Consider the following 55,937-nt stretch of genomic DNA (forward strand, 5'->3'; position numbering starts at 1 on the left):
CGTTGATGCGATAGCGCTGGAGAGCGCGGGCCGCCGCCCGACTTGGGGATCGTTCAAAAGCCGGTTATCGCAGGCACTGCCCCACACTCACATGGCGTTAGCAGGCTCGAACCGCGACCACGCCCAAACGGCAAGCACCGCCGCCCTTACGACCAACACCGTGCAATTGATTGCCAGCCGCATAGGCGACGCGTTTCTTGGTTACTTCTTGTCGCTTGGACAAGAAGTGACTCGCCGGCTGCGCCGGCGAAACAGCCCACGCCCGCCAAGAGCCCTCCTCCGGAATTCGTCGATAAACCAAAAAAACGGCCGACGCAGAACCACCGCCGGCCGGGTACAGGGAAACCTTCTGGAAATGGAAACCCGACCAGCTCAATCGAACTGGTACGAATAGGTCATGTTGATCCGCGGCGACCGATGGCTCGCATTGGTCGGCTTGTCACCCACCGGTTGTGCCACCGACAGGTCCAGCGTGTAGTAGCGCCGGTCCGAGAAGCGCGCACCGATGGCGACCGATGACAGGCTGCGGTGCGACAGCGACACGCTGTTGGAAAACACGCGCGCCACATCGGCCGACACATAGGGCTGGATCGTGCGCAGGTAGGTCATGTCGGGCAGGAACAGGCGGCTGATTTCCGCCGAGGCCCCCCAGCCCTTGTCGCCCGCCACTTCGCCGGCGGGATAGCCCAGCCCGAAGAAGCGTCCGCCGAAGCTGATCTGCTCGCCCGAGGCCAGGCGGTTGCCGCTGTACTGGCCCGCCGCGGCCACGGTGAGGCCGAAGCCCGCCGGCAGGTCTTTCGACTGCGACAGCAGCAGCCGCGTGCGCAAGAAGCTCAGGTCGTTGGTGTTGTTCTGGCGGCTCGCACCCAGCGCATCGAAGCCCTTGTACAGGCCGAGCGTGGCGTTGCGGCTCACGCCTTCGCCGCGCTGCACGTAGGTCAGCTCCGCAGTGCCCACGCGCACGTTGGTGCCCAGCGTCACGCGCGTGCCGGTGGCGGTGTGGGTGTAGCGCTCGAACTGGTCGGCGCCGTAGAAGCCGCCGGTCAGCGTGAGCGAGTGCGCGTTGGACAGCAGCAGCGGATAGCTGAGCGAGCCGCCGATGCGCTTGGTGTCGTTGACGTAGCGCGGGTTGAACCCGACCGCCTCCAGCGTGGCGTTCTGCGGCACGCCGCGGTAGTGCGAGGCGTTGAGCCGCGCGATCATGCCCTCGGTGCCAAGCGGCTGCGCGTAGCTGGCAGCGTAGTACTCCTCGTTGTCGCGGCCCTTGGGGAACAGCGCCGAGACTGAGATCTGCTCGCCCAGCGGCGTCAGGCTGTTGGTGGTGGCGGTGGCAATGGCGCGCAGGCCCGGCGACATGTATTCGATGCCGGTACCGAAGGTGAACGGCTTGCGCCTGACGTCCAGCACCATCTCGCAGGCGCCGTCGGTGGTGGTCGGCGGCTGCACCGTGGCCGCCACCTGCAGCCCCGGCTGCAGGGCCAGTGCATTGACGTAGTGTTCGAACCGGTCCTGGCGCAGCGGGCGGTCCTGCTGCAGCTTCTCGGCAATGGCGCGCAGCCGGCCCTCTGCCGGGCCCGCCTTGCCAGTGACCGTCACCTTGGCCACATAGCCCTCGACCACGGTGATCAGCACATCGCCGTTGGCAAAATCCTGCGCTGGCACAAAGGCAAACGAGAGCGGATAGCCGCGGTCCTTGTACATCTGCGTGACCGTGTTGGCCGCTTCCAGCAGCTGCGCCACCGTGATCTCGTGGTTGGCCAGCGGCTTGAACTGCGCGGCCACTTCCTCGAACGGCAGCGTCTTCGCGCCCTCGATGCGAAAGCGCCGCGGTGTCAGGCGTGTATTGAGCAGATCCTGCATGGCCGCCTGCGGCCGTTCGACCTGCACGGTCACGCTGCTGTCCGGCCGGGCCGGAGCGATCTTCGGGAGCGTCTGGGTTGGGTCGCCCTGGACTGGGCTGCGCGGATCGGCCTGGACCAGGCCGTGATGGAACGCGCCGACGCTGACCAGCAGCGCGGCAACGCGATGACGTGCACGCATGGCAAAACCCCTGTAAGAAATACTGCGGCTATTGACGTCGCGTGCCACTGGCGCGGGGATTGCCGCTACCCCCGGGCGCCTGCTGTCCGATGCTGCCGGCTCAGCGCGTGGCCGCTACGTTGAATCTGGTGTGCTCCGCTGCCCGCGGTCAGGCGATCGCCAGGGCAGCGGCTGAGACGGGATTACTTCTGGCCGAGCGCGCCGGTCAGGCCGCCCAGCAGGCCGCCAACCAGCCCGCCGATGGGGCCGGTGGCGCTGGTGGTCGAAGTCTTGCTGGTGGCGCTGCCCGCGCTGGAGGTGGCGCCGCCGGTCACGGCGGCGACAACATTGGTGACAGGGGCCAGCGGGCTGGTGGTGCCAGTGCCCGCCGCGGCGCCGGTGATGCCGCCCACCACGCCGCTGACCGCGGTGGTGACCGGTGCCAGCGGCGAACCTGTGCCGCCGCCGGTGGCACTGCCAAGGCCGCCGGTGACGGTGCTGACCAGGCTGGTGACAGGCGCCAGCAGCGAGCCCGTGCCGCCAGCGCCTGCACCGCCAGTCAGCCCCCCGGCCAGCGCGGTCACCGGTGCCAGTACCGGGCTCAGCGCGCCCAGGCCGCCGCCGCTGGCGGGCCCGTTCACTGCGCCGCCCAGCGATGCCACGGTCGTGCCGGTGGCGTTCACCACGCCGCCGATGCCCGAGACCACCGGCGTGTTGGTCTGTTGCAGCTTGGTGCCGGCCGTTGCCAGCGCACCGCCCACGGTTGCGAGCAGGTTGTTGGTCGGGGCGCCCAGGCCTGTGGCCGCGCCCAGCGTCTGCGTGGCGCCGGTCAGCTGCGAGGTGATCGGCACGATCAGCTTGCTGGTGGTAGTGGTCACTTGCTCGACCGCACCGGTCGACAGCACCGTGGTCAGCGTGCCGCCGGCGTCGCTCACCGTGTCGCCCAGCTTGTCCACCACCGTGCCCAGCGGCGAAGTCAGCGGCGCCAGCGGTGCGAGCTGGCCGGTGCCCAGGCCGCTGACAGCGGTGCCGGCGCTGGACACTGCCTTGCCGAGGTCGGTGACCACATTGCCGGTGCTGGCTACCGTGGTGCCAACCGGGTTGGTTGAATCGGGGATGCTGCCCAGGCCCGCTTGCAGGCCCGTGGCCAGCGCGCCCACGGCATCGCCGGTGGAGGCCACCACGCCGCCCAGGCCGCTTTGCGTCTGCGTCGGCACCAGCGGCAGGTTGGCGCTGCCGAGCTGGTTGCCGAGGTCGGTGACGGTGCTGCCCGTATTGCCCAGCACCGTGCCGGCATTGTTGATGACGGTGGCGGTCGGGGTCAGTGCGGTGGGCGTTTCGCCGCCGCCAGTGTTGCCGCCGTTGCCACCCGTTCCACCGGTGCCGCCGGTGCTACCCGTGCCACCGGTACCGCCGCTGGCCACGTCGGTGCTGCCGCCGGAGCCACCCATGCCGCCAGTGCCATCGGTACCCGTAGTCTTGGTGCCGCCATTGGTGCCCGCTGCGTTGCTGGTGCCCATGGAGGTCGATCCGCTGCCGCTGGCGCAGCCACCCAGGGCCAGCAGGGTTGCGAGGAGTGCCGTTACGGCGAGTTGTTGTTTGCGCATGTTCTGTTCTCTCATTCCCGTCGTTTAAATCGCTCGGCCGCGCAACGCGTTCGCTTTCTGCGTGCGGCGGTGACGGATATGGCGCAATCGGTATGCCAGCGCCGCGACGCATCCTGGAAGGGACCCCGCCGAAGCCGGGTGTGGTGCCCGCAATGCCTTGCCGGACGCGGCTTCCAGGGGAGTGGTGGGAACCGCTTGCGGCGCTGCCGGGGATGAGGTGTCAGGGCGGCTGCGCGTTACGCGTTACGTAACGTGTGTCGTCTGCAGGGAACAAGACAGCCGGAACGGCGGGCTTGCGGCGACGGCGATCCAGCCAGGAAAGCGCGGCGTGCCACGCGCTGCCACCGCCTCCCGCCACGGTCGTCCGCGCCGCCGTGTTCCCGTATTCCCGGAACACGTTACGTAGCACGTAACACGTCAGGCCCGCGCCGCAACAGCGTTTGTGCCCGCCCCTTGCGACCCCGCGTCACCCGGTAATCCACGCCAGGCAAGGCTTACAGGGACGCCGGCAGTTCCGTGCCGGCAGCGCCGGCGTCGCTGGCACGCGCCTTGCCATTCGTTGTCCAGACGCGCCGACGATCTCGCGTTCCACTGTCTCGCCGTGCCGGTTCGGAGCGGTCCGCCAGAGGAACAAAGCGGGACACCGGGGAGGCTCGTCGGCAATCCCATGCGGCGAACATAAGACAAAACGGCCGGCAGCACCGCGGCCAACAAGACAGGAGTAGGACAATGCAAAGCAAGCATCCGTCGCAGCATTCCATAACCTCGCTGGCCGCGGCCGGCGTGGCCGCCATTGCCTTGCTGATGGCAGGCTGTTCGTCGGGCGGCAGCGGCAGCGGCGCCAATCCGCGGCCGAGCAGCGGCAACATCGACACGCCGGTCACACCGGGACCGTCCGCATCGGGCGAGACCACGCCCACCGCCAAGGTGACCGAAGGCACGGGCAATACCGTGGTGGCCACGGGCAATGCCATCAGCGAGATCGGCAAGACCATCCAGGACGCGCCGCTGCCATTGCTGCCCACCCAGGCGCGCGAAGGTGCCGGCGACGTGGTGATCAAGACCGGCAGGGCCGTTGGCTCGCTCGGTGCCGGCGTGCGCGACGGGCTGGGGCAGATAGGGTCTGTCGACAACCCGGTTGGCGTGACCGTGGCCAGCACCAGCAACGTGGTCCACGACGTGGGCGAGGCGTTGATCAGCGGCGGCGACCTGGTGCGCGGCCTGGGCACCGAGAAGCTGGCACCGCTGTCACCGGTGACCACTCCGGTGGGTGGCCTGGTCAGGCACGTGGGCATCGCGGTGCACGATAGCAGCGGCAAGCTGCACAGCGTGCTGTCCGAAGGCCCGGTCGCGCAGGTCACGAATTCGGTCAGCAAGGTCATCGTGCCGCTGACCAGTAAGGTCACCGACGGCACGCAGACACTGGGTGCGGGCACGCACCTGGGCGAGCCGGCCAATGGCCTGCTCTACAAGGTTGGCAATACGGTGGCTGCCGGCGGCAGCATGATCAGCAATACGCACGCACCGGTGGTCTCGCCGCTGGGCGGCGTGGTGACTGAGGCCGGCAAGACGGTCGCGGCCGCTGGCGGGCTCCTCAACGGCCAAGATCACGGCGGCGGCAACCCGCTTGGCGGCCTGCTGAACAACCTGCCGCTGGCCAAGCTTGGTGGCGGCGGTGAGGGCGGCTCCGCGGGCGGCGCGCTCGGTCCCGTGACCTCGTTGCTGGCGCCGGTGACCGGACTGGTCGGCGGGCTGAAGCAGGGCGCTCACGACAGCCAGGATGGCAGCGGCGAACACAAGACGTTGCAACTGCCGCTGATCGGAGGCCTGCTGCGCTGAAATGTCTCATACTGGCTAGGTGTTTTCACGGTGCGCTGTCGCTCATCACCCCGTCGCGGCGCACCTTTTTATTTGGCCTGGCATTGCGGTTGCAATGACCGCAATGCCAGGCTGCGGGCCGGTTCCCGGCCGGCCCGCCTGCTCTTTGACAACCTGTTGACCCAGGCATGCCGGGTCGTTTCAAACGCGCGTCTTAACCCCTTTAGGTCATTGCTATCACCCGTAGGAGGGGTATGGTTGAGACATACCATGTCTTATAAAAAAAGTGCAGCAAGCGTGAAAAGTCGATAAAAGAGCGGGCCACAGAGCACCGTGATAATCGAACGGGGGAAGCGTGATCGCGGCTTTAGATCACTCGGGAGTGAAAACATGAAACGACTTATTGCACGCTTCATTAAAGATGAGCGCGGGGCGACGGCTATCGAGTATGGCTTGATCGTCGGGCTCGTCGCTTTGGCCATCGCAGTCGGCGCCGGCCAACTCGGCACAGAACTCAACGCCAGCTTCACTCGGCTCTCAGTCAAGGTTTCGGGATGGTTCGTCAATTGAGCAGGCCGAAACCATAAGTCCCGGCGTGATTGCCGCGCTCCTCTGCGCGGCGACCCTCTACACAGACTTCGTCCACCGGCGCGTTCCCAACGTCCTGCTGGCGGTTGCCATGCTCGCCTTCGGGCTGGCACTGCTCGCCGGACAGGGCACGGAACTGCCGCTGGCCACGCGCCTGATTGGCGCTGGGCTGGGTCTTGCCGTCACCTTGCCGGTGTACGCCCTCGGGCGCATGGCGGCAGGCGACGTCAAGTTCCTGACGGTGGCGGGGTTGTTCACCGGCCCGCAAGGACTGGTGGTGGCATGGGTCGTCGGCAGCCTGCTCGGGCTGGTGCACGCGCTGCTGGCGCTGGCACTGGACGGCAGAGTACTGGCCGCGCTTTGGCAGCGCGCCGCGGCGCGCCTGCGCGTGGCAGCCAGCACGCCGGCCAGGGATCAAGCCTTGCATCACCAGGACAGACCCATTCCAACGGCGCAGTTTTCGCGGGCGCGCGGCATTCCGTATGCCGCGTACCTGGCCGTGGGGGTGCTGGTCTGGATGGCCTCGCGCTAATAGCTGGGTGGGCTAGAGGCAAGCAGGCTGCGCCGCCGGTCGGCGCGAATGAATACCATGGGACCGGGGTTTCAGATGTTGCTGCACGCAAGGGTCAACAGGGGGATCAACCGGCGCCGCCACGGCGCCGGCAGCGCTGCAATTGAATTTGCGATCGTGGCGCCGGTGCTGATCGTCATCGTGATCGGCATCGTTTACTACGGCGTGATGCTGGCGCTGCAGCAGGTGCTGACGCTGGCGGCCGAAGAAGGCGCGCGCGCTGCGCTGCGCTATCCAGTGGGCGTTTCCGGCTCAGGCCTCGCGGCCACACAGGGCGCGCGCGTCAATGCAGCGGCTGCGATGGCGCGGGGCACGCTTCCCACTTCCATCAGGAACTTGCTGTCCACCGGCAACGTTGCGCAGGCGGTGCCCTGCGCATCCGGCTCCACCGATGTCTGCGTGCAGGTCACGCTGAACCTTCCCACCACCAACATCCTTCCCGCCGTGCCGATGGTTCCGCTGCCCGAGACGCTGTCGGGCTCGGCAATGGTCCAGCTTTCTCCTGATATCTGAGCCGCCATGCCCGAACGCCCCCACGCCATGCCCATCCAAAGGAATCCCGCATGACCAGCAAGCACATCCGACTCCTGGCGGTGGTGCTGCTTGGCCTGGCGCTGCTGCTTGCGCTGCTGGCGTGGCAGGTGGGCCGCCAGCCGGCACAGGCGCCCGCGGCATCGAATACCACCAGACCGCTGCATCCGGTGGTGGTGACCACGCGCGCGGCGGAAGCGGGCAAGCCGCTTGATGCCGATGGGCTCAAGGTAGAAATGCTGCCCATCGATCCCGCCGGCGCCTACAGCGAGGTGGCACGCGTGAGCGGGCAAGTGCCGCTGGTGACGCTGGGCGCCAACGTGCCGGTGCTCGAAGGCCAGTTGCTGGCCGGGCTGGCCGCACAGGTGCGGGAGGGCGAACGCGCGGTGGCGGTGTCTGTCGATGAGGTCATCGGCGTCGGCAACCAGGTGCAGCCGGGCGACTATGTCGATGTCTTCCTGGTGCTGCGCCGTGACCAGCAGGAGATCCCGGAAAGCCAGGCGCGCATGCTGCTGTCGCGCCTGCGCGTGCTGGCCTACGGCGTGGTCTCGGTCAACCGGCCGCAGAACGCCAAGCCGGAACAGATGATGGCGCGCCAGGAAGGCGCCAAGACCGCGGTGCTGTCGGTGCCGCTGGAACAGGTCAGCCGGCTGGCCATGGCGCAGCAGTCCGGGCGCCTGCTGCTGGCGCTGCGCAATCCGCAGGACGAAGCCATGCCCAGTGATGGCATGTTTGCCGAACCCCCGCCCGCGCTGGCCGCGCGCGCCGGCGTTCCCGCCCACGCGCCGCGCGCCGCCCCCGACAAGGCCATGGCCGGCGTGATGCTGTCCGGCCTGGCCGCCCCCGCTGCTGCCTCTGCCCCCCGCGCGCCGGTGGCAGCGCCGGCGCCGCGGCCGCTGCAGGTGGCCGCGCCGACCACGCCAGCCCAGGCCAGACAAAGCGCAGGCGTGGAAGTCATCCGCGCGGGCAAGCGCGAGATCGAATAAGAACGTGGGCGCCGACCTTATGCAAATCCAGAAGAACCAGGCCCGGAAGTACCCGGCGCGGAAGTACCCGGCCAATACGGCGGCCTTGCGCCGCAGGCTGATGCAGCTCGCGCTGGCCGCGATGCTGGCCACTACCGCGTGGTGCGCACTGGCGCCGCGCGCACAGGCGCAGGAAGCCGTGAACGCGCGCCAGTTGCGCCTGCTGGCCGGCGCGCAGAAGGAGATCCGCAGCGCGCAGCCGGTGGAGCGCGTGGCGGTGGGCAACCCGGTGGTGGCCGATGCGCTGGTGCTGCGCATGCGCGGTGCCCCCAGCGTGCTGCTGGTGGCCAGGCAACCCGGTGCGACCGAAGTAATGGTGTGGACGCGCGGCGGCGCCGAACCGCTCATCTACAACGTGCAGGTCGATGCGATCGCGCCCGATGCCGATGGCGCGAAGCTTGGCTATTCCGCGGCCGGTGCCACCATCACCGGCCAGTCGCCCGATGCCTATGCCGCGGCGCGCGCGCAGGCCGCGGCGCGCGCGGCCACCCCTGGCAAGACCGATGGCAAGCCCGGCCTGGTGGTGGATCGCTCTACCGTGCCGCTCTCAGGCACCGTGCAGGTCGACGTCAAGGTGGTGGAGATCAGCAAGACCGTGCTCAAGGAAGTCGGCATCAACTTCTTCCGCAACAACTCCGGCTTTGCCTTCGGCACGTTCTCGCCATCGACGCTGAACAAGTTCACCTTTACGCCCGGCAGCGGCGGCGCGCCGGGCAGTTTCAGCGCCGACATCGCGTCGCCGATGAGCAATGCCTTCAACCTGGTGGCCGCGTCGCTGACGCACGGCATCTTCGCCAATATCAGCCTGCTGGAGGCCAACGGCCTGGCACGCGTGCTGGCCGAGCCCAGCCTGGTGGCGCTGTCCGGCCAGAGCGCCAGCTTCCTGGCCGGCGGCGAGATCCCGATCCCGGTGCCGCAGGCGCTGGGCACGACCACCATCCAGTTCAAGCCGTTCGGTATCGGGCTGACGGTGTCGCCCACGGTGCTGTCGGCCGACCGCATCGCGCTGAAGGTGGCACCGGAGGCGAGCGATCTCGACCCCTCGCGCGGCATTTCGATCAATGGCGCGGTGGTGCCCGCCATCGTCACGCGGCGCGCCGACACCACGGTGGAACTGGGTGACGGCGAGAGCTTCGTGATCGGCGGGCTGGTCAGCCGCAACACCGTCAGCAACGTCAACAAGGTGCCGGTGCTGGGCGACCTGCCGGTGATCGGCGCCTTCTTCAAGAACCTGAATTTCCACCAGGAAGACCGTGAGCTGATGATCGTGGTCACGCCGCGCCTGGTGAAGCCGCTGGCCAAGGGCGCGCCGGCGGCGCAAGCCGTTGGTGCCGACGGCCGCACCAACGGCAGCCCCAATGTGTGGGGCTGGTATGTGCTGGGCGAATTCGCGGACCCGACTTTGCCGGGCTTCTCAAAATAGCCGCTGGCCGTGCCGGCAGGCATGGCCAACGGCTTGAGGCAGAGAGATGGACTATTTTCTGTTGCATGCAACGCAGGGCGAAGTGAAGGACTGGCTGGGCAAGATCCTGGGCGGGCTGGGCGCGCTGGTGGCCGAAGGCGGCGCCCAGGAAGCCTTTCTCGAGCGCGTGGCTCAGCTGCGCCCGGGGCTGGTGTTCCTGCACTTCTCGACGGAGCTGGCCGGCGCGTCGGCGCGGCTGGGCGAGCAGCTGCTGCGGCTCTTCCCAGGCCTGCCGCTGGTCGCGGTGGGCCACGCCGACGAGCCCGGCATCATGCTGGCGGCGCTGCGCGTGGGCGTGAAAGACTTTATCGACCTGCGCGACGCGCCGGCCGATGCCGAGGCCGTGGTCAAGCGCCTGGCCGTGCCGGGCGAGCAGGTGCGCCCGGCCGATTCGGCGCGCCAGGGCAAGATCGTGGCGCTGCTGGGCGCACGCCCCGGCGTGGGCGTGACCAGCCTGGCCGTGAACCTGGCCGCGGCGGCACGCCGCCACCTGCCGCTGAACGAAAAGACCGATGCGCGCGCCGAAGTGCTGCTGCTGGACCTGGGCCTGCCGGCGCGCGACGGCGCGCTGTACCTGAACCTGAGCCCGGGCTTCCACTTTGTCGAGGCGGTGCGCAACCTGCGCCGCTTCGACCAGGTCTTCGTGCAGACCGCGCTGACGCGCCACGGTAATGGCGTGTGCGTGCTGCCGCTGCCCGCGGCGCTGGGCGAACTGCGCGACATCTCCTACTCCGAAGCCATCGGCCTGCTGGAGCGGCTGCGCGCGTTCTTCGACATGCAGATCATCGACCTGGGCGGCTTCGGCAATGCCGAGTTCACCGCGCAGATCGTCAAGGCCGCCGACAGCGTGGTGCTGGTGGCCGACCAGAGCGTGGGCGCGATCGTCTCGGCCGCGGAGCTGGTGCATGAACTGCGCGCGCGCGAGGTGGAGCGCGACGACCTGCACCTGCTGGTGTCGCGCTTCGATGCGCGCCTGGGAGTGGATGCCGCGCAGATCGCACACCGCGTGGGCGTGCAGTCGGTGGGCACGCTGCCTGACAGCCGCGCGCCGCTGGTGCTGGCCATGAACCGCGGCGCAGTGCTGGCCGACGACGATCCGCACGACCCCTATGTGCGCGCGCTGGCCGACCTGCTGGCGCGGATGAAGGAAAAACTGCCTGAGGCGCTGCGCGCGGTGCGCGTGGCACGCACTGGAAGCTGACATGACGCAAGCGATTGAATTTTCCGATAACACCCCCGCACCGTTCCCGGTCTCGCAGGAATTCCAGAACATCAAGGAAGCGGCGCACGAGCACCTGCTGACCCGCATCGAAGAGCTTGGCGCAGAGTTCGGCCGCTGGTCGCGCACCGCGATCCAGCGCTTTGTCGACCTGGAGCTCGAGAGCTTTACCCGGTTGCGCCGCATCCCCATCAACGAGGCCGAGCTGCGCCAGATCGCCGAGGCGCTGACCAAGGAGCTGGCCGGCTTCGGCCCGATCGAAGACCTGCTCAATGACCCCGCGGTGGAAGACATCCTGGTCAACGGCCACCTTGACGTCTACGTGTCGCGCCACGGCGTGCTGGAGCGCATCCCGGTGCGCTTTACCGACAGCGGCCACCTGCTGCGCATCGTGCGCCGCATCCTGGCGCCGATCGGCAGGCGGCTGGACGAGTCCAACCCGATGGTCGATGCGCGCCTGCCCGACGGCGGCCGCATCAACGTGGTGATCCCGCCGCTGGCGCTGGAAGGCCCGGTGGTGTCGATCCGCAAGTTCCGCAAGGACCCGATGACGCCTGCCGACCTGCAGGCGCTGGGCACCATGAGCCCCGAGATCTGCGACCTGCTGCAGGCCGCGGTGCAGGCGCGCTGCAATATCCTGGTGAGCGGCGGCACCAGCTCGGGCAAGACTTCGCTGCTCAACGCGCTGGCCACTTTCGTGCCGACCACCGAGCGCGTCATCACCATCGAGGACACCGCCGAGCTGGCGCTGAACCACCCGCACGTGGTGCGGCTGGAAAGCCGTCCCGGCGGCTTCGAGGGCACCGGCGTGGTGTCGATCCGCGACCTGCTGCGCAACAGCCTGCGCATGCGCCCGGACCGCATCATCGTGGGTGAAGTGCGCGGCGGCGAGGTGTTGGAAATGCTGCAGGCGATGAGCACCGGCCACGACGGCTCGATGGGCACCATCCACGCCAGCAGCCCGCGCGAATGCCTGTACCGGCTGGAGATGCTGGCGGGCTTTGCCGGCTTCCAGGGCAGTGAACTGAGCCTGCGGCGCCAGATTGCCAACGCCATCGACTTCATCGTGCAGATCGCGCGCCTGTCCAACGGCAAGCGCCGCATCGTCTCGATCACCGAGGTCACCGGGCTGGGCGACAACATCATCTCGACCCAGGAGCTGTACCGCCATGAGCCCTTCATGAACCCGGACGGCACCGAGACCGACCGCTGGCTCTCGCTCGGCTTGCTGCCGCACTCGCCCAAGCTGGCGCGCATGCGCGGTCCGGGTTTCATGCTGGACGACCGCTTCGATGTCTAGCGCCACGCTGCTGCTCGCCGCCATGGCCCTGGTCATCACCGGCCTGGGCCTGCTGCTGCTGGCCAGCGCGCAGGCGCGTGCGCGCCGCGAGCAGCAGCAGGCCTTCCTGCAGGCGCAGACCGAGCAGGTGCGCCTGCGCTATGCACAGGCGCCGGATCCGGCGCTGCAATTGCCCGCGCGCGACTTGCGCCGCCGCTGGGACGACTTCCTGCGGCGTGCCGAACTGGCGCCGACGCGGCGCACCGCCATCGTCTGGATCACCCCGGTGGTGCTGTGCACGCTGGCCGGCGCCGTGGCGGGGCAATGGCTGGGCGCGGTGTCGGCCCTCATCGTGGCGCTGGCAGTGGCGGCGTTCGCGGCATGGAACCGCGTGCGCCGCCTGCACAAGAAGCTGCTGTCGCAACTGCCCGGGTTCCTGGACGGCGTGGTGCGGCTGATGACGATCGGCAGCAGCGTGCCGGCGGCGTTCCAGAATTCGATCGCCAATACCGAGGCGCCGCTGCGCCAATGCCTGGTGCAGGCCATCCACCTGCAGCGCGCCGGCAAGGAGCTTGACCAGGCGGTGCTGCAGGTCGGGCGCGTGTACAAGGTCGAGGAACTGGTGCTGGTGGCTTCCGTGCTGCGCCTGTCGGTGCGCTACGGCGGCCGCGCCGATGTGGTGATGGAGCGCACCGCCGCCTTCATGCGCGACCGCGAACAGGCCCAGCGCGAGCTGATGGCGCTGTCGGCCGAGACCCGGCTGTCGGCGTGGATCCTGGGGCTGCTGCCGCTGGTGGTGGCCGGCGGCCTGTTCATGCTGAACGCGGGCTACATCATGATGATGTGGAAGGATCCCACCGGCAAATCGATGCTGCTGTCGGCCCTGGCGCTGGAAATTGCCGGGGCCTTCATGCTGTACCGGCTGGCCAAGTCGATCTGAGCGGCATGCCAGCACGCAGACAAGAGCCAACATGGACCGCCTGACACTGATTTCGCTCAGCCTGCTGGCTGCCGCTTGCGGCGTGGGCGTACTGACGCTGCCGCTGTTGCGCGACTGGCGCCAGCGCCGGCTGGCGGCGCGCACCATCGACGGCGCGCTGGCGCGGCAGCGCGCGGCGGAAGCTGCCCAGGCCGCGCACGCCGCGCAGGCCGCGGCCCCCGCTGCGCCGGGCACCCAGGCTGCGGCAAAGGCCGGTGCCGCCGCGCCGCAGGGCAGGGCGGCTACGGCAATCGGGGCACAACTGGGCGCGCGCGTGGGCGAGCGCATCAGTGCCCACTGGCTGGATTCGCGCCTTGGGCGCGCGGTGGTGACGCCGGAAGACCAGCAACTGCTGGAGCAATGCGGATGGTACGGGCCGCAGTCGCGCATGCTGTTCGGCGTGCTGCGGCTGGGGCTGCCGTTGGCCCTGGCGCTGGCTGCCATGCTCTGGCACGTGGGCGCGGGCGCCTTCGCCATGGTCGCATGGGGCTTCGGCACGTTTGCGCTGGCCTACCTGGCCCCCAAGTGGCACCTGCGCCGCCGTGCCGCGGCCCGCCTGTGCATGGTCGATGACGAGCTGCCGGTGCTGATCGACATGCTGCGCCTGCTGCAGGGCGTGGGCCTGTCGATCGACCAGAGCCTGCAGGTGATCGTGGCCGAGTTCGGCAGCATGCTGCGCGTGCTGGGGCCGGAGCTGGCACGCGCCAACCAGCAGTTTGCCTCGGGACGCTCGCGCGAACAGACGCTCTTGCGCATCGGCCGGCTGTTCGACAGTGAAGACCTGAAGAGTCTGATCACGCTGCTGACGCAGGTGGACAAGCACGGCGGCGCGGTGCAGGAGCCGCTGCGCCAGTTCGGCCTGCGCATGCAGGAGGCGCGCAAATCGCGCATGAAGGACGAGATCGGCCGGCTGACGGTCAAGATGACCGCGGTGATGGTAGTGAGCCTGCTGCCGGTGCTGCTGATCCTGACCGCGGGCCCCGGCTTTCTCGGGGTGATCCGCATGCTGGCACACATGGGAGGGACGCGATGACGCGCTCAGTCGGTCCGGCACTGGGCCGGATCTCGAAAATGGCGGCGTGCCTGCTGCTGGCGGCGCTGTCGGGCTGCGCCGCCAATCCAAACGGGGCCGCGGCCATGCATGAGCAGGCCGAGGCCCAGGTGGAACTGGCCAGGCTGCGCGACAAGACCGCGCGCGCCGAATACAGCGAGCAGGCGGTCTACCTGGGCCTGATCCGCAAGATGCAGCAGGACGGTCTCTACTTTGCCTCGCTGGCGCATATCGAGGTCTACGTGAAGCGCTTCGGCGCCGGCCCGGAGATCCAGGCGATGCGCGCCGATGCGCTGCGCGAGGCCGGGCAGGACAAGGCCGCCACCGATGCTTACCAGCAACTTGCAGCGACGTCGCAAGGCGAGCAGGCCGCGCATGCGCACCACGGGCTCGGCCTGCTGGCGGGGCGCCAGGATGACTTTGCGCGCGCCGTCAATGAGCTGCGCCAGGCCGCCGCGCTCGACCCTGTCAATCCGCGCATCTCCAGCGACCTGGGCTATGCGCTGATGCGTGCGGGCGCGCTGCAGGACGCACGCGTGCCGGTGATGCAGGCGCTGGAACTGGACGGGCGCAATCCGCGTGTGATCAGCAACGCCGTGGTGTGGCTGATGGCCGACGGCAAGCGCGCGCAGGCCAACGCCATGATGCAGAAGGCCGCACTGCCGGAAGCCACGCGCAGCGCCATCCGCAAGGAAGCCGACCGCATCGCCCGCGCCAGCGCGGCGCGCGGCCGTGCAGCGGCCCGTCCGGCGCCGGCAGTGCGGGCGCCATCGAAACCCGCCACCACCGCCCCGGCCACCTCGGTGGCGGCCGTGGCCGCGACCGCAGGGGCTACCCCATGACCGCCATGTTCCGCATTGCCATCCCGACGCTCTGCCTGCTGATGCTGGCGCCCGTCGCGCAGGCGCAGACCGACCGCGCGACCGAGACCGCCGCCGCCACCGGCATGCCGGCAGGCAGCCCGGCGCAACGCGAGATCGGCGCCGACACGCGCGCCATCCTTGCGATCCAGCGCGAAGGCATGCAGGCCGGCCCCATGCTGCCGATGCACGGCGAGCAGGCCGCGCTGGGCTATGAGCGTTACATGAACAGCTTCCGCTTCGCGCTGCCGGAGTTCTACACGGGGCAGGCCAACGCCAGCACCGCGCGCGCCGGCTCCGCTGGCCAGATGCTGGGCGGCAAATGAGCTTGCGCCAGCCGCGGCGGCGCCGGGCACCTCGATCCGCACGCGGCGCCATCAGTGTGATGGCGGCGCTGCTGATCGCCACCGTGGCGATTGCCGCGCTGGTGTCGATCGACGTGGGGCATGTGTTCATGCGCCAGCGGCAGTTGCAGAACATGGTGGATCTGGCCGCGATGTCGGCGGCGCAGCAGCTTAAGCGGGCGGATAGCGCGGCGAATCTCAACGCCGCTGTGCTGGGTACGGTCAGAAATATCGGTGCGAAGAACGGGTATCCGTCGGGCACTGCAATGGGTTGCGGCGATGCTACCGGTGGCGGCGCGGATGCCATGACGGCCTGTCTTGGCGTGTGGGACCCGGCGAGCGGCGAGCCCAGGCATTTCAGCGCCGCCTACAATCCGGCCCAGCTGTCGCCCAATGCCGTGCGAGTTCAGGCCACGCAGACTGTGCCGATCCTGTTCGTGATCGATGGGGGTAGCGGCCGGCAGCTGTTTGCGGAATCGATTGCCAGCGGCAGCCCGCCGGTGGCGGCGTTTTCGCTCGGGACCGGGTTGCTGGATGTCAATTCGGCCAACAGCCTGCTAAGCGTTCTGTTGGGGAGCTCGGTGCAATTGTCGGCCGTGGATTGGGAAGGACTGGTCAATGCCAATGTGACGCTGGATCAGCTACGCGTGCGGGCAAACGTGGGTACTGTGGACCAGCTGCTGAACACTGCGCTGAGCCTGCGGGATTTCTACGCGCTCGTGCTCGGTGCGGCCGGCCGCGATGCGTTGTTGAACACGATGCTGGGCAGTCCACCGACCACGCTGGGCGCGGGCGGTGCGGGAGTCGCGGTGTCGCTGGCCCGGTTGCTGCAGCTTGGAGTGTTGGCGCCAGCGGCATCGTCGGCTGCGGAGGTGGGACTTAGCGTGGCCCAGCTGCTGCTGGCAGGGGCGCAGGTGGCGCGGGGCGATGCGGCGGTGGCGCTCCCGGTGACGGTGCAATTGCCGGCGGGATTGAGTGGCCTGAGTGCCAGCGTGCAGGTGATCCAGCCGCCGGTGATGGCGGTGGGACCCGCGCGCAAGCTGACCGACAACCCGGCAACATGGCAAACATCGGCGCACTCCGCGCAGGTAGAGGTCGCGTTGGCTGCTACCGTATCGAGTGGTCCAATCAGTGGCTTGCTCGGCGTCCAGCTCAACGTGCCCCTGCATATCGCCGCCGCCGAAGCTACGGCTGACCTGACCGGTCTGCAGTGTGCGGCGGCACCTGCTGACCGTCGTGCCACGCTGCATGTCACACCCGGTCTGGTAAGCGCTTGTCTCACGAACCAATGCACAGGTGGCAAGGTGACGATCGGCACGGCGTCGACACTCTTCCAGCCGCTGATCAAGCTTGTGGTAGTCGATAATCCGAAATACCGCAGTACGGCGGGCAGTGATATCACCCTCGCGCCCGGCGGACATGCGCAAGTGGGCACGACCAACCCGGTCGGAGGAATCTTCTCCCAGGTGCTCGCGTTGCAGGTCACGCCCGAGGTGCTGGGCATCCCAATCCCGCTTTCCGTCGACCTGAGCGCCTTGCTGGTCCCCCTCGGCGCGGCACTGGACGCAGTCCTGCCATCCGTTCTCGCGCAGGCAGGCATCCAGCTAGGCACCGCCGACCTCTGGGTCCACAGCATCGACTGCAACAATGCCGAACTGGTGTACTGAGCCATGATCGCGCCAAACCGCCTGATGGCAGAAATCGAATGAAGACAGACCGCTGGGCCTACGAAAACCTTGAAGTCTACGTGTGGGAAGGCAAGTACGAGATTGCCGACCGCGTCACGCGTTTCCTGGCGCCGCTGGGCGTGGACGTGATCCGCGCCGGCGCGCTCGATGCCTTGCCTGCCGAGCCGCGCCTGAAGCCCTGCATCGCGGTGATCAGCGTGTCGGTGATCGGCGCGGCGCGCTTCTCGCTGGACTGGGAGGCCGCGCACGGCATGCCGGTGATCTGGGTGGCCGGCCCGGGCCGCGAGGCCGATCCCGGCCGCTTTCCGCCGGAGTACGCGCATATCCTTGCCGATGACTTCACCGGCGCCGACCTGCGCAGCCAGATCGGCAAGCTGCTGCCGCAACTGCTGGCCACGGACGCGCCAAGCGAACGCGAGGCCGACCTGGTGGCCGGTTCGCCGGCGATGCGCCAGCTGCTGCAGCATGTGGAAACCTTTGCCGACTTCGGCAGCAGCGTGATGCTGTATGGCGAAACCGGTGCGGGCAAGGAACGCATCGCGCGCCTGTTTCACGAGCGCAACGGCACCTACGGAAAGGGGCCGTTCGTCGCGGTCAACTGCGGCGCGATCCCTGACGGCTTGTTCGAGTCGCAGTTCTTCGGCCATGCCAAGGGCGCGTTCACCGGCGCCTCCTTTGCGCACCGCGGCTATTTCGAGCAGGCCAACGGCGGCACGCTGTTTCTCGATGAAATCGGCGACCTGCCGCTGTTCCAGCAGGTCAAGCTGCTGCGCGTGCTGGAAGAGAACGTGATCACGCGGCTGGGCTCGACCCTGGCGGTCAAGCTGGATTTCCGGCTGGTGGCGGCGACCAACAAGGACCTGCGCGATGCAGTACGGCAGGGGCGCTTCCGCGCCGACCTGTTCTTCCGCCTGGCGGTGATCGAGATGCGCATCCCCAGCCTGGAAGAGCGTGGCCTGGCCGACAAGGTGGCGCTGCTGCAGTCGTTCTTGCGCCATATGCTGGGGGAATCCGGCTTCGACGCGTTGCCGCCGATGCCGGACTGGCTCAAGGGCGCGGTCGGCACCGCCTATTTCACCGGCAATGTGCGCGAGCTGCGCAATCTGGCCGAGCGCGTGGGCATCACCGTGCAGCAGACCGGGCACTGGGATGAAGAGCGCATCCGGCCGCTGTTCCGCTCGCTGCATCCGGGTGCGTTTGATGGCGGCGAGCGCAACGACCTGCGTGCCGATACGGAAGAACGCCGCCGCATCCTGGCCGCGCTCGATGCCAATGGCTGGCGGCGGCAGGACACGGCGGCGAGCCTGGGCATCAGCCGCAAGGTGCTGTGGGAAAAGATGCGCAAGTACCAGATCGCCGACAGCGAGGCCGAGCCGGCCTGAGCGCGCGCGCACGCCTGAGCCGTTGCTGAACGGGCGGGCAGTGCGCAACGCATTATGATGCGGGTTTCGCCCCTTCTTCAATCGGACCCCGGATTGCGTTTCCTTCACACCGCCGACTGGCATCTCGGCCGGCTCTTCCATGCGCGCAGCCTGCTGGAAGACCAGGCCCATATCCTTGACCAGTTTGTTGAACTGGTCCGCACCGAACGCCCCGACGCCGTGCTGATCGCCGGCGACGTCTACGACCGCGCCGTGCCGCCGCCAGAAGCGGTGGCCTTGCTCGATGACGTGCTGGGCCGCATCGTCGTCGACACCGGCGTGCCGGTGGTGATGATCGCCGGCAACCATGACAGCGCGCAGCGGCTGGAATTCGGCGCGCGGCTGATGCGGGCCCAGGGCCTGCACGTGGCCGGCCGCACGCTGGCCGAGGCTGCCTGCGTGACGCTGCACGACGCGCACGGCGAGGTGCGCATCTACGCCCTGCCTTATGCGGAGCCTGCCGTGGTGCGCGATGCCATCGGCACCGACCTGCCATCGCATGAAGCCGCGCTGCGCGCGCAGCTCGATGCCATCCGCGCGGTGCATCCGCCAGGCGTGCGTGCCGTGGTGGTGGGCCATGCTTTTGTGGTGGGCGGCGCGGCGAGCGAATCGGAACGCCCGTTGTCGGTGGGCGGCAGCGGCGCGGTGGCCGCGGACCTGTTCGCCGGTTTCGACCTGGTTGCGCTGGGCCACCTGCACCGGCCGCAGACGCTGGGCGGCGGGCGTATCCACTATGCGGGCTCGTTGCTGAAGTATTCGCTGTCAGAGTGCGCGCACGACAAGTCGGTGTCGCGCATCGAACTGGGTGCGGACGGGGCCGTTGCCATCACGCCGGTGCCGCTGCAGGCGCTGCGTGACGTGCGGGTGGTGGAAGGCGAACTGGCGCAAGTGCTGGCAGAGGCAGCCGGCGATCCGCAACGCGATGACTACATCCACGCGCGGCTTACCGATACCGGCGCGCTGCTGGACCCGATGGCCAGGCTGCGGCAGGTCTACCCCAACGCCCTCGCGATCGAGCGCACGGTGCTGGCGCGCACTGGCACGGCGTCCGAGGCCGGGCGCAAGCTGCGGCAGCTGGGCACTGGCGAGCTCTTTGCCAGCTTCTTTCGCGAAGTGGCGGATGCGGAGCTGGACCCGGACCAGCGTGCAGTGCTTGACCAGGTGCTGACCGGCATCGTTGCAGCGGACCGGGAGTCGGCATGAGGCCACTGCATTTGACGCTGCAGGCCTTCGGCCCCTTTGCCGCGACCGAGCAGGTCGATTTCACGCGGCTGGGCGAGCAGGCCTTCGTGCTGATCCACGGCCCGACCGGCGCGGGCAAGACCACGCTGCTCGACGCGATCTGCTTTGCGCTGTACGGCGATACCTCCGGCGGCGAGCGCAGTGCGCAGGCCATGCGCAGCGCCAACGCCGCGCCCGCGCTGCGCACCGAGGTGACGCTGGAGTTCAGCCTTGGCGCGCAGCGCTGGCGCGTGGTGCGCTCGCCCGTGCAGGAGCGGCCCAAGCAGCGTGGCGAGGGCTGGGTGACCGAGCCGGCCAGGGCGCAGCTGGACCTGCATGACGGCAACGACTGGGTCAGCAAGGCAGGCCAGCCGGCCAAGGTCAGCGATGCCGTGCGCGACTTGCTGGGCTTCGACAGTGCGCAGTTCCGCCAGGTGATCGTGCTGCCGCAGGGGCGCTTCCGTGAATTGCTGACCGCCAGTTCGCAGGCGCGTCAGGCCATTCTGGAGCGCCTGTTCCGCACCGAGCTGTACCGGCGCGTGGAAGAGCTGCTGAAGGCCGAGGCCGCCGGCATCCGCCGCGATGCCGAGCGCATCACCATCCAGCGCGACGAGGCGCTGCGGCAAGTTGGCGTGGAATCGGCGCAGGCGCTGGCAGAGGGGGTCGAGGCATTGCAGGCCGAGTTGCAAGCACTGCAAGGGCAGGAACAGGGCGCGCGCGCCACGCTGGCCGCAGCGCAGGCGGCGCTGGGTGCCGGTGAGCAGGTGGCGGCGCGCCTGCAGGAGCGCCAGCAGGCGCAGGCCGCGCACGCGGCGCTGCTGGCGCGCCGGCCAGCCATGGAGGATGAGCGCGCGCGCCTGCACGCCGCCCAGCGCGCCGCGCGTGTCAGGCCGGCACTGCAGGCATGGCAAGCCGCGCAGCGCGACCAGGCCGCCAGCGCGGTGGCCTTGACGCAGGCCGGCGAGCAGGCGGCGCGCGCCGCGCAACAGGCCACACAGGCGGCTGCCGCATTGCAGGCCGAAACGGCACGCGCTGAAGCGCGCCAGTCCGCGCAGCGGCGGGTTTCGCAGCTGGCAGACATGCTGCCGCGCGCGCAGCAGCTGGGTGCGCAACTGGCCGCGCTGCAGGCGGCCGAAGCCAGGCAGGTGGCAGCCGCCACCGCGCGCGAACGCGCCGCCGCACAGCTCGCCACGCGGCAAGCCGATGCCGTTGCCGCGCAGTCCGCGCTGGCGCAAGGCCAGCTTGCCGCAGCGCAGGCACAGGCCACGGCGTTGCAGCTGGCAGCATGGCAGGAACGCGCGCGGCAGCTTGACCGTCATCAGCAAGCTGCCCGGACGCTCGATGCCGCCAACGCGCAGGCCGTCACCGCCGCCGCGGCCGAACAGCAAGCCCTGCGCCAGCGCGAGCAGTGCCGCGCCGCGCTGGCCGAAGCGGAAGCCGCCTGGCGCACCGGGCAGGCCGCGCGGCTGGCCGCAAGCCTGGCAGCGGGCGATGCCTGCCCGGTCTGCGGCAGCACGGCGCACCCCGCGCCCGCGCAGCATGTGGCGGCGCCGCTGTCGGACCAGGCGCTGGAGCAGGCCCGCCACGCCGCGCTCGAGGCCGAGTCCCAGGTGGTGCGCTGCACCGGCCAGCACCAGGTGGCACAAGCCGCCATTGCCCAGGCGCGCGAGCGGCTGGACGAACTGGCGCAGGCGCTGGGGGAGGTCGGCGGGGTTGGCGATGAGGCCGCCCGCAAGCTGAAGGCGGAGATCACGGCGCTGGAAGCGGCATGGGCCGGTGGCCGGCAAGCGGCGGCAAGCCTTGCGCAACGCGAAGCCGCCATCGTCAGTTGCCGCACGGCGCTCGCCGCGGCGGAAGCCGCCAGCCGCGATGCCGCAGCCGCCGCCGAGGCCGCTGCCCAGGCGCTGGCCCACTGCCGTGGCGAATGGCAGGCCGCCAGCACGCAGCTCCCTGAGGATTCACGCGACCCTGTGGCGCTGGGCCAGGCCCTGCGCCAGGCGCAGGCCATGCTAGCTGCGCTGGAACAGGCGCTGGCCGCCGCGCAGGCGGCCGAGCGCCAGGCCGCGGCGGACGCAGCAGGGGCGCAGGCCGGACTGGTTTCGGCACAGCAGGCACAGGCGCAGGCGGCGAACCGCCTGGCCGAGGCCGAAGCCGCGCTGGTGCGGGCGCTCGCGCAACAAGGCTTTGCCGATGAACCGGCCCACGCCGCCGCCTGTCTTGGCGACGATGCCATGCAGGCGCTCGACGCGACGCTGCGCGCGTTCGATACCCAACTGGCCACAGCCGGCGACCGGCGCGAACGCGCCGAGGCCGCCGCGCAGACGCTGGACGCGCCGGACCTGGACGGCCTGCGCGCAGCGCGGGATGCGTCGGCAGCCGCGGTGGAAGCCCTGGTCCGGCAACAGGCCGAACGCGGCCGTTCGCGCGACACGCTGCGGCAGTGCCAACTGCGCCTGCAGCAGCTGGACGCGCAGGGGCGCGACATCGAGGCACGCTACGCGGTGCTGGGCCGGCTGGCCGAAGTCGCCAACGGCAACAACCCGCGCCGCATGACGTTCCAGCGCTTCGTGCTGGCCACGCTGCTCGATGAGGTGCTGGAAGCTGCGTCGGCGCGCTTGCTAGCGATGAGCCGCGGCCGTTACGTGCTGCAGCGCGTGCGCGAGCAGGCCGACCAGCGCAGTGCGGGCGGACTGGATATCGAAGTGTTCGACCACGATACCGGCGCGGCGCGGCCGGCCAATACGCTGTCAGGCGGCGAGGGCTTTCTCGCGTCGTTGTCGCTGGCGCTGGGGCTGGCCGATGTGGTGCAGTCGCGCGCGGGCGGCATCCAGCTCGACACGCTGTTTGTCGACGAGGGCTTTGGCACGCTCGATCCCGAGAGCCTGGACTTCGCCATTCGCACGTTGCTGGACCTGCAGCAGGCGGGACGGCTGGTGGGGATCATCTCGCACGTCACGGAACTGCGTGAGCGCATTGACGTGCGGCTGGAGGTGCGCCCCGGGATTGGCGGCAGCAGGGTGATGCTGACTGGCGTGACGGCCGCGGCGTAGTGCGATGTGGGGCGATGGGGCTGGCCCCCCGTCAGCCGACAAGGACCTGCTGGCAACGCATCGCCATCACCTGTGCTTCAAAGGCGCGTGCGGCCGCCAGGGCCAGGCGGGCACGGCGTGACAGCGGGGCCTGCGCTGGCGCCCGGGGTTGCAGTCGATCCTGATGCTGGCCCAGTTCCCACGCCTGTTGCGTGACACGCAGGATGCGCGCAAGGGCTGCGGCATGACTGGTGGATGAATAGGGGATGTTGGCGGTAGCCATGGCGGGCTCCTCGTTCTTGTCTGGTGCTCTTGTCTTTTATTTCGCGTCTTGTTTCGCGTTACGGCAGCGCGCTCAGCCGGGTGGTCCGGTGGCTGCCAGGCGATGCTGCCTTGTTCTGATTCAAAGATAGGCCGCGCGGCGGTGCGTCCATATCGAGTGCGAGCCGATTATGCTGTGGGTTCCGTCCTACACGGGGCGCTTGCATCACGCTGCGCGTTAATCGCCCACGGCGTTAGCGTCGCCCTCCGCCCTGGCTTGACCCTCTCCTTCGCGCAGGTGTAACCTGTTCATTCTGCGAATTCAAGTTCTTATAGCGAACACCTCGCGAATATCGAGCTAGCGGCGAACACAGCCGCTATAACATCACGCAGACTGCTGGACCGTTCAACGGGCGGCGAACGCGACAAAAAAGCCGCGGGGCCGCGACGAACATCCTTCCGGCGGGACTTCCGGAGACAGCCCTTCATGCGCCGCGCCTTGCGGCCCGCTCCGGTGGCCTGGCGGATCTTCCGACCTGGAACGCAAGTGATCAACAAGCTATACGACTCGGTGGAGGCGGCGGTCGCCGGCATCCACGACGGCGCTACCATCCTGATTGGCGGCTTCGGTCTCGCAGGCATGCCCGCGGAACTGATCGACGCGCTGATCGAGCAAGGCGCGCGCGACCTTACCATCGTCAACAACAACGCCGGCAACGGCGACACCGGACTGGCGGCGCTGCTCAAGGCCAAGCGTGTACGCAAGATCGTCTGCTCGTTCCCGCGCCAGGCGGACTCGTATGTGTTCGATTCGCTCTACCACGCGGGCGAGATCGAGCTGGAACTGGTGCCGCAGGGCAACCTGGCCGAGCGCATCCGCGCCGCTGGCGCCGGCATCGGCGGCTTCTTCACCCGCACCGCGTATGGCACCCCGCTGGCAGATGGCAAGGAAACGCGCATCATCGACGGCCAGGGCTATGTGCTCGAGGCCCCGATCCACGCCGACTTTGCGCTGATCAAGGCCGACACCGCCGACCGCTGGGGCAACCTGACCTACCGCAAGACCGCGCGCAACTTCGGCCCGATCATGGCGATGGCCGCCAAATGCGCCATCGTGCAGGTCAGCCGCGTGGTCGAGCTGGGCGAGATGGACCCCGAACACATCGTGACGCCGGGCCTCTTCGTCAAGCGCGTCGTCAAGGTCGCCTGAGCGCGAACACAGGAGAAACAGCATGCAACGCCTGACCCGCGATCAGATGGCCGCCCGCGTGGCCAAAGACATTCCCGAAGGTGCCGTGGTCAACCTCGGCATCGGCCTGCCGACGCTGGTCGGCAACCACCTGCCAGCAGACAAGGAAATCCTGCTGCACAGCGAGAACGGCCTGCTCGGCATGGGCCCCGCGCCCGCGCCCGGCGAGGAAGACGGCGACCTGATCAACGCCGGCAAGCAGCCGGTGACGATCAAGCCGGGCGGCTCCTACTTCCACCACGCCGACTCGTTCGCGATGATGCGCGGCGGCCACCTGGACTTCTGCGTGCTGGGTGCGTTCCAGGTCTCCGAGAAGGGCGACCTGGCCAACTGGCACACCGGCGCGCCCGGTGCCATCCCCGCCGTGGGCGGCGCGATGGACCTGGCGATCGGCGCCAAGCAGGTGTTCGTGATGATGGAGCACCAGACCAAGCAGGGCGAGAGCAAGATCGTGCCGCAGTGCACCTATCCGCTCACCGGCATCGGCTGCGTGACGCGCATCTACACTGACCTTGCCACGCTCGACGTGACCGCTGACGGCCTGGTCGCGCGCGACCTGGTGCAAGGGCTGAGCTTCGACGAACTGCAGCGCCTGACCGGCGTTCCCCTGAAGCAGGCCTGAGTGCCGGCACCCCGTACAACCAGAGAGAGACACACCATGACTGAAGCCTTTATCTGCGACGCCATCCGCACCCCCATCGGCCGCTACGGCGGCAGCCTGTCCGCGGTGCGCCCGGACGACCTCGGCGCGGTGCCGCTGAAGGCCCTGATGGCCCGCAATCCGAACCTGGACTGGAAGGCGATCGATGACGTGATCTACGGCAACGCCAACCAGGCCGGCGAAGACAACCGCAACGTGGCGCGCATGTCGGCGCTGCTGGCCGGCCTGCCGCAAGAGGTGCCGGGCGCCACCGTCAACCGCCTGTGCGGCTCCGGCATGGACGCCACCGGCATCGCCGCGCGCGCCATCAAGGCCGGCGAAGCCACCCTGATGATCGCCGGCGGCGTGGAAAGCATGAGCCGCGCCCCGTTCGTGATGGGCAAGGCCACCAGCGCGTTCTCGCGCGATGCCCAGATCTTCGACACCACCATCGGCTGGCGCTTTATCAACCCGGCCATGCGCGCGGCCTACGGCGTGGACTCGATGCCCGAGACCGCCGAGAACGTCGCCACCGACTACAAGATCAGCCGTGAAGACCAGGACCTGATGGCGCTGCGCAGCCAGGAAAAGGCATCGCGCGCACAGGCAGACGGCACGCTGGCGCAGGAAATCACCCCGGTCACCATCGCCCAGAAGAAGGGCGACCCGATCGTGGTCGAGCGCGACGAGCACCCGCGCGCCACCAGCATGGAAGCGCTGGCCAAGCTGCGCGGCGTGGTCCGTGCTGACGGCACCGTGACCGCCGGCAACGCCTCGGGCGTGAACGACGGCGCCTGCGCGCTGCTGCTGGCCAGTGAAGCCGGCATCAAGCAGCACGGCCTGACCCCGCGTGCCCGCATCGTCGGCATGGCCACCGCTGGCGTGGCGCCGCGCGTGATGGGCATCGGCCCGGCACCGGCGTCGCAGAAGCTGCTCAGGCAGCTGGGCATGACCATGGACCAGATCGACGTGATCGAGCTGAACGAAGCGTTCGCCGCGCAAGGCCTGGCCGTGCTGCGTGAACTGGGCGTGGCCGACGACGACAAGCGCGTCAACCCGAACGGCGGCGCGATCGCGCTGGGCCACCCGCTGGGCATGAGCGGCGCGCGCCTGGTCACCACCGCGATGTACCAGCTGCACCGCACCGGCGGCCGCTTCGCGCTGTGCACGATGTGCATTGGCGTGGGCCAGGGCATTGCGATGGTGATCGAGCGGGTTTGAGTCGGTAGCCCTGCCGCTTGTTTGCTCCCCTCTCCCGTGTGCGGGAGAGGGGCCGGGGAAGAGGGCAGGACGTGGCATACCGCGGCGACTGACTTCGTCGACGCACCCGACCTCTCCCCAACCCTCTCCCGCAAGCGGGAGAGGGAGTAAGACCGCAGTCGTTTTGAAAGTGAGTCAAAGATGTCCCTCCCCGTAGCCACCCTCGTGACTGGCGGCAGTTCCGGTATCGGCCGCGCCATCTGTGAAATGCTGCTGGCCAATGGCGTGACCCAGGTGGTCAATGTCGACTACGCGCAGCCGGCCTGGTCGCACCCGAACCTGACCTTCTTCCAGGCCGACCTGACCGATGCCGAGGCGACGCGCGCCGTGGCCGCTCAGGTGACTTCGCGCTTCGCGGTCACGCGCCTCGTGAACAACGCCGGCGCCACGCGCCCGGGCACTGCCGACACCGCCACCGTTGCCGACCTGGACTACGTGACCGGCCTGCACCTGCAGGCCACGCTGCTGCTGACGCAGGCATGCCTGCCCGCGATGCGCGCCGCCGGTTTCGGGCGCATCGTCAACATGGCCTCGCGCGCAGCGCTGGGCAAGGCCGAGCGCGTGGTGTACTCCGCCACCAAGGCCGGCCTGATCGGCATGACCCGCACGCTGGCGATGGAACTGGGCGGCGACGGCGTCACCGTCAATGCCGTGGCACCGGGCCCGATCGCCACCGAACTGTTCCGCAAGAGCAATCCGGAAGGCGCCGAGCAAACCAAACGCATCCTGGCCAGCATCACCGTCAAGCGCATGGGTACGCCCGAGGACGTCGCCCGTGCCGCGATGTTCTTCCTGTCGCCCGACAATGGCTTCGTCACTGGCCAGGTGCTGTACGTGTGCGGCGGCACCACGCTGGGCGTTGCGCCGGTGTAAGCACTGCGCCTCGGCATCCGGCATTCAAGCATTCAACAAGAAGAGACGTTAGCCAAGCGTCACGCATGGCGGCCCGTGGCCGGGCCGCCCACCGGATGGCGCGCATGTGCGCGCCATCCGTTCGGGAACGGCAATCACGCCATTCAGCACAACCTCCCGCGGTACCCAATCACCGCCGGAACGATATAGCACCGGAGCATTACCGATGAGACAAGATTCCCAGACCTCCACCACGCGCCGCCGCCTGCTTGCCGCTGGCGTGGCGCTGGCCACCACCATCGCCGGCTTTGCCGGTGCGGCCCATGCACAGGGCGGCTACCCGACCAAGCCGATCACCCTGATCGTGCCGTTCTCGGCCGGCGGCACCACCGACATCCTGGCCCGTATCGTCGGCCTGCAGCTGGGCAAGGTGCTCGGCCAGCCGGTGGTGATCGACAACCGTCCGGGCGCGGGCGGCAACATCGGCGCCTCGCTGGCGGCCAAGGCGCCGGGCGACGGCTACACGCTGTTCATGGGCACCATCGGCACGCACGCGATCAACCAGTCGCTGTATTCCAAGCTGCCGTATGACCCGGTCAAGGACTTCGCACCGATCACGCGCGTGGCAATGGTGCCGAACTTGGTGGTGGTGAATCCCAAGGTGCCGGTCAACAACGTCAAGGAACTGATCACCTACGTCAAGGCCAACCCGGACAAGCTGTCGTACGGTTCGTCGGGCAGCGGCTCGTCGATGCACCTGTCGGGCGAGCTGTTCAACTCCATGACCGGCCTGCATATCCAGCACATCCCGTACAAGGGCAGCGCCCCCGCCGTGAACGACCTGCTGGGCAACCAGATCGGTCTGATGTTCGACAACATGCCGTCGTCGTATCCGCACGTGAAGGCCGGCAAGCTGCGCGCCATCGCCGTGACTTCGGCCAAGCGCTCGCCGGCGCTGCCCAACGTGCCGACCGTGGCCGAGTCGGGCGTGCCGGGCTATGAAGCCACCTCGTGGTTCGCGCTGTATGCCACCGGCGGCACGCCGCAGCCCATCGTCGACCGCCTCAACGCCGAAGTGGTGAAGATACTGGCCATGCCGGAAGTGAAGAAGCAGATGGCCGACCAGGGCGCCGAACCCAATCCGGAAAAGCCGGCCCAGCTGGCCGCGTTCATGAAGTCGGAAACGGCCAAGTGGGCGAAGGTGGTGAAGGCTTCGGGCGCTACGGTGGATTGATTCACATCCTGGCTGCGCCAAAGAAAAGCCGGTCCCTGTCGGGGGCCGGCTTTTTGTTTATGCGTGAGCGGGGACGGCTTGTGCGGGCATGGCTGCCACTCAGTCGCTGCCAAGCTGCAGCTTGTTCTTCTGCCGCTTCTCGATCGCGGCCTTGAGCAGCGCCGCACTGCGATAGATGCCGTGTGCGAACTTGCCATACGGCAGCGTCGCAAACAACGCCATCACCACGCCAAGGTGGACCGCCAGCAGCAGCGGCATCGCCGCCGTGCCGCGCCCCGCCAGCAACCCCAGCCCGGTGGCGCTGGTCAGCAGCAGCAGCGCGATAAAGCCGCGGTCCATCGGCCGCTGTCGGGCATCCCCATGCATCGGGTGCCGGCGCAGGTTCAGCCATAGCAAGCCGGCCGGGCCCACCAGCAGGCCCGCGCCGCCGGCGGTGCCCAGCAGCACCGGCAGGCTCGTGACCGGGTAGGGCGCATGCCAGCCCAGCAGATAGTGGTAGCCGGTCGCCACCACTGTCGACGCAAAGCACAGCATGAAGCCGTAGAACGTGAAATGATGGAAGCGCCGCCGCGCCAGCGTGAAGCGGTCGCTGGCCTCGTTGCAGCCGTCGCCGTGGCCGCCATCGAGGTAGGTGAGCGCCAGCACGTTCCGGGCCGCTTCTGCCACGGCGGGTGCCGACGCCGTACCGGCCGAGACATCACGCCAGAAGCGGCGCACGCCCAGTCCAAGCGCGAGCACGGCAAAGCCGAACACCCCGCCGAACAATGCCGCCAGCGTGTTGTGCGGGAATACCGCATAGAAGTTGCCGCCGGCATGCGTCTGCCACAGCGCACCGCCCAGCGTGGCGGCCAGCACCAGGAACAACGCCAGCCCGAAGGCCAGCGCCACCGACACCGTGAGCCCATTGCGCTGGTACAGCTTGCCCAGCGGCGCGGGCCACGCATATTCGCTATAGGTTTCCAGCCGCACCTTTGCCATGGCCTGCGGCACATTGACGCCGAAGTCGTGCGGCGGCGCGTACTGGCAGGCGTGGTAGCAGGCGCCGCAGTTGTGGCACAGGTTGGCCAGGTAGTTGACGTCGGCCTTGCCGAACTCCAGCCGGCGGGTCATGGCCGGGAACACCGCGCAGAAGCCTTCGCAGTAGCGGCAGGCATTGCAGATCTGCATCTGCCGGGCGACCTCCGCCTCATTGTCGGTCAGCGGCAGCACGCGGATGACGCGGGATTGCGACGCCGGGGCGGCAGCGTCCTGCCCGGCCAGCTGCGCGGCCTCGCGCGCCAGGGCCTCAAGCTTCTGCATGGACAGCTCCCGTGTTGATGCCTGCTGCCAATGCAGCCTGCGTGCCCGCGATGCGCCCGAAGGCCGTGCCGATCGACATGCCGACACCGGCGGTGTATCCCTTGCCGAGCACGTTGCCGGCCATCATTTCTCCTGCCACGAACAGATTCCCGCTTGGCTTGCCGCCAAAATGCACCTGGGCGCGGTCGTTGACCTTGAGCCCCAGGTAAGTGAAGGTGATGCCCGGGCGCAGCGCGTAGCCGTAGAACGGCGCCTGGTCGAGCGGCCTGGCCCAATGCGTCTTGGCCGGTGCCAGGCCTTCGGTGTGGCAGTCGTCCAGCGCGGTGTGGTCAAAGGTGCCGACGTGGCAGGCGGCGTTGTAGTCCTGCACGGTCTGCACGAATGCCGCTTCCGGCAGCCCCAGCTTGCGCGCGAGCTCAGGCAGCGTGTCGGCCTTCTCGCCGGGAAACACCGGCGGCATGAAGCGGCCGATGGCCTTGCTGTCGATGATCGAATAGCCGATCTGCCCGGGCTGCTGCGCCACCAGCCGGCCCCAGATGGCGTAGCGCTTGGGCCAGAAGTCCTCGCCTTCGTCATAGAAGCGCACGGCGTCGCGATTGACCACGATGCCCAGCGACACGCAATCGATGCGCGTGCAGATGCCGCCGTCGTACAGCGGCGCGCGCGCGTCGATGGCGACACAATGCGATTGCGACGGATCGCCGATGGCATCGGCGCCGGCCTCGATCATGTAACGCAGCAGCACGCCCTGATTGAAGCGCGTGCCGCGGATCAGGAAGTTGTCGGCGGGCCATTCACCACGTTCGTTCTGGCCCCAGGCTTCGCGCAGCCATTCGCGGTTGGATTCGAAGCCGCCCGCGGCCAGCACGCAGGTGCGCGCGGTGAAGCGCTGGCTGCCGCTGCGCGCGGCGACGAAGCGGTCGCCGTCCAGCTCGATCGCATCCACCGGGGTTTCATAGCGGATCTGCACGCCCATCGCTTCGGCGCTGCGGTAGTACGCGTTGACCAGCGCCTTGCCGCCGCCCATGAAGAAGGCGTTGGTGCGCGCCACGTGCAGCGCACCCGACAGGGGCGGCTGAAAGCGCACGCCATGCCTGCGCATCCACGGCCGGCAGGTCGATGACGCGCGGATCACCAGCCGCGCCAGGTGTTCGTCGGTGATGCCGCCGGTGACCTTGAGCAGGTCCTGCCAGTACTCTTCCTGGGAATAGACATCGACCAGCACGTCTTGCGGCGCGTCGTGCATGCAGCGCAGGTTGCGCGTGTGCTGGGAGTTGCCGCCGCGCCAGGCGCGCGGCGCGGCTTCGAGCAGCAGCACCGAGGCCCCGGCTTCGCGCGCCATCAGCGCCGCGCACAGGGCCGCGTTGCCGCCGCCAATTACCAATACGTCGACCATGGGGATTGTCTCCTTGCTGGCGCCATCTTGGCGGACCTGGCGACAAGCCGCCATTAGCGTGCCGGCAAGAGGGCTTCAGCTTTCGTGAAGCCCGGCCGGGGGGACGGCGCCGGACTCAGCGCGGGCGCAGCGTCGCGCCGGGCCAGTGGCCTGCGCGCACCAGCGTGGCGGCCACATCCGCCAGCACCACGCGCGCGGCCAGCCCCGCCGGCGACAGTTCGTCGTCCGACAGGCTGACCAGCAGGTTGGGCCGCGTGGCGCCAGCGTCGGTGACCAGTATGCTGCGGTAGGGCGTGCCATGGCTGCGCGCCAGCGCCGCGCCCGGCTGGATGGTGGCGCCCAGGCCACCGCGCACGGCGTCCATCAGGATCGCCAGCCCGTCGATCTCCGCCACCACCTGGGGCTCACGCTTCGCCTGGCGAAAGCAGGCGGCGACCAGCGCGCGCAGCCCATGCGAGCCGCTGGGCAGGATCAGCGGCAGCTTGCCCAGTGCCGCCACCGAGGTCTGCTCGCCGCGCGGCATGCCGGCCAGCCCCTCGGCGCCGATCACGAACAGGCGCTCATCGAGCAGCGGCAGCACGCTCCAGCGCTGTGCCGGCTCCTCGCTGAACAGCACCGCCAGGTCGATCTGGCGCGCGCTCAGCATCGTGCCGAGGTAGCCCGACAGGCTCTCCACCATGCGCAGCCGCACGTCGGGGTAGCGCTCGCGCATGGCCTGCATGAAGGGCAGCGCCAGCACCGCGGCGGTGCTGGGCGGCAGGCCCACGCTGACATGGCCCGACAGGCGCGCCTGCCGCGCGGCCAGCGCGGCATCGTCGATATGGCGCAGCGCCAGCTGGGCCTGGCGCCAGAAGGCCAGCCCGGCATCGGTGGCGACTACGCCGGTGGAAGTGCGCTGCAGCAGCCGTGTCGACAGCTCGCTCTCCAGCCGGCTGATCTGCTGGCTCAGCGCGGACGTGACCACGCCCAGCTCCAGCGCCGCCTTGCCCATGCTGCCATGCTCGATCACGCTGACGAAGTAGCGCAGTTGCCTCAGTTCCATGTCGCGTCCCCACTGCCGCAATTTGCCCGCATGGTAGCGGAAAACCCGCCGCAGTTCACGAATCCTGAAGACCTCTTAACGCCCGCCCGATGGCGCGCTTGCCAGCGGCTGCGTAGAGTCGCACCGGTCAGAAACGGGCGGAAGCGACGCTACGCAGCCGCCATTCCATAACAACATGACTTCCCGTAAAGGAGACTGCATGACAACCGTTTCGCGCATGCGCCGCGCCGTGGTGGCCGGCCTCGCCGGTGCCGCTGTGCTGGGCGCGCCCGCCGCGTTCGCCGCGGACAACTGGCCGGCCAAGCCGATCACCCTGGTAGTGCCCTTCGCCAGCGGCGGCACCACTGACATCCTTGCCCGCACCATCGGCCAGAAGCTGGGCGAGGCGCTGCAGCAGCCGGTGGTGGTGGACAATCGCCCCGGCGCCGGAGGCACCCTCGGCGCGGCCAACGTGGCGCGCGCGCCGGCCGACGGCTACACCTTCCTGCTGGCCACCGTCGCCCACACCATGGCGCCGGCCATCTACAAGAGCCTGCCCTACGAATTCACGCGCGACCTCGATCCGGTGGGCCTGGTGGCGCTGACACCCAATGTTCTGGTGGTCAATCCTGCGATCCCGGTGAAGTCCGTGTCCGACCTGATCGCCTATATCAAGGCGCATCCCGGCAAGGTCAACTACGGCTCGGCCGGCATCGGCAGCACCGAGCACCTGTCCGGCGAGCTGTTCCGCGCGCTGACGGGCACCGACATTGCGCATGTGCCATATAAGGGCGGCGCGCCAATGATGACTGACCTGATCGCAGGCCAGATCCAGATGGCGATCGAGACCAGCCCGTCGGCGTCGCAACACGTGCGCAGTGGCAAGGTCCGGGCGCTGGCGGTCACCACAGCGAAGCGTTCCGCCGCCTATCCCGGCGTGCCGACGCTGGCGGAGAGCGGCGTCAGGGGCTACGAAGTCACCACGTGGTTCGCGCTGATGGCGCCGCGCGGCACGCCCGCTGCGATCGAGCAGCGCGTATCGGCAGAGCTGGGCAAGCTGCTGAAGGCGCCGGAGGTGCAGAAGCGGTTTGACGAGCAGGGCGTGACCGCTGGCGACATGACGCCAACGCAGCTTGCTGCCTTTATCCGCGCCGAGACCGACAAGTGGGGCAAGGTGGCGCGGGAATCGGGGGCGAAGGCGGAATAACGGCCTCGCTTACAGGAGCGGCGCTGGCCTTACAGAAGGAGATTGTGCAGGAGCGGCTGCGGCAGGCGACCGGCCGCCAGAACGGGGGCTGAACACCCCTTGCCGGCGAGAGTCCAATTGATGTCGCCAGCCTGAATACGGAGGAACTCACCATGCATGACCTTTCCTTCGTTCACGCTGACGCGGCCCACGTCGAGTGGCAGGTCGCGCTGGCCGACTGCCAGCGCCAGCTGGACACGCAGGATTTCCTGCGCCAGGCGAAGGCAGACAACGCGCCGCCGCTCACGCTCGGCTGGTGCTATCTGAGCGACTACTATGCGCTGGCCGCCGAGGCCATTCTTGCCGCGCTGCAGCAGAACTGGCCCGGCGTGTCCTGGGTCGGCACGGTCGGCCTGGGCGTATCCGCCAGCGGCAAGGAGTATTTCGACGAGCCGGCCATGGTGCTGATGGCGGCGCCGTTTCCGCGCGATGCGTTCCAGCTGTTTTCGGGGCGCCAGCCCTTGCCGCCGGCGTCTTCCGGCTTCGTTCCCCATACCGCGCTGGTGCATGCCGAGGGCAGTACGCCGGATGTGCAGGACCTGTTGCATGAGCTGAGCGCGCGCACGGCCACCGGTTACCTGTTCGGCGGCTTGTCGTCGGCCCGCAACCGTACCTTGCATATTGCCGATGGCGTCTTCTCCGGCGGGCTGTCGGGCGTGCTGTTCGGCCCCGAAATCGAACTGGTCTCCCGCGTCACGCAGGGCTGCCAGCCGATCGGGCCGGTGCGTGCCGTGACGCGCAGCGATCACAACCTCCTGTTCGAGCTGGACGGCAAGCCGGCCCTGGATTGCATCCTGCATGACCTGGGCGTCGAGCGCGACGCCCAGGTGGAGACCATGGCGCAGGCGCTGGCCGGAACGCTGGCCGGCTTGAATTCAGCCGCCGACGATGCCCCGGTCCTGCCCGGCAGGTTCGGCTCGGACACGCTGGTGCGCCACCTGATCGGCCTGGACGTGCAGCATCGCGTGCTGGCGCTGGCCGACATGGTCGAGCCCGGCATGCGGCTGGCCTTCTGCATGCGCAATGCTGACGCGGCGCGCGCGGACCTGGTGCGCGTCGCCACCGAGATTCGCACGGAGATCGAACACGGCGGCAGCCGCGCACGTGGCGCGCTCTACATCAGTTGCTCAGGCCGGGGCGGGCCGCATTTCGGCGCGCCGCATGCCGAGCTGCAAACCGTACGCCGCGCGCTTGGCGACCTGCCGCTGGCTGGATTCTTTGCCGGCGGCGAGATCGCAAGGGATCACCTCTATGGCTATACGGGGGTGCTGACGGTATTCACCGGCCGTTGAATCAGCGCATGACAGCATCGATGTTGCGCATCTGGCGCGCAAACCAGATGCGCAACAGGCTGTTCGACAGGACCATCGGCAGCGAATACGCAATGATCCGATATACCTTGCTGCGCGGCAGCCGGGATGTCTTTGCCGGGTCCAGCCAGTCGTCGTTGCGCACCAGGAGCAACAGCGTTTCCATGCCGATGAGGACGGGCCACAGGCAAGCCAGCCGCAGCCGGATAAAGCGCGGGGGAATGGCAAGCGTGTACGCCATGGCCTCGCAAAAGTGCTCCAGCGTCTTGCGCACGAGCTCGCGCATCAAGGCCCGCGCGCGCAGCGAGGCATCCGGCAGCAGCAGGTCCTGCGGGCGCAGCCCGTACTGCTTCAGCATCGTGGCCGGGAGATAGCAGCGGCCGATGCGCAGGTCCTTGCCGCAGTCGCGCAGGACATTGGTCATCTGCAAGGCCTTGCCGAAGCGGATCCCGCGACGCAGCATGGTGTCGGGCATGCCGATTGCGCCGGGCATGTGGGCGGCAGTCATGGTGGTCCAGAATTCGCCGACGCATCCGGCGACCAGGTACGTGTAACGGTCAAGCGCTTCCGGTTCGCCAAGCGCGACGATGCGGCCTGCGCGTTCATCGGGGAACGTTCGCAGGTCGAATTCCATGCCCTCGCTCAGGGTCGATACGATCTGCCGTACCGCTTGCTGATCGTCCGGCTCCAGCTGCGCCAGCACCGCCAGCGCAGGGCCCAGTGACTCGAGCAGGATGCGCTCATCCGACTGTTCCTGCCGGCCTGCCACCTCGGTGGCGATGCTGTCGGCCAGCGCCGCGTCTGCGGTTGCACCGTTGACCTGGCCGCGCAACGACAACAGCAGCGCCAGGCGCCGATGTGGCGGGATTAGCGAGGTATCGGCAATCGTGTCCGCGGCGCGCGCGAGCAGATAGGCCAGGCCGACCGGATCGCGCATCCGGGCCGGCAGCACGCGCAGCGTGAGGTAGAACGAACGCGAGACGCCTTTGAGCAGCGGACCGAGGAGGAACGCCCGGCTGGGGTCGCGCATGGGTGGTGTCCTGTTCCCTGAGAGGTTTGCGAAAGTGACAGTGCCCGGATGGCCGTCAGGCCGGGCCCGGGCATTGTACCTTCGACGCCAGGGGCAGATTGCAGGCCCCCGTCAGGACGACGCTTTGCAGAGATATCGCTCGAACCACTGCGCCGCCAGGCGGGCAACTGACTCCAGTGCGCCGGGCTCCTCGAACAAATGGGAGGCGCCGGGCACGATCACCAGCTTCTTCGTGCATGTCAGCTGGGCAAAGGCCGACTCATTGCGTTCCAGGACGCTCACATCCAGCCCGCCGATGATCAGCATGGTGGGCGCAAGCAGTTGCGCAAGGGCGTCGGGACCCGCCAGGTCGACCCTGCCCCCGCGCGAAACGACGGCCTGTATCGGGATTGGCGACTGGCACGCGGCACGGATCGACGCGGCGCCACCAACGCTGGCGCCGAAGTAGCCGAACCGCTGTGGCACGGCTGGCTGCCGCGCCACCCAGCTTGTCGCCTGTGCCAGCCGTGTCGCCAGGAGTTCGACGTCGAAGCGGATGGCCTGCACCTGGTCTTCGTCCGGCAGGAGCAGGTCCATCAGCAGCGTTCCCATGCCGCAGCGATTAAGTTCGGCGGCCACGTAGCGATTGCGCGGGCTATGCCGGGAACTCCCCGTGCCGTGCGCAAACACGACCAATGCGCCGGCGCCCGGGGGCAAGGTGAGGATGCCTTGCAGGTCCACGCCGCCGGCGCGGATCACAACCTCTATGGCATCTGAATGGCTCCGCATGGCGCTGCCCTCCGAGAGATGGGCGCTTTGCCGTTCATCGCGTTGCAATTGCTCCCACCCAAGTCCACTATAGGGCGGACGTAGCGGCGCGGCCAGCCTAAGTCTGCCGGTCTGCCGATGTGCGAAATCGACAACAATCCCGATGGATCAGGAGGGACTATGAAGACTTTGTTTCTCGTCCGGCATGCCAAGTCAAGTAAGGATGACCCCGCCTTGCCCGACCGTGAGCGCCCCCTGAACGACCGTGGCCGGCACGACGCCCCGGAAATGGGCAAGCGCCTGGCCGAGCGCAAGCTGAAGCCCGACCTGCTCCTGTCGAGTCCGGCCCTGCGTGCGCTGACGACAGCGCAACTGATTGCCGACGAACTCGGCCATGCACGCAAGGACATCGCGCTCGATGACCGGCTGTACGCCACCAGTGCCGAGGAACTGCTGGCCGTCGTGCGTGCGCTCGACAAGAAGTTCGATTGCGTGATGCTGTTCGGTCACAACCCCGAAATCACTGACTTCGCGCATCGCCTGTCGGACGAAATCACCGACATGCCTACCTGCGCCGTCGCCAAATTCCGTTTCGACACGAAGGCGTGGGAGGATGTCGGGGACATCACCCCATCGAAAGTCTCGCTGGACTCGCCCAAGCAGTAATCCGGTGTGGGGCGCCGACGGCGTGGCAGTGATATACCCGCCTTGACCATCCGGGGCGAAGCGATAAGAATCTGTGATCGCAGGCAACAGCCTGCCCTCACGATGCTTCGCCCTGCCCATGATCCCACCCGTCAGCACTCTCCACGGCCGCCTGAAGATGCAGCACCTGCGCCTGCTGCTGGCGGTGGAAGAGCGCGGCTCCCTGCGCCAGGCCGCCGAGGCCCTGACGCTGACCCAGCCTGCGGTCAGCAAGATGCTGCAGGATATGGAAGACCTGCTCGGCGTGCCGCTGTTCGAGCGCCATGCGCGGGGGCTGCGGGCGACGCGCTTCGGCCTGGCCGCCACGCGTTATGCGCGGCTGGTATTTGCCGACATGGGCGGGCTGCGCGATGAGCTGGTGGCGCTGGAGTCAGGCAAGATCGGCCGCGTGCGCGTGGGCGCCGTGATGGCGCCTGCGCCGGGATTGCTCGCCGAAGCGATCCGCCAGCTTAACCGCGATCATCCGCGGCTGGAGGTGGCGGTGCAGGTGGAAACCAGCGACCTGCTGGTGCCGCTGCTGGAGCGTGACCAGCTCGATGTCGTGCTGGGCCGCGTGCCGGAGAGCTGGGACAGCAGCGGCCTGGAGTTCGAGCAGTTGGGTGACGAGGGCCTGGCCATTGTGGTCGGGCCCCAGCATCCGCTGGCGCGGCGGCGCAAGCTGTCGTTCGAGGAACTGGCCCGCTACCCGTGGATCATGCAGCCGCGCCCCAGCCCGATGCGCGCGCTGATCGACCGCTCGTTCGAGGACGCGGGCGTGCCGGCGCCGCCGTCGACCATCGAGACCGCGGCGGTGCTGATGACCACGTCGTTGCTGGCGGACAGCGAACTGATTGCGGTGTTGCCGGAGTCGGTCGCCGCCTACTACGGCCGGCTTGGTGCGCTGGCGGTATTGCCGCTGCCCCTGCCGCGCAAGCTTGGGCCCTATGGCATCGTCACGCGGCGGGGCCGCCCGCCGACGGCATCGATGAGCCTGCTGATCGACGCGCTGCGGGCGTTGTCGAGGTGAGCCTCAGCCAGGCATGCCTTGCCGCTTGCCGTCGAGGCGCCACGCGTGGCGTTGCGGGCTGTCCGGGCGCAGCGACGCAGGCAGCAGGCCGGGCGGCATGTCCTGGTAGCTGACCGGGCGCAGAAAGCGCGCGATGGCGAGGCTGCCGACCGAGGTGCTGCGGCCGTCCGAGGTTGCCGGCCAGGGCCCGCCATGCACCATCGCATGCCCGACCTCGACCCCTGTGCCAAAGCCATTGACCAGGATGCGCCCCGCCAGGCGCTCCAGCGCGGGCAGAAAGCTGCGGGCGGCGTCGTGGTCGGCATCGTCGATATGGAGCGCGGCGGTCAGCTGGCCTTCCAGTGCGTCGATGACGCGCCGCATTTCGGCAAGGTCGCGGCAGCGCACGACCAACGCGGCGGCGCCGAAGACTTCGTGGCGCAGCGCGGGGTCGGCCAGGAACGCCGCGGCGTCGGTGGCGAACAGCGCGGCCTGTCCCTGCGTGGCCGCGCCGGCTGCGCCGCGGGCCACGGTGTGCACCTGCGCATGGCTGGCGAGCGACGCGACGCCAGCGCAATAGGCGCGATGGATGCCGGGCGTCAGCATCGTCGCCGCGGGCAGCGTGGCCAGCCGTGCCGACGCGGCTTGCGCGAAGCGATCCAGGTCGCTGCCCGCAACGGCCAGCACCAGGCCGGGATTGGTGCAGAACTGCCCCGCGCCCAGCGTCAGCGAATCGGCGAAGGCGGTGCCGATGGCTTCGGCGCGGCTGGCCAGCGCCTGCGGGAACAGCAGCACGGGGTTGACGCTGCTCATCTCGGCATAGACCGGGATGGGTTCGGCGCGCGCGGCCGCGATCGCCATCAGCGCCATGCCGCCGGCGCGCGAGCCGGTGAAGCCGACAGCCTTGATGCGCGGGTCCGCCACCAGCCCTTGCCCTACCTCCAGTCCGGCGTCGAACAGCAGCGAGAAGGTGCCTTCGGGCAGCGCCATGTCGTCAACGGCCTTGCGGATCGCGCGGCCCACCAGTTCCGACGTGCCCGGGTGCGCCGGATGCGCCTTGACGATGACGGGGCAGCCGGCGGCCAGCGCCGACGCGGTATCGCCGCCCGCCACCGAGAACGCCAGCGGGAAATTGCTGGCGCCGAACACCGCGACCGGGCCCAGCGGGATCTGGCGCAGGCGCAGGTCCGGGCGCGGCAGCGGCTTGCGTTCGGGCTGCGCGGGATCGACGCGAAGCTCGAGGAAATCGCCCTGGCGCAGAAGGCCGGCGAACAGGCGCAACTGCCCCACGGTGCGGCCGCGCTCGCCTTCGATGCGGGCGCGCGGCAGGCCGGATTCACTGGTGCAGCGATCGATCAGGGCATCGCCCAGCGCCAGGATATTGGCGGCGATGGCGTCGAGGAAATCGGCGCGCCGCTCGGGTGTGGTCTCGCGATAGGCGTCCAATGCCCGCCACGCCAGCGCGCAGGCCCGGTCGAGCTGCGCCGCCGTGGCGCCGCCGAATGCCGGTTCGAGGGTGGCGCCGCTGGCCGCGTCGATGGCGTGGATGGTGCCGTTGCCGCCGCGTTCCGCGCTGCGGCCGATCAGGAGTTCGCCTGAGAGGGTCATGCTTGTCCTTTCGATGAGATCAGCGGGCCCAGCGCAGCACCAGCGGATCGAGCCGGCGCGCAATCTTCAGCAGCCCTTCGCGGGTGGCCGGGTGCATCGGCTGCAGCGGGTGGCGCACCGCGTCCGACGCGATCACGCCGCCTGCCTGCATCAGCACTTTGCTGGTGGCCAGCCAGCCTTGCCGGTTCTCGTAGTTGATCAGCGGCAGCCATTGCTGGTAGCGCTGCGCGGCCAGTTCGGCGTCGCCGGCCTGCCAGGCATCGAGGATCTGGCGGATGCCGTCGGGAAAGCCCGCGCCGGTCATGGCGCCGGTGGCGCCCGCTTCCAGGTCGGCCATCAGCGTGATGGCCTCTTCGCCGTCCCAGGGGCCGACGATGGCGTCGCCGCCCAGTTCGATCAGCTCGCGCAGCTTGGCCGCGGCCTGCGGCACTTCGATCTTGAAGTACGACACATTGCCGATCTCGCGCGCCATGCGCGCCAGGAACGGTGCGCTCAGCGTGGTGCCGCTGACCGGCGCGTCCTGGATCATGATGGGAATGTCGATGGCATCCGAGACCGTGGCGAAGAACTCATGGATGCTGCGCTCGGGCACGCGGATGGTGGCGCCGTGGTAGGGCGGCATCACCATCACCATGGCCGCGCCCGCGTCCTGCGCCGCGCGGCTGCGCTCGGCGCACAGGCGCGAGCTGAAATGCGTGGTGGTGACGATCACCGGCACGCGGCCGTCCACATGTTCCAGCACGGTCTTCATCAGCACGTTGCGCTCGTCGTCGCTGAGCACGAACTGCTCGGAGAAGTTGGCCAGGATGCAGATGCCGTGCGAACCCGCATCGATCATGAAGTCGATGCAGCGGCGCTGGCCGTCGAGGTCAAGGCCGCCCTGGGCGTCGAAGATGGTGGGCGCTACCGGGAATACGCCGCGGTAGACGGTGGGGGATGGGGTGCGGGTCATGGTCTCCTCCGGCTGCTTATGCTTTGGATCGGGTCAATATACGAGCCGCCCCGCGGGCTGTATATTGAAACCTTTCCATCTGGTGATCGCTTTTGCGACTCACAGCCTCGGTCATGAAATCTACCCTCGACACCCTGACCGGCCGCCTGCGCATGAAGCAGCTGCAATTGCTGATCGCGCTGGACGAACACCCCTCGCTGCACCAGGCCGCCGCCGCGATGGCCATGACCCAGTCGGCGGCGAGCAAGTCGCTGCAGGAGCTGGAGGGCATGCTGGAAGCGCCGTTGTTCGAGCGCTCCAAACGCGGCATGCGCCCCAATGCCTTTGGCCATTGCGTAATCCGGCACGCGCGCCAGCTGGTGGCGGACCTGGGCGCTATGTGCGAGGAGGTGGCGGGTATCCGCGCCGGCAGCGGCGGGCGCGTGGCCATCGGCGTGATCATGGGCGCGGTGCCCGAGGTGCTGGTGCCGGCGCTGGCACAGTTGCGCGAGGCGCAGCCGGAACTGGCGCTGGAGATCATCGAGGACACCAGCCTGCGCCTGCTGGGGCTGCTCGACGACGGCCACCTCGACCTGGTGATCGGCCGCTCGCTGGTCAGCGATGAACCGGCGCGGTACCACTACCACGCGCTCGGCGATGAGCAGGTGGCGGTCGTGGCCGGCCATGCGCATCCCGCGCCGCGCGCCACGTCAATGGGGTTTGCCGACCTCGCAGGTTATCGCTGGATCACCTATGCCGGCCATATGCCGATGCATGCGCTGCTGCAGCGCGAGCTGGACCTGGCCGGCATGAGCTTCCCCGCCAATACGATCTCGACCTCGTCGGCCCTGGTCACCGTCGCCATGCTGCAGGGCGACCCCGCGATGGTGTCGCTGCTGCCAACCGGCGTGGCGGCGATGTTCGTGCGCCAGAAGATGCTGCGCATCCTGCCGGTGCGGCTGCAGTCGCGGCAGCAGACTTTCGGCATCGTGACGCGGCGCGGCGGCGCCTTGTCCGCGGCGGCGCGGCAGCTGGTCGCGATCCTGAAGGCATTGCCACGCACCGCGCGGCAGGCGGCTGCGGAGGTATAACACCAGGTGATCGCCAATTCAAAAAACATCAGTGGTGGCGAATCGCTGATGCTCCTATAGTCTGCCCATCCGCGCCGCAGAGCCGGACAGCAAAACGACGGAGACAGCAATGAAGACATGGATCGCCGGCGCACTCGCCGGCCTGGCCACGGTGGCGGCAGTAGCAGGCAATGCCTGGGCGCAGGACACACGGCCGGTGCGGCTGATGGTGGGCGCCGCGCCCGGCGGCGGCACCGACGTGATGGCGCGCATCGTCTCCGACAAGCTCGCCGCGCAGCTGAAGCAGCCGGTCGTGGTGGACAACCGCCCCGGCGCGTCCAACACCATTGCCGCGGACCTGACCGCCAAGGCGGCGCCGGACGGCAACACGCTGCTGATGGGCGTGGTGACTTCGCAAGCGATCGCGCCGCACCTGCTCAAGCTGCAGTTCGATCCGCTCAAGGACCTGGCCCCGGTGGCGCTGGTGTCGACCGTGCCCAATGTGCTGGTGGTCAACAACCAGGTGCAGGCGGGCGACGTCAAGGCGCTGGTGGCGCAGATCCAGGCCAATCCGGACAAGTTCCGCTACAGCTCGTCCGGAGTCGGCAGCACCCAGCACCTGGCCGGCGCGTCCTTCGCGCGGCAGATCAAGGGCAAGCTGCTGCACGTGCCGTACAAGAGCAGCAGCAGCGCGCTGGTGGACCTGATGGGCGGGCAGGTGGACATGAGCTTCGAGACCATGCCGTCTGTCATCAGCCATATCAAGGCCGGCAAGCTGCGTGCGCTGGCGGTCACCGCGGACCAGCGCTCGGCGCTGCTGCCCAACGTGCCCATGCTGGCTGAAGCGGGCGTGCCCGGCATCCAGATGAGCGCGTGGTACGGGGTCTATGCGCCGGCCGGCACGCCGCCCGCGACGCTGCAGAAGCTGGGCAGCGCGCTGGCCACGGTGATCAAGGACCCTGACACCGTGCGCCGGCTGGCCGACGTGGGCGCGGTGCCCGGCACGCTGACCGCGGCGCAGTTCGATGCCTTCTCGCGTGCCGAATATGCGCGCTATGGCAAGCTGATCGCTGAACTGGGCGTCAAGCTCGACCAATAATCCTCCGGAAGTCCAATGAATTCCCGTCCAAGAATCGCCATCGTGCTGGGCGACCCCGCCGGCATCGGTCCCGAACTGATTGCCAGGCTGCTGGCCGATCCCCTGACCGCGGCCCAGGCCGAGATCCTGCTGATCGCCGACCGCGGCGAATGGCGCCACGGCATGCAGATCGCAGGGGTTGACCTGGCGTTGGCAGAGACCGATATGCCGGCCTTCGCCGATGACGGCAAGCCCCGCCTGTACCACTGGCAGTTGCCGGAGCGCCCCGCGTATGCGCGCGGCGAAGCCAGCGCCGAAGGCGGGCGCTACAGCCTGGGCACGCTGGCGCTGGCGCTGCAGCTGGCGCAAGCGGGCCAGGCCGACGCGATCCTGTTCGGGCCGCTGAACAAGAGCTCGCTGCACGCCGCCGGCATGGCGCACAGCGATGAGCTGCACTGGTTTGCCGAGCAGCTCGGCTACCACGGCAACTTCTGCGAATTCAATGTTCTGGACGGGCTGTGGACCTCGCGCGTGACTTCGCACGTGGCGCTCAAGGACGTGCCGGCGATGATCACGCAGGAAAGCGTGGGCGGTGCCATCGACCTGATCGACCAGGCGCTGCGCCGTGCCGGCATGGCGCGCCCGCGCCTCGCGGTGTGCGGCCTGAACCCGCACAACGGCGACAACGGCGCTTTCGGCCGCGAAGAGATCGACGTGATCGCCCCGGCCGTGGCCGCGGCGCGTGAGCGCGGCGTGGCGGCCGACGGCCCGTTCCCGGCCGACACCATCTTCCTGAAGGTACAGGGCGGGCCGTCGCAGCGGCAGTTCGATGCCATCGTCACCATGTACCACGACCAGGGCCAGATCGGCATCAAGCTGATGGGCTTCTCGCGCGGCGTGACGGTGCAGGGCGGGCTGCCGGTGCCGATCACCACGCCCGCGCATGGCACCGCGTTCGACATCACCCAGCAGGGCCGCGCCGATCCGGGCGCCACGCTGCAGGCATTCCAGATTGCCTGCCGCATGGGTGCGCAGCGCCGCGCCGCGGCCTAGCCACTACCTTCACACACCCACAGCAGCAAGACCGCCCCCCCGGCGCGGCCGGGGAGCGTTCGCGCCAACGCATTGCCACCAGGAGCTGAACATGAAGATCACCAACGTCCGCGCCCGCGTCTTTGAATGGAAGGGCAAGACCGTGCCGCCGCAGGCGCATTTCTGCACCAACGCCACCGACATCCTGTTTGAGCGCGGCGACGCCATGGGTTCGTTCCGCTTCCATGGCTGGCTGGTGGTGGAAGTGGAGACCGATACCGGCCTGGTCGGCATCGGCAACTGCGCGCTGGCGCCGCGCGTGGCCAAGGAGATCGTCGACCAGTACCTGGCGCCGGTAGTGATCGGCCAGGACCCGTTCGACAACGAATACCTGTGGCAGAAGATGTACCGCCGCACCCATGCCTGGGGCCGCAAGGGCATCGGCATGGCGGCGATCTCGGCGGTGGATATCGCGCTGTGGGACCTGATGGGCAAGGCGGTCGGCAAGCCGGTGTTCAAGCTGCTGGGCGGGCGCACGAAGGAGAAGATCTGGTGCTACGCGTCCAAGCTCTATAACAACGACGACCGCGACGCGTTCCTGGCTGAAGCGCAGGGCTACCTCGACCAGGGCTTCACCGCGATGAAGATGCGCTTCGGCTACGGCCCCAAGGACGGCCCCGCCGGTATGCAGAAGAACCTCGAGCAGGTGCGCCTGCTGCGCGAGCTGGTCGGCGACGGCGTCGACATCATGCTGGAGTGCTACATGGGCTGGACCCTGGAATACGCGCGCCGCATGCTGCCGCGCCTGGCCGAGTTCAACCCGCGCTGGCTCGAAGAGCCGGTGATCGCCGACGATATCGAAGGTTACGTCGAGCTGAAGAAGGCAAGCCCGTTCCCGATCTCGGGCGGCGAGCATGAGTTCACTTCGTACGGCTTCAAGGACCTGCTGGAGCGCCGCGCGGTGGACGTGATCCAGTACGACACCAACCGTGTCGGCGGCATCACCGCGGCGCAGAAGATCAACGCCATGGCCGAGGCCTGGTCGGTGCCGGTGATTCCGCACGCCGGGCAGATGCACAACTACCACCTGACCATGGCATCAACGGCTTCGCCGATGGCCGAGTACTTCCCGGTGCACGATGTCGAAGTCGGCAACGAACTGTTCTACTACATCTTCAAGGGCGACCCGGCGCCGGACAACGGCTACCTGCAACTGGACGACAACCTGCCGGGGCTGGGGCTGGAGCTGAACGAGGCGTATTTCAGCCAGTTCGACATCATCGGCTGAAGCAGGGGAGGCGCCGGTTCAGGCCGGTGCCTGCCCGCCATAGATCGCCTGCCCGGTCTCGCGCAGCGCATCGGCCACCAGCAGCGCGCCCGGCGACATCAGCCGGTCGGTCGGCGTGATCAGGCCGAAATCGTCCATATGGCAGGGCATTTCCATCGGCAGGATCTCGATCATGCCGAATGCGGCGTAGTACTGCGCCACGTCGGCGGTCAGCACTGCGATCATGTCCGATTGCCTCACCATGCGCGTCAGGAACAGCAGCGCGGCGGTCTCCACCACATTGACCGGCGGCGCCAGGCTGGCGCGCTGGAACATCAGCTCGAAGCGGTGGCGCAGCACCGTGCCCGCCGGCGGGATCAGCCACGCGGCCTCGGTGGTGTCGGCCAGCGACAGGCCCTGCGCCGACAGCATCGGATGGTCCGGCCTGACCACTGCGCACACGGGCTCTTCCGAGAGCGGCTCATAGCGCAGCCGTCCCTTGTCGTGCTCGGGAAAGAGCCGCGCCACCACCATGTCCAGCTTTTCCTGCCCCAGGCGGTCGAGCAGCACGTTGCTGTTGTCGATCTCCACGGACACGCGCAGGCCCGGGTAGCGCGCCTTGATCTGCGCGATCGCCGGCGGCAGCAGCCGTACGCCCGGCGAGGTGATCGCGCCGACCGCCACATGGCCGAGCCGCCCGGCCTTCAGCGCCAGCACTTCTTCGCGCGCCTGGTTCAGGCTGCCGATCACCGCGCGCGCATGCCGGATCATGGCCCGGCCGTAATCGGTCGGCGCCATGCCGCGCGGCAGGCGCTCGAACAGCGGCACCGACAGCATCTCTTCCAGTTCACGCAGCAGTTTTGACGCGGCCGGTTGCGTCATCGCCAGCCGTTCGGCCGCGCGATGGATGCTGCCTTCGTCGGCCACGGCCAGCAGCAGCAACAGATGCCGGGTCTTGATGCGGGTGTGGCTTTGCCAGAGCGGCGCGGCGTCCGGGGCAGGGGAATTGGCGGAGGCTTGCATAAATATACGGGTTAATACCAATGCCAGAATCGATATGGCAATGGCCGAACTCTTCATTAGTAGCATATCGGCAAGCTGCATACACTCCGTCGGACAAAACCACAACGACCGGAGACAGCATGGCCCACGTCGCCATGACGCAACGCCGCTGGATCCGTCGTCCCTGCCATCCCGCCGCCAGCCATGGCGGCCATTACGCCAGGAACAACATGTCGGATTCCAAGGACAAGCAACGCAAGCCGCTGCGCTCGACGGCGTGGTTCGGCAGCGCGGACAAGAACGGCTTCATGTACCGCAGCTGGATGAAGAACCAGGGCATCCCCGACCATGCCTTCGACGGGCGCCCCGTGATCGGCATCTGCAATACGTGGTCGGAGCTCACCCCTTGCAACGCGCACTTCCGCAAGCTGGCCGAGCACGTCAGGCGCGGCGTGTATGAAGCGGGCGGCTTCCCGGTCGAATTCCCGGTGTTCTCCAACGGCGAATCCAACCTGCGCCCGACCGCGATGCTGACGCGCAACCTGGCCGCGATGGATGTCGAGGAAGCGATCCGCGGCAACCCGATCGACGCCGTGGTGCTGCTGACCGGCTGCGACAAGACCACGCCGGCGCTGCTGATGGGCGCGGCCAGCTGCGACGTGCCGGCCATCGTCGTCACCGGCGGGCCGATGCTCAACGGCAAGCTCGACGGCAAGGACATCGGCTCGGGCACCGCGGTGTGGCAGCTGCATGAATCGCTCAAGGCGGGCGAGATCAACCTGCACCAGTTCCTGTCGGCAGAGGGCGGCATGTCGCGCTCGGCCGGCACCTGCAACACCATGGGCACGGCCTCGACCATGGCGTGCATGGCCGAGGCGCTGGGCACTTCGCTGCCGCACAACGCGGCGATTCCCGCAGTGGACGCGCGCCGCTATGTGCTGGCGCACATGTCCGGCATCCGCATCGTCGAGATGGCGCGGGAGGACCTGACGCTGTCGAAGATCCTGACGCGCCAGGCGTTCGAGAACGCGATCCGCGTCAATGCCGCGATCGGCGGCTCCACCAATGCCGTGATCCACCTGAAGGCGATCGCGGGGCGCATCGGCGTGCCACTGGAACTGGAAGACTGGAGCACGGTGGGGCGCGATACGCCGACCATCGTCGACCTGATGCCGTCGGGCCGCTTCCTGATGGAAGAGTTCTACTATGCCGGCGGCCTGCCGGCTGTGCTGCGCCGCCTGGGTGAGGCAGGCCTGCTGCCGCATCCCGGTGCGCTGACCGTGAACGGCAAGGCTATCTGGGACAACGTCAGGGACGCGCCGATCACCAGCGAAGAGGTCATCCGCCCGCTGGACCAGCCGCTGATCCGCGATGGCAGCATCCGCATCCTGCGCGGCAACCTGTCGCCGCGCGGTGCGGTGCTCAAGCCTTCCGCCGCCACGCCGAAGCTGCTGCGCCATCGTGGCCGTGCGGTGGTGTTCGAGAACCTGGAGCACTACAAGGAACGCATCGTCGACGAGGCGCTCGATGTCGACGAGAACTCGGTGCTGGTGCTAAAGCGCTGCGGCCCGCGCGGCTACCCGGGCATGGCCGAGGTCGGCAACATGGGCCTGCCGCCCAAGTTGCTGCGCCAGGGCGTCAAGGACATGGTGCGCATCTCCGATGCGCGCATGAGCGGCACCGCCTACGGCACGGTGGTGCTGCACGTGGCGCCGGAAGCCGCGGCGGGCGGACCGCTCGCCATCGTGCGCGACGGCGACTGGATCGAGCTCGACTGCGAGGCCGGGCGCCTGCACCTGGACATCGACGAGGCCGAGTTCGCGCGCCGCATGGCCGAGGTGCAGCCGCTGCAGGCGCCTGCCGGCGGTGGCTATCGCAAGCTCTACGTCAACCACGTGCTGCAGGCCGACGAGGGCTGCGACCTGGACTTCCTGGTGGGCTGCCGCGGCCGCGAGGTGCCGCGCCACTCGCACTGAACCCCGGCGCCGGCTGCCGCCGCGCAGCCGGTGCGACCCTGCCCAACAATAATAGGAGACTCGCCATGCATGGCACCCAGACCGCGCCGATGGAGCGCGCCGCCCCGACACAGGGTGAACATTCACAAGCGATGGAGGAAAGCCGCATCATCGGCATGCTGGTGCGCCGGCTGATCCCGTTCCTCGCGTTGATCTACGTGGTCGCGTATATCGACCGCTCCGTGGTGGGCTTCGCCAAGCTGCATATGAACGCGGCCATCGGCATCAGCGATGCGGCCTACGGCCTGGGCGCGGGCCTGTTCTTCGTCGGCTACTTCCTTTGCGAAGTGCCGAGCAACCTGGCGCTGGAGCGCTTTGGCGCGCGCCGCTGGTTTGCGCGCATCCTGTTCACGTGGGGCGTGATCACCATGGCGATGGCGCTGACCAGCGGCCCCCACAGCTTCTACGTGCTGCGCTTCTTGCTGGGCGCGGCCGAGGCGGGCCTTTACCCCGGCATCCTTTACTTCCTCACCAAGTGGTTCCCGATGCGGCACCGCGCGCGCATCATCGGCCTGCTGGTGCTGGCGCAGCCGATCGCGCTGATCATCACCGGACCGATTGCCGGGCTGGTGCTGTCGACCCATGGCCTGTTCGGCATGAACAACTGGCAGACACTGTTCGTGCTCAGCGGCCTGCCCGCGGTGCTGCTGTGCCTGCCGACGCTGAAGCTGCTGCCTGAGTCGCCGGCCAGCGCCGCGTGGCTGGCACCGGCCGACCGTGCCTGGATCGAACGTGAACTGGCCGCCGACCAGGCTGCGTATGCGCTGAAGTCCCACGGCAATCCGCTGCGGGCGCTCAAGGACAAGCGCGTGCTGCTGCTGTCGCTGCTGTTCCTGCCGTTCCCGCTGAGCATCTACGGGCTCTCGCTGTGGCTGCCGACCATCATCAAGCAGTTCGGCGTCACCGATGCGATGACCGGCCTGCTGTCGGCCGTGCCATACCTGTTTGCGGTGGTCGGACTCTACCTGGTGCCGCGCCACTCGGACCGCAAGCGCGAGCGCTATGGCCATATCGTGGTGGTGTCTGGCATGGCGGCGGTGACCATGGCGCTGAGCGCATGGGCGCAGTCACCGGTGCTGCAGTTCCTGTTTATCTGCCTGACGGCGTTCTCGATCTATTCGATCCAGGCGGTGGTATGGGCGCTGCCGGGCGAGTTCCTGACCGGCGCCAGCGCCGCGGTGGGCATCGCCACGATCAACTCGCTGGCCAACCTCGGAGGCTACTTCGGGCCCTATGGCATCGGCGTGATTAAGGACGCCACCGGCAGTCTCTCGGCCGGCCTGTACTTCCTGGCGGCGATGCTGCTATTCGCGGTGGTGATGGCCTTCGTGGTGCGCGCGGCGCTGCGGCCTGCGGCTGGGCGTGCCGGCGCCTGAGGGCATGGCGGGTGCATCAGGCGGCCTCAGGGCCGCCTTTTCTTCCACTCGTAGTCCGGCGGTGGATCCGCCACACCGGCCCGGCCGACCGCGTTGGGATTCTCCGAGCAGAGCGTCACAAAGCTCACCGGCTCGCCCGCATGCTGGCGCTGGCGCAGCGCTTCGGCAAAGCGCAGGGCTTCACGCATCGCATCGCCGGGAAATGATTGCGCGTGGGGGCTGAGTCCGGTGTCGCTGGCTTCGGACCAGTAGACCATGTACATAGCGCTTCCTCGTCGTTGTGCCGGGTAACCTGCAGGGTGCTGCAGCGTTCATTCCTGGCGCGGGTGGTTACTGGCCGGCTGGCTGGTCGGTCCGGCGTGCCGATTGCAAGCCCGAAATCCGCCTTTTGCAAGCGTTTTGCAGGGCGCGGCATGGAACTGGCAAAATGAGCGCTTCCTGGCCTGACGGCTTTGCGGCGAGGCTGACCCGTTCGCTATGCCGTCGCCGTTTCGTGCCGCCAATCATGCCCGATTTTGCACTGATCCCTGCTACCGCTGCCGATGCCGACCGGCTTGCCGCCATGCACACCGCCAGTTGGCAGCAAACCTATCCCGGCATGCTGCCGGCCGCCTATCTGCAGGAGCAAGCCTACCCGGAACGGCTGGCGGCCTGGCGTGCCCGCATGCTCCACGGCGCGGACGGCCCGGCGGAAGTCACGCTGGCCATGGTCGATGGCGAAGCCGCCGGCTTTGCCTGCCTGCTGCCTGAGGCCGAGCCGCAGTTCGGCGTTTATCTCGACAACCTCCACGTCCTGCCGGCCTTTCACGGCCAGGGACTGGGAAAGCGTTTGCTGGCGCATTGTGCTCAGCGTGTGGCCGAGCACTGGCCCGGACGGCCGTTGTTTCTCTATGTGCTGGAAGCCAATACGCAGGCGCGCGATTTCTACGAGCGGCTGGGTGGTGAGGCATCCGACGCATTCGAGGACGATTTCCCCGGCCCGGACCTCAGGGTCATGGTTCGTCGCGTGACCTGGCCGGACGTAGCTGCCCTGGTCAGGCGCCTGGGCTGACCAGCGCCGCGAGCCGGGCTAACGCCAACAGGAGAAGCCATCCATGCTTCAGACGTTCGCTCTCGACCTGCCAGGGAAGCCGGCCAGGCGCCTCGCCTGCGTGACCATGGCCTTAGTCGCACTGACTGGCTGCGCCAGTGCTCCCCCGGCACGCTTTGTCACCAGCAAGCCAGTCGAGGCGGCGGCCAAGGTGGCATCGTCCAGGCCGCACTGGCAACGGGTGCACCTGGGCGCAGGCGCAGGCTATGATTTCCCGGTCTATGCCAACCACCGTCTCGACGCCGACCTGTCGCGCATCCGCGAGGTGGTGTTCGTGCAGCACGGCCTGCAGCGCAACGGCGATGATTACTACGCCGCCGGCGCGGCACTGCTCAAGGCCAGCGGCCGCAATCCTGATGAAGTGCTGCTGGTCGCGCCCAACTTCCCCGGCACGCCGGACCAGGGCAAGGGGTTCGACAGCATGCCGCAGTGGTCTGCGCAGGGCTGGATGAGCGGTGAGAACGCGGTCAATGCGCCGTTCACGGTCAGTTCGCTGCAGGTCTTCGATGACCTGGTCGCCTTTGTCACCGACAAGGCGCGCCTGCCGCAGGTGACCAGGGTGACCGTGGCTGGGCATTCGGGCGGCGCGCAGGTGGTGCATCGCTATGCCGTGCTGAACAACGTTGACGAGCGCATCCGTGCGCGCGGCATCGATCTGCGCTACGTGGTGGCGAACCCGTCGTCCTATCTCTACTTCACGCCGGTGCGTCCTGCGGGTGAGGACGGGAAGTCGTTCGCACCGTATGACAAGGCCGTCTGTCCCGGCTACGACAGGTACCGCTACGGCATGCAGGACATCGTGCCTTACGCCAAGGGTGCCAGCGGCCTGGCGCTGTACCAGCGCTATGCGGGCCGCCAGGTGACCTACCTGGCCGGCACAGAAGACAACGACCCCAACCACCGCGTGCTCGACAAGGCCTGCGGCGCCGAAGCCGAAGGCCCTACGCGGCTGCAGCGCGCACGCGGCTACCTGCGCTATGAGCGATACCTGTCGGGCACCGGCCTGGTGCTGCGCCACCAGGCCTATGAAGTGGTGGGCGTGGGCCACGACCAGGCACGCATGTTCGGCTCGCAGTGCGGCGCCAGGGCGGTGTTCGGCATGGCGGAGTCGGCCAATCCGGACGGCGCGGCCTGCCGTGCGCCGCAGCTCTGAGGCAGGCGCTGTACGCGGCGCCCGCGTGCCGGTCTGTCTAGCGCGGGCGCATCATGCAAAGCCCGGCTTGGCGACCATCAGCCAGAACACCGCCACAATGCCGTGAAGGCCGGGATGCCAAGCCAGTATGCATATTCCTGCCATGCGTTCGTAGTAGCGCTTCCAGACCCGGATTGTATGAAATTGACCAGCCGTTTGGCGCAAGGGTTGGAAGAACAAGAAAAAACCCGCGAACTTCGCGGGTTCAAGTCCCTGCCCGCAGGAACGGGCTCGGAGGAGACAACCACAGGGAAGCGGTTACGTGCCTGGTCAGCCCAGGCTGAATTTGACAACCTGTTCTTCGACGCCGACGAAACGCACCAGCTGGCGCAGCCCGCTGGCATATTCCTTGATATGGTGCCCGTCCGGCGTATCGGGCAGCCGGTAGTAAATGGGCGCCTTGTCGCGCATGGGCGGCAGGATGCCGAACGGGAGCTCGCCGGCGTCGGCTTCCCAGGCCACGTCGCGCTCTTCGGTAAGCAGGATTCTTCCGGTCATGGACACACTCCAGGATTGCTGCAAGGTGCGGCCGGGGGCGGATATGCGCTCGCACTGGATTTCAATGTATGGAATGTATTGCATCAAGGGCAGAAATGCTATTCAGCGTTTTTTAATTCTGTCTGCCAGGAAATTTCTAAACTGACAAATTTGATGAATGTATGGCATTTGTTGGCGACGCCGATGACGACCTCGCTGAGGGCGCAGCGCAAGGCCGGCATTGCGATACCATAGCGCCAGCCCTGCGAAGTGCGGCTACCGGCGCGTTCGGTTCCGGGTCTGCCGCATCCGCTTCCAACCTTTTCCATCGCCCCCCGGACGGGCCACTGCCCAGACGCATGTCGACCCAGCACGCCTTGTTGATTTCCCTGATCGAAAAGCCGTCGTCCGGTTATGACCTGGCGCGGCGCTTTGACCGTTCCATCGGCTATTTCTGGCATGCCACGCACCAGCAGATTTATCGCGAGCTGGGACGGATGGCTGACAGTGGCTGGATTGCCGCGGATGAAGCCGAGGCCGTGGAAGGCGAGACCGGTGCCGGCGATCGCAAGAACCGCAAGAAGGTCTACCAGGTGTTGCCGGCCGGCCGTGACGAACTGGCACGCTGGGTGCTGACCCCCGGCGCCAGCCTGGACCAGCGCGAGGAAATCCTGGTCAAGCTGCGCGCCGATGCGGTGATCGGGCCGCTTGGCCTGGGTGACGAGATGCGGCGGCTGATCGCGCTGCACCGGGCCCGGCTGGAGACTTACCTTGCCATCGAGCGGCGCGATTTCTCGGCGCCGGACATGGACCGCGCGCAGCAGTTGCGCTATGCGCTGCTGCAGCGCGGCATCCGCTTCGAGCACGACTGGGTGGCCTGGGGCGAGGAACTGCTGCCGCTGCTGTAGCCGCGCCCCGCACGGGCGGCGGCTACAGCCTCCCAGGCCAGGTAACTGGCTGCGTCAGGCCAGATCGACGGCACGCGTGCCGGCCTGCCTGGCTTCACCCAGGCCCAGCCGGCGGCGTGCCAGCGCATATTCCTCGGCAAAGCGGCGCACCAGCTCGCCCGCGGGCACCACGCGCTTGATTGCGCCCACGCCCTGGCCGGCGCCCCAGATATCCTTCCACGCCTTGACGCTGGCAGAGCCGAAATTCATCTTCGACGGATCGGATTCGGGCAGCGCGTTCGGGTCCAGGCCGGCGCGCTCGATGCTGCCGCGCAGGTAGTTGCCGTGCACGCCGGTGAACAGGTTGGAGTAGACGATGTCGCTGGCGGTGCTGTCGACGATCATCTGCTTGTAGCCGTCCTGCGCGTTGGCTTCCTGCGTGGCGATAAAGGCTGAGCCGATATAGGCCAGGTCGGCGCCGGCGGCCTGCGCGGCGAGGATGGCGTCGCCACTGGAGATCGAGCCCGACAGCAGCAGCGGGCCGTCGAACCATTCGCGGATCTCGTGCAGCAGCGCGAACGGCGACAGCGTGCCGGCATGGCCGCCGGCACCCGCGGCAACCGCGACCAGTCCGTCCGCACCCTTCTCGATGGCCTTGCGCGCGAAGGCGTTGTTGATCACGTCATGCAGCACGATGCCGCCGTACGAGTGCACTGCGTCGTTGACTTCCTTGCGCGCGCCCAGCGACGTGATCACGATCGGCACCTTGTAGCGCACGCACAGCTCCAGGTCATGCTCAAGCCGGTCGTTGGACTTGTGCACGATCTGGTTGACGGCGAACGGTGCCGACGGGCGGTCAGGGTGCCTGGCGTCGTGTTCGGCCAGCTCGGTGGTGATGCGGTCCAGCCATTCTTCCAGCTTGGGTGCCGGGCGCGCATTCAGCGCGGGGAACGAGCCCACCACGCCGGCCTTGCACTGGGCGATGACCAGGTCGGGGTTGGAGATGATGAACAGCGGCGAGCAGACCACCGGCAGCGACAGCCGGTTCTGGAGTTGGGCGGGAAGGGCCATGGGTGAAGTCTCCTGGGTAATCCGGTAAAACGAAAAAGCGGTGCTGCGAAACAGGGTTGCGTCAGGCCGCGCCGGACAGCACGTCCTTCTGGCTGGCCAGGCGCGCGCCCATGGCGGCGGCCAGCGCCTCCAGGCCCGAGCGCGGGCGCACCATGACTTCGAACTCGGCAATGCGGCCGGCGTCGTCGAAGCGGATCATGTCGATGCCCTTGAGCGCCTTGCCGTCCACGGCCGCGCTGAATTCCAGCACCACGCTGTGGCCGTCCTCGCTGACAAAGCTGCGGTGATAACGGAAGTCCTGGAACACCTGGTTCACCGTGGTCAGCACCAGTGCAATGGCGGCGCGGCCGGGATAGGGGGTGTGCGCGACCGGCGAGCGGAACACCACTTCATCGGCCACGATGGCGTCGAGCCCTGCCATCGAGCCGTTGGCCAGCATCTGGTGCCAGGCTTCAAGTGAGGCCTGTGCGGCGGGAATCAGGTTGGTGGTGGTCACGTCGGTCTCCTTGGCTGGCGTCGGTGCGCGGGCGTCTCGTTTGACGGGGTCGGATGAGAGGTGGTTTTATGCGTCAGTTCTATGCAACCAGTTGCATAGTGGGTGGAAAGGTAGCATGCGCCGGGGCACGGTGCAAGCGATGCCGGGCCAATGGTGCCGGCGCCCCGCCGCGCAGTGACGGGTTGTCTACAATAGGCGGGATCCCAACCCCGCACGCCGGCCCCCGGCAGGAGAGTCAGTGACCACTAAGCCCTCCGCTGCCCATCCCGAACAGGCGGCCTTGTTCGATGCCGACCTGGCCGCCTGGCGTGACCATCCGGAGCGCGCGTTCGACGGCTGGCTGGCACGGCATGGCTTCCGGCACGGCACCAGCGTGGTGTACCGCGCCATGTGGGGCAAGCTGCTGCGCTGGTCGGCCGAGCGCGGGCTGCCGCCGCTGAGCTGGTCCGCGGAGCAGATCGGTGAGTTCCTGGACGCGCAGCAGCTGCACAAATCGCACCGCTATCGCTACACGCGGTTGATCGAACGGGTGTTCCATCATCTGGCGCGGCTGCGCGAGGGCATGCACAACCCGGCCAGCCAGGCGGTGCGTGCCCACCTGGCCGAGGGCGAGAACGATCCCACTGCGTTCCTGCTGCCGGGCGAGCGCGATCTGCTGGTGGCGCGGATACTCGGCCCGGCCGGCATGCCGGCCGGCGACATGCACACCGCAGCATCGCCGACCCAATGGAAGCGCGCCCGCGATGCGGCCCTGCTGGCGGTGCTGCTCGGCGGCGGCCTGAAGGTAGCCGAAGCCCGGGCGCTGCGGGTCGATGCCATCGAAGCTGGCGCACCCGGCCGGATGGCGCTGCGCATGGTCCGCGAGGACAACGGCCGGGCCTATACCGTGCCGCTGTTCAGCCTGGCCCATGCGCCGCTGCGGGCCTGGCTGGCATTGCGCAAAGCCTCCGGCACGCTTGGCGGCCTGGTGTTTCCCGCCATGCCCGCGGGGCGGCCGATGCATGCCGCCTCAGTCTACCGGCGCGTGGAGATCCTGCTGGATGAGGCCGGCGTGCTGGCCGGCCGCAGCGAACGCGCGTCGCCGCAGACGCTGCGCAATACCTGCGCCGCCATGCATTTCGAGGCCGGCATGGCGCCGGCCGAGGTCGCGCAATGCCTGGGCATGCGCGACCTGGAGTCCGGCTGGCGGCTGCGCGCCGCCTATGAAGCCTGGCAGGCGCGGACAGGGCTGCTGGCGCAAGCGCCGGGGAGCCGCGCCTAGCATTGCCCGCGCCCTGGGCGCAACGGCAGATCGTGGATAATAAGCAGCTTCGCCGGCTTACTCGGCGGAAAGTGGTGCTTACGACACTTTTTGAATCCGCCAGGCCAAGGCCTGGCCCTGAATCGAATTCCGACGCC

52 protein-coding genes are annotated in these 55,937 nt (G+C 68.3%); 36 read left to right on the forward strand and 16 right to left on the reverse strand.

Going from position 1 to position 55,937, the window contains the following annotated elements:
* The coding region (locus tag A3A5_RS45070) for a hypothetical protein (protein WP_232431438.1) at positions 1-394 on the forward strand (394 nt) is incomplete at its 5' end.
* Here A3A5_RS45070 and A3A5_RS0122860 read toward each other — a convergent pair.
* Both A3A5_RS0122860 and A3A5_RS40375 read right to left on the reverse strand, forming a co-directional pair.
* On the reverse strand, positions 373-2,040 hold the full coding sequence (locus tag A3A5_RS0122860) for a ShlB/FhaC/HecB family hemolysin secretion/activation protein (protein WP_018312825.1): 1,668 nt from the start codon (positions 2,038-2,040) through the stop codon (positions 373-375). The two genes, A3A5_RS45070 and A3A5_RS0122860, sit on opposite strands and share 22 nt — an antisense overlap.
* Positions 2,041-2,222: 182 nt before the next feature.
* Positions 2,223-3,626: a collagen-like triple helix repeat-containing protein gene (locus A3A5_RS40375; RefSeq protein ID WP_018312826.1), complete on the reverse strand. Its 1,404-nt coding sequence runs from the start codon at positions 3,624-3,626 to the stop codon at positions 2,223-2,225.
* Between the two features lie 729 nt (positions 3,627-4,355).
* Between A3A5_RS40375 and A3A5_RS0122870 the strand changes: the two genes are divergently transcribed.
* The 16 genes from A3A5_RS0122870 to A3A5_RS0122945 all read left to right on the forward strand — a co-directional run bounded on the left by A3A5_RS0122870 (position 4,356) and on the right by A3A5_RS0122945 (position 22,733).
* Entirely contained in the window at positions 4,356-5,465 is a 1,110-nt protein-coding gene (locus A3A5_RS0122870; protein WP_018312827.1) for a collagen-like triple helix repeat-containing protein, read from the forward strand.
* A gap of 369 nt (positions 5,466-5,834) precedes the next feature.
* A complete protein-coding gene (locus A3A5_RS0122875; protein ID WP_013951880.1) occupies positions 5,835-6,014 on the forward strand; it encodes a Flp family type IVb pilin in 180 nt (59 codons plus the stop codon).
* Between the two features lie 25 nt (positions 6,015-6,039).
* Positions 6,040-6,564 (forward strand): prepilin peptidase, encoded by a 525-nt coding sequence (locus A3A5_RS0122880; protein ID WP_018312828.1) that lies wholly within the window; start codon positions 6,040-6,042, stop codon positions 6,562-6,564.
* A 75-nt stretch (positions 6,565-6,639) separates the two neighbouring features.
* On the forward strand, positions 6,640-7,116 hold the full coding sequence (locus A3A5_RS0122885; protein ID WP_018312829.1) for a TadE/TadG family type IV pilus assembly protein: 477 nt from the start codon (positions 6,640-6,642) through the stop codon (positions 7,114-7,116).
* 50 nt (positions 7,117-7,166) lie between these two features.
* Positions 7,167-8,120: a Flp pilus assembly protein CpaB gene (gene cpaB / locus A3A5_RS0122890; RefSeq protein ID WP_018312830.1), complete on the forward strand. Its 954-nt coding sequence runs from the start codon at positions 7,167-7,169 to the stop codon at positions 8,118-8,120.
* Between the two features lie 19 nt (positions 8,121-8,139).
* A complete protein-coding gene (locus tag A3A5_RS0122895) occupies positions 8,140-9,582 on the forward strand; it encodes a type II and III secretion system protein family protein (RefSeq protein ID WP_018312831.1) in 1,443 nt (480 codons plus the stop codon).
* 46 nt (positions 9,583-9,628) lie between these two features.
* Positions 9,629-10,822 carry a pilus assembly protein gene (locus A3A5_RS0122900; protein WP_018312832.1) on the forward strand — a complete coding sequence of 398 codons (1,194 nt, stop codon included), beginning with the start codon at positions 9,629-9,631 and terminating at the stop codon, positions 10,820-10,822.
* 1 nt (position 10,823) lies between these two features.
* Positions 10,824-12,140, forward strand: a complete 1,317-nt coding sequence (locus A3A5_RS0122905) for a CpaF family protein (RefSeq protein ID WP_018312833.1) — start codon at positions 10,824-10,826, stop codon at positions 12,138-12,140.
* A complete protein-coding gene (locus A3A5_RS0122910; RefSeq protein ID WP_018312834.1) occupies positions 12,133-13,059 on the forward strand; it encodes a type II secretion system F family protein in 927 nt (308 codons plus the stop codon). The genes A3A5_RS0122905 and A3A5_RS0122910 overlap by 8 nt, the downstream gene beginning before the upstream one ends.
* Positions 13,060-13,090: 31 nt before the next feature.
* On the forward strand, positions 13,091-14,131 hold the full coding sequence (locus A3A5_RS0122915) for a type II secretion system F family protein (RefSeq protein WP_018312835.1): 1,041 nt from the start codon (positions 13,091-13,093) through the stop codon (positions 14,129-14,131).
* Positions 14,128-14,991 (forward strand): tetratricopeptide repeat protein, encoded by an 864-nt coding sequence (locus A3A5_RS0122920; RefSeq protein ID WP_026201025.1) that lies wholly within the window; start codon positions 14,128-14,130, stop codon positions 14,989-14,991. Before A3A5_RS0122915 ends, A3A5_RS0122920 begins: the two co-directional genes overlap by 4 nt.
* The gene (locus A3A5_RS0122925; RefSeq protein ID WP_018312837.1) at positions 14,988-15,335 is read left to right on the forward strand and encodes a DUF3613 domain-containing protein; all 348 of its coding nucleotides are present in this window, start codon (positions 14,988-14,990) and stop codon (positions 15,333-15,335) included. Before A3A5_RS0122920 ends, A3A5_RS0122925 begins: the two co-directional genes overlap by 4 nt.
* A complete protein-coding gene (locus tag A3A5_RS0122930) occupies positions 15,332-17,020 on the forward strand; it encodes a TadG family pilus assembly protein (RefSeq protein WP_026201026.1) in 1,689 nt (562 codons plus the stop codon). The genes A3A5_RS0122925 and A3A5_RS0122930 overlap by 4 nt, the downstream gene beginning before the upstream one ends.
* Positions 17,021-17,058: 38 nt before the next feature.
* On the forward strand, positions 17,059-18,423 hold the full coding sequence (locus A3A5_RS0122935; RefSeq protein WP_018312839.1) for a sigma 54-interacting transcriptional regulator: 1,365 nt from the start codon (positions 17,059-17,061) through the stop codon (positions 18,421-18,423).
* 93 nt (positions 18,424-18,516) lie between these two features.
* Positions 18,517-19,665 (forward strand): exonuclease SbcCD subunit D, encoded by a 1,149-nt coding sequence (locus tag A3A5_RS0122940; RefSeq protein WP_018312840.1) that lies wholly within the window; start codon positions 18,517-18,519, stop codon positions 19,663-19,665.
* Positions 19,662-22,733: an AAA family ATPase gene (locus A3A5_RS0122945; protein ID WP_026201027.1), complete on the forward strand. Its 3,072-nt coding sequence runs from the start codon at positions 19,662-19,664 to the stop codon at positions 22,731-22,733. The genes A3A5_RS0122940 and A3A5_RS0122945 overlap by 4 nt, the downstream gene beginning before the upstream one ends.
* A 31-nt stretch (positions 22,734-22,764) precedes the next feature.
* On the opposite strand, the gene A3A5_RS0122950 is transcribed toward A3A5_RS0122945, so the two are convergent.
* On the reverse strand, positions 22,765-22,995 hold the full coding sequence (locus tag A3A5_RS0122950; protein WP_018312842.1) for a hypothetical protein: 231 nt from the start codon (positions 22,993-22,995) through the stop codon (positions 22,765-22,767).
* A gap of 525 nt (positions 22,996-23,520) precedes the next feature.
* Between A3A5_RS0122950 and A3A5_RS0122955 the strand changes: the two genes are divergently transcribed.
* The 5 genes from A3A5_RS0122955 (at position 23,521) to A3A5_RS0122975 (ending at position 28,208) form a co-directional block, all read left to right on the forward strand.
* Positions 23,521-24,183 carry a 3-oxoacid CoA-transferase subunit A gene (locus A3A5_RS0122955; protein ID WP_018312843.1) on the forward strand — a complete coding sequence of 221 codons (663 nt, stop codon included), beginning with the start codon at positions 23,521-23,523 and terminating at the stop codon, positions 24,181-24,183.
* Between the two features lie 22 nt (positions 24,184-24,205).
* Positions 24,206-24,844, forward strand: a complete 639-nt coding sequence (locus tag A3A5_RS0122960; protein ID WP_018312844.1) for a CoA transferase subunit B — start codon at positions 24,206-24,208, stop codon at positions 24,842-24,844.
* 36 nt (positions 24,845-24,880) lie between these two features.
* Positions 24,881-26,083, forward strand: a complete 1,203-nt coding sequence (gene pcaF, locus A3A5_RS0122965) for a 3-oxoadipyl-CoA thiolase (RefSeq protein WP_018312845.1) — start codon at positions 24,881-24,883, stop codon at positions 26,081-26,083.
* 180 nt (positions 26,084-26,263) lie between these two features.
* Positions 26,264-26,995, forward strand: coding sequence for an SDR family NAD(P)-dependent oxidoreductase (locus A3A5_RS0122970; protein WP_026201028.1), 732 nt, complete (start codon positions 26,264-26,266; stop codon positions 26,993-26,995).
* A 205-nt stretch (positions 26,996-27,200) separates the two neighbouring features.
* On the forward strand, positions 27,201-28,208 hold the full coding sequence (locus tag A3A5_RS0122975; RefSeq protein WP_018312847.1) for a tripartite tricarboxylate transporter substrate binding protein: 1,008 nt from the start codon (positions 27,201-27,203) through the stop codon (positions 28,206-28,208).
* Between the two features lie 99 nt (positions 28,209-28,307).
* On the opposite strand, the gene tcuB is transcribed toward A3A5_RS0122975, so the two are convergent.
* The 3 genes from tcuB to A3A5_RS0122990 all read right to left on the reverse strand — a co-directional run bounded on the left by tcuB (position 28,308) and on the right by A3A5_RS0122990 (position 31,945).
* Positions 28,308-29,507, reverse strand: coding sequence for a tricarballylate utilization 4Fe-4S protein TcuB (gene tcuB / locus A3A5_RS0122980; RefSeq protein ID WP_018312848.1), 1,200 nt, complete (start codon positions 29,505-29,507; stop codon positions 28,308-28,310).
* Positions 29,494-30,903 (reverse strand): FAD-dependent tricarballylate dehydrogenase TcuA, encoded by a 1,410-nt coding sequence (gene tcuA, locus A3A5_RS0122985; protein ID WP_018312849.1) that lies wholly within the window; start codon positions 30,901-30,903, stop codon positions 29,494-29,496. Before tcuA ends, tcuB begins: the two co-directional genes overlap by 14 nt.
* Positions 30,904-31,018: 115 nt before the next feature.
* Complete coding sequence (locus A3A5_RS0122990; protein WP_018312850.1) at positions 31,019-31,945, reverse strand: LysR family transcriptional regulator; 927 nt, start codon at positions 31,943-31,945, stop codon at positions 31,019-31,021.
* Positions 31,946-32,144: 199 nt separating this feature from the next.
* On the opposite strand from A3A5_RS0122990, the gene A3A5_RS0122995 reads away from it, so the two are divergent.
* Both A3A5_RS0122995 and A3A5_RS0123005 read left to right on the forward strand, forming a co-directional pair.
* A complete protein-coding gene (locus A3A5_RS0122995; protein WP_018312851.1) occupies positions 32,145-33,131 on the forward strand; it encodes a tripartite tricarboxylate transporter substrate binding protein in 987 nt (328 codons plus the stop codon).
* A 152-nt stretch (positions 33,132-33,283) separates the two neighbouring features.
* The gene (locus tag A3A5_RS0123005) at positions 33,284-34,462 is read left to right on the forward strand and encodes an FIST N-terminal domain-containing protein (protein WP_018312853.1); all 1,179 of its coding nucleotides are present in this window, start codon (positions 33,284-33,286) and stop codon (positions 34,460-34,462) included.
* Between the two features lies 1 nt (position 34,463).
* Here the strand turns inward: A3A5_RS0123005 and A3A5_RS0123010 are convergent, their stop codons facing one another.
* Both A3A5_RS0123010 and A3A5_RS0123015 read right to left on the reverse strand, forming a co-directional pair.
* Positions 34,464-35,510, reverse strand: coding sequence for a phytoene/squalene synthase family protein (locus tag A3A5_RS0123010; protein WP_018312854.1), 1,047 nt, complete (start codon positions 35,508-35,510; stop codon positions 34,464-34,466).
* Positions 35,511-35,621: 111 nt separating this feature from the next.
* On the reverse strand, positions 35,622-36,278 hold the full coding sequence (locus A3A5_RS0123015; protein WP_026201029.1) for a dienelactone hydrolase family protein: 657 nt from the start codon (positions 36,276-36,278) through the stop codon (positions 35,622-35,624).
* A 159-nt stretch (positions 36,279-36,437) separates the two neighbouring features.
* Between A3A5_RS0123015 and A3A5_RS0123020 the strand changes: the two genes are divergently transcribed.
* Both A3A5_RS0123020 and A3A5_RS0123025 read left to right on the forward strand, forming a co-directional pair.
* Entirely contained in the window at positions 36,438-36,923 is a 486-nt protein-coding gene (locus A3A5_RS0123020; protein WP_026201030.1) for a histidine phosphatase family protein, read from the forward strand.
* A gap of 118 nt (positions 36,924-37,041) precedes the next feature.
* On the forward strand, positions 37,042-37,968 hold the full coding sequence (locus A3A5_RS0123025) for a LysR family transcriptional regulator (protein WP_018312857.1): 927 nt from the start codon (positions 37,042-37,044) through the stop codon (positions 37,966-37,968).
* 3 nt (positions 37,969-37,971) lie between these two features.
* Here A3A5_RS0123025 and A3A5_RS0123030 read toward each other — a convergent pair whose 3' ends face one another.
* Complete coding sequence (locus A3A5_RS0123030) at positions 37,972-39,555, reverse strand: aldehyde dehydrogenase (NADP(+)) (protein WP_018312858.1); 1,584 nt, start codon at positions 39,553-39,555, stop codon at positions 37,972-37,974.
* 19 nt (positions 39,556-39,574) lie between these two features.
* On the reverse strand, positions 39,575-40,507 hold the full coding sequence (locus A3A5_RS0123035; RefSeq protein WP_018312859.1) for a dihydrodipicolinate synthase family protein: 933 nt from the start codon (positions 40,505-40,507) through the stop codon (positions 39,575-39,577).
* A 113-nt stretch (positions 40,508-40,620) separates the two neighbouring features.
* On the opposite strand from A3A5_RS0123035, the gene A3A5_RS0123040 reads away from it, so the two are divergent.
* The 4 genes from A3A5_RS0123040 to A3A5_RS0123055 all read left to right on the forward strand — a co-directional run bounded on the left by A3A5_RS0123040 (position 40,621) and on the right by A3A5_RS0123055 (position 44,954).
* Positions 40,621-41,577, forward strand: a complete 957-nt coding sequence (locus tag A3A5_RS0123040; protein ID WP_018312860.1) for a LysR substrate-binding domain-containing protein — start codon at positions 40,621-40,623, stop codon at positions 41,575-41,577.
* Between the two features lie 109 nt (positions 41,578-41,686).
* Positions 41,687-42,655 (forward strand): tripartite tricarboxylate transporter substrate binding protein, encoded by a 969-nt coding sequence (locus A3A5_RS0123045; RefSeq protein WP_018312861.1) that lies wholly within the window; start codon positions 41,687-41,689, stop codon positions 42,653-42,655.
* A gap of 15 nt (positions 42,656-42,670) precedes the next feature.
* Positions 42,671-43,687 (forward strand): 4-hydroxythreonine-4-phosphate dehydrogenase PdxA, encoded by a 1,017-nt coding sequence (locus tag A3A5_RS0123050; protein ID WP_018312862.1) that lies wholly within the window; start codon positions 42,671-42,673, stop codon positions 43,685-43,687.
* A 91-nt stretch (positions 43,688-43,778) separates the two neighbouring features.
* On the forward strand, positions 43,779-44,954 hold the full coding sequence (locus A3A5_RS0123055; protein ID WP_018312863.1) for an L-rhamnonate dehydratase: 1,176 nt from the start codon (positions 43,779-43,781) through the stop codon (positions 44,952-44,954).
* A gap of 18 nt (positions 44,955-44,972) precedes the next feature.
* Here the strand turns inward: A3A5_RS0123055 and A3A5_RS0123060 are convergent, their stop codons facing one another.
* Positions 44,973-45,956 (reverse strand): LysR substrate-binding domain-containing protein, encoded by a 984-nt coding sequence (locus A3A5_RS0123060; protein ID WP_018312864.1) that lies wholly within the window; start codon positions 45,954-45,956, stop codon positions 44,973-44,975.
* Between the two features lie 209 nt (positions 45,957-46,165).
* Between A3A5_RS0123060 and A3A5_RS0123065 the strand changes: the two genes are divergently transcribed.
* The gene (locus tag A3A5_RS0123065; protein WP_026201031.1) at positions 46,166-47,911 is read left to right on the forward strand and encodes an IlvD/Edd family dehydratase; all 1,746 of its coding nucleotides are present in this window, start codon (positions 46,166-46,168) and stop codon (positions 47,909-47,911) included.
* A 65-nt stretch (positions 47,912-47,976) separates the two neighbouring features.
* The gene (locus tag A3A5_RS0123070; RefSeq protein ID WP_018312866.1) at positions 47,977-49,326 is read left to right on the forward strand and encodes an MFS transporter; all 1,350 of its coding nucleotides are present in this window, start codon (positions 47,977-47,979) and stop codon (positions 49,324-49,326) included.
* Between the two features lie 26 nt (positions 49,327-49,352).
* Here the strand turns inward: A3A5_RS0123070 and A3A5_RS0123075 are convergent, their stop codons facing one another.
* Entirely contained in the window at positions 49,353-49,589 is a 237-nt protein-coding gene (locus A3A5_RS0123075; RefSeq protein WP_018312867.1) for a hypothetical protein, read from the reverse strand.
* Between the two features lie 242 nt (positions 49,590-49,831).
* On the opposite strand from A3A5_RS0123075, the gene A3A5_RS0123080 reads away from it, so the two are divergent.
* Positions 49,832-50,377, forward strand: coding sequence for a GNAT family N-acetyltransferase (locus A3A5_RS0123080; RefSeq protein ID WP_018312868.1), 546 nt, complete (start codon positions 49,832-49,834; stop codon positions 50,375-50,377).
* Between the two features lie 43 nt (positions 50,378-50,420).
* The gene (locus A3A5_RS0123085; protein WP_018312869.1) at positions 50,421-51,569 is read left to right on the forward strand and encodes a hypothetical protein; all 1,149 of its coding nucleotides are present in this window, start codon (positions 50,421-50,423) and stop codon (positions 51,567-51,569) included.
* A gap of 51 nt (positions 51,570-51,620) precedes the next feature.
* On the opposite strand, the gene A3A5_RS43545 is transcribed toward A3A5_RS0123085, so the two are convergent.
* Together A3A5_RS43545 and A3A5_RS0123090 are read right to left on the reverse strand one after the other, a co-directional pair.
* Positions 51,621-51,788 carry a hypothetical protein gene (locus A3A5_RS43545; RefSeq protein ID WP_157637284.1) on the reverse strand — a complete coding sequence of 56 codons (168 nt, stop codon included), beginning with the start codon at positions 51,786-51,788 and terminating at the stop codon, positions 51,621-51,623.
* Positions 51,789-51,878: 90 nt separating this feature from the next.
* Positions 51,879-52,106 carry a hypothetical protein gene (locus tag A3A5_RS0123090; protein WP_018312870.1) on the reverse strand — a complete coding sequence of 76 codons (228 nt, stop codon included), beginning with the start codon at positions 52,104-52,106 and terminating at the stop codon, positions 51,879-51,881.
* Between the two features lie 338 nt (positions 52,107-52,444).
* Between A3A5_RS0123090 and A3A5_RS0123095 the strand changes: the two genes are divergently transcribed.
* The gene (locus tag A3A5_RS0123095; RefSeq protein WP_018312871.1) at positions 52,445-52,993 is read left to right on the forward strand and encodes a PadR family transcriptional regulator; all 549 of its coding nucleotides are present in this window, start codon (positions 52,445-52,447) and stop codon (positions 52,991-52,993) included.
* A gap of 54 nt (positions 52,994-53,047) precedes the next feature.
* On the opposite strand, the gene A3A5_RS0123100 is transcribed toward A3A5_RS0123095, so the two are convergent.
* Together A3A5_RS0123100 and A3A5_RS0123105 are read right to left on the reverse strand one after the other, a co-directional pair.
* A complete protein-coding gene (locus A3A5_RS0123100) occupies positions 53,048-54,043 on the reverse strand; it encodes a nitronate monooxygenase family protein (protein ID WP_018312872.1) in 996 nt (331 codons plus the stop codon).
* 61 nt (positions 54,044-54,104) lie between these two features.
* Entirely contained in the window at positions 54,105-54,539 is a 435-nt protein-coding gene (locus tag A3A5_RS0123105) for a nuclear transport factor 2 family protein (protein ID WP_018312873.1), read from the reverse strand.
* Between the two features lie 238 nt (positions 54,540-54,777).
* On the opposite strand from A3A5_RS0123105, the gene A3A5_RS0123110 reads away from it, so the two are divergent.
* On the forward strand, positions 54,778-55,800 hold the full coding sequence (locus A3A5_RS0123110) for a tyrosine-type recombinase/integrase (RefSeq protein ID WP_018312874.1): 1,023 nt from the start codon (positions 54,778-54,780) through the stop codon (positions 55,798-55,800).
* Positions 55,801-55,937: the final 137 nt, after the last annotated feature.

The sequence above is a fragment of the Cupriavidus sp. UYPR2.512 genome (assembly GCF_000379565.1).
GTDB lineage: Bacteria > Pseudomonadota > Gammaproteobacteria > Burkholderiales > Burkholderiaceae > Cupriavidus.

Excerpts from the sequence above, each read along its gene's own strand:
- A3A5_RS0122945 (WP_026201027.1), top strand. The coding sequence starts at position 19,662 with ATGAGGCCACTGCATTTGACGCTGCAGGCCTTCGGCCCCTTTGCCGCG.
- A3A5_RS0122875 (WP_013951880.1), top strand. The coding sequence starts at position 5,835 with ATGAAACGACTTATTGCACGCTTCATTAAAGATGAGCGCGGGGCGACG.
- A3A5_RS0123035 (WP_018312859.1), bottom strand. The coding sequence starts at position 40,507 with ATGACCCGCACCCCATCCCCCACCGTCTACCGCGGCGTATTCCCGGTA.
- pcaF (WP_018312845.1), top strand. The coding sequence starts at position 24,881 with ATGACTGAAGCCTTTATCTGCGACGCCATCCGCACCCCCATCGGCCGC.
- A3A5_RS0122935 (WP_018312839.1), top strand. The coding sequence starts at position 17,059 with ATGAAGACAGACCGCTGGGCCTACGAAAACCTTGAAGTCTACGTGTGG.
- A3A5_RS0123015 (WP_026201029.1), bottom strand. The coding sequence starts at position 36,278 with ATGCGGAGCCATTCAGATGCCATAGAGGTTGTGATCCGCGCCGGCGGC.
- A3A5_RS0123055 (WP_018312863.1), top strand. The coding sequence starts at position 43,779 with ATGAAGATCACCAACGTCCGCGCCCGCGTCTTTGAATGGAAGGGCAAG.
- A3A5_RS0123010 (WP_018312854.1), bottom strand. The coding sequence starts at position 35,510 with ATGCGCGACCCCAGCCGGGCGTTCCTCCTCGGTCCGCTGCTCAAAGGC.
- A3A5_RS0122930 (WP_026201026.1), top strand. The coding sequence starts at position 15,332 with ATGAGCTTGCGCCAGCCGCGGCGGCGCCGGGCACCTCGATCCGCACGC.
- A3A5_RS0122860 (WP_018312825.1), bottom strand. The coding sequence starts at position 2,040 with ATGCGTGCACGTCATCGCGTTGCCGCGCTGCTGGTCAGCGTCGGCGCG.
- cpaB (WP_018312830.1), top strand. The coding sequence starts at position 7,167 with ATGACCAGCAAGCACATCCGACTCCTGGCGGTGGTGCTGCTTGGCCTG.
- A3A5_RS0123050 (WP_018312862.1), top strand. The coding sequence starts at position 42,671 with ATGAATTCCCGTCCAAGAATCGCCATCGTGCTGGGCGACCCCGCCGGC.
- A3A5_RS0122870 (WP_018312827.1), top strand. The coding sequence starts at position 4,356 with ATGCAAAGCAAGCATCCGTCGCAGCATTCCATAACCTCGCTGGCCGCG.
- A3A5_RS0123095 (WP_018312871.1), top strand. The coding sequence starts at position 52,445 with ATGTCGACCCAGCACGCCTTGTTGATTTCCCTGATCGAAAAGCCGTCG.
- A3A5_RS0123020 (WP_026201030.1), top strand. The coding sequence starts at position 36,438 with ATGAAGACTTTGTTTCTCGTCCGGCATGCCAAGTCAAGTAAGGATGAC.
- tcuA (WP_018312849.1), bottom strand. The coding sequence starts at position 30,903 with ATGGTCGACGTATTGGTAATTGGCGGCGGCAACGCGGCCCTGTGCGCG.
- A3A5_RS0123025 (WP_018312857.1), top strand. The coding sequence starts at position 37,042 with ATGATCCCACCCGTCAGCACTCTCCACGGCCGCCTGAAGATGCAGCAC.
- A3A5_RS0122995 (WP_018312851.1), top strand. The coding sequence starts at position 32,145 with ATGACAACCGTTTCGCGCATGCGCCGCGCCGTGGTGGCCGGCCTCGCC.
- A3A5_RS0123040 (WP_018312860.1), top strand. The coding sequence starts at position 40,621 with ATGAAATCTACCCTCGACACCCTGACCGGCCGCCTGCGCATGAAGCAG.
- A3A5_RS0122905 (WP_018312833.1), top strand. The coding sequence starts at position 10,824 with ATGACGCAAGCGATTGAATTTTCCGATAACACCCCCGCACCGTTCCCG.
- A3A5_RS0123065 (WP_026201031.1), top strand. The coding sequence starts at position 46,166 with ATGTCGGATTCCAAGGACAAGCAACGCAAGCCGCTGCGCTCGACGGCG.
- A3A5_RS0123085 (WP_018312869.1), top strand. The coding sequence starts at position 50,421 with ATGCTTCAGACGTTCGCTCTCGACCTGCCAGGGAAGCCGGCCAGGCGC.
- A3A5_RS0122990 (WP_018312850.1), bottom strand. The coding sequence starts at position 31,945 with ATGGAACTGAGGCAACTGCGCTACTTCGTCAGCGTGATCGAGCATGGC.
- A3A5_RS0122900 (WP_018312832.1), top strand. The coding sequence starts at position 9,629 with ATGGACTATTTTCTGTTGCATGCAACGCAGGGCGAAGTGAAGGACTGG.
- A3A5_RS0122925 (WP_018312837.1), top strand. The coding sequence starts at position 14,988 with ATGACCGCCATGTTCCGCATTGCCATCCCGACGCTCTGCCTGCTGATG.
- A3A5_RS0122970 (WP_026201028.1), top strand. The coding sequence starts at position 26,264 with ATGTCCCTCCCCGTAGCCACCCTCGTGACTGGCGGCAGTTCCGGTATC.
- A3A5_RS0123080 (WP_018312868.1), top strand. The coding sequence starts at position 49,832 with ATGCCCGATTTTGCACTGATCCCTGCTACCGCTGCCGATGCCGACCGG.
- A3A5_RS0122885 (WP_018312829.1), top strand. The coding sequence starts at position 6,640 with ATGTTGCTGCACGCAAGGGTCAACAGGGGGATCAACCGGCGCCGCCAC.
- A3A5_RS0123005 (WP_018312853.1), top strand. The coding sequence starts at position 33,284 with ATGCATGACCTTTCCTTCGTTCACGCTGACGCGGCCCACGTCGAGTGG.
- A3A5_RS0122975 (WP_018312847.1), top strand. The coding sequence starts at position 27,201 with ATGAGACAAGATTCCCAGACCTCCACCACGCGCCGCCGCCTGCTTGCC.
- A3A5_RS0123090 (WP_018312870.1), bottom strand. The coding sequence starts at position 52,106 with ATGACCGGAAGAATCCTGCTTACCGAAGAGCGCGACGTGGCCTGGGAA.
- A3A5_RS0123045 (WP_018312861.1), top strand. The coding sequence starts at position 41,687 with ATGAAGACATGGATCGCCGGCGCACTCGCCGGCCTGGCCACGGTGGCG.
- tcuB (WP_018312848.1), bottom strand. The coding sequence starts at position 29,507 with ATGCAGAAGCTTGAGGCCCTGGCGCGCGAGGCCGCGCAGCTGGCCGGG.
- A3A5_RS40375 (WP_018312826.1), bottom strand. The coding sequence starts at position 3,626 with ATGCGCAAACAACAACTCGCCGTAACGGCACTCCTCGCAACCCTGCTG.
- A3A5_RS0122915 (WP_018312835.1), top strand. The coding sequence starts at position 13,091 with ATGGACCGCCTGACACTGATTTCGCTCAGCCTGCTGGCTGCCGCTTGC.
- A3A5_RS0123100 (WP_018312872.1), bottom strand. The coding sequence starts at position 54,043 with ATGGCCCTTCCCGCCCAACTCCAGAACCGGCTGTCGCTGCCGGTGGTC.
- A3A5_RS0122910 (WP_018312834.1), top strand. The coding sequence starts at position 12,133 with ATGTCTAGCGCCACGCTGCTGCTCGCCGCCATGGCCCTGGTCATCACC.
- A3A5_RS0123060 (WP_018312864.1), bottom strand. The coding sequence starts at position 45,956 with ATGCAAGCCTCCGCCAATTCCCCTGCCCCGGACGCCGCGCCGCTCTGG.
- A3A5_RS0123075 (WP_018312867.1), bottom strand. The coding sequence starts at position 49,589 with ATGTACATGGTCTACTGGTCCGAAGCCAGCGACACCGGACTCAGCCCC.
- A3A5_RS0122895 (WP_018312831.1), top strand. The coding sequence starts at position 8,140 with ATGCAAATCCAGAAGAACCAGGCCCGGAAGTACCCGGCGCGGAAGTAC.
- A3A5_RS0122950 (WP_018312842.1), bottom strand. The coding sequence starts at position 22,995 with ATGGCTACCGCCAACATCCCCTATTCATCCACCAGTCATGCCGCAGCC.
- A3A5_RS0123030 (WP_018312858.1), bottom strand. The coding sequence starts at position 39,555 with ATGACCCTCTCAGGCGAACTCCTGATCGGCCGCAGCGCGGAACGCGGC.
- A3A5_RS0123070 (WP_018312866.1), top strand. The coding sequence starts at position 47,977 with ATGCATGGCACCCAGACCGCGCCGATGGAGCGCGCCGCCCCGACACAG.
- A3A5_RS0122960 (WP_018312844.1), top strand. The coding sequence starts at position 24,206 with ATGCAACGCCTGACCCGCGATCAGATGGCCGCCCGCGTGGCCAAAGAC.
- A3A5_RS0122920 (WP_026201025.1), top strand. The coding sequence starts at position 14,128 with ATGACGCGCTCAGTCGGTCCGGCACTGGGCCGGATCTCGAAAATGGCG.